This is a genomic window from Streptomyces sp. NPDC088732 (assembly GCF_044751205.1).
Classification (GTDB): Bacteria; Actinomycetota; Actinomycetes; order Streptomycetales; family Streptomycetaceae; genus Actinacidiphila.
In genome coordinates this window covers 57,672-115,342 of record NZ_JBIVLI010000007.1, presented here as the reverse complement: position 1 = coordinate 115,342, position 57,671 = coordinate 57,672, and the positions used below count along the sequence as shown (strand labels likewise).

At 72.4% G+C, this 57,671-nt stretch carries 40 protein-coding genes (2 of these 40 cut by a window edge); 21 read left to right on the top strand and 19 right to left on the bottom strand.

All coding sequences use genetic code 11. The features are described from left to right. The 3 genes from ACIP9H_RS14555 to ACIP9H_RS14545 all read right to left on the bottom strand — a co-directional run. On the bottom strand, window positions 1-621 hold the start of the coding sequence (locus ACIP9H_RS14555) for a maltokinase (protein WP_401959257.1). It extends 840 nt beyond the left edge of the window; only the first 621 of its 1,461 coding nucleotides appear in the window; the start codon lies at window positions 619-621; its stop codon lies beyond the left edge, outside the window. A gap of 253 nt (window positions 622-874) precedes the next feature. After that, on the bottom strand, window positions 875-2,593 hold the full coding sequence (gene treS / locus ACIP9H_RS14550; protein WP_401959255.1) for a maltose alpha-D-glucosyltransferase: 1,719 nt from the start codon (window positions 2,591-2,593) through the stop codon (window positions 875-877). Then, window positions 2,590-4,587, bottom strand: a complete 1,998-nt coding sequence (locus tag ACIP9H_RS14545) for an alpha-1,4-glucan--maltose-1-phosphate maltosyltransferase (RefSeq protein ID WP_401580230.1) — start codon at window positions 4,585-4,587, stop codon at window positions 2,590-2,592. The genes treS and ACIP9H_RS14545 overlap by 4 nt, the downstream gene beginning before the upstream one ends. A gap of 471 nt (window positions 4,588-5,058) precedes the next feature. Between ACIP9H_RS14545 and glgP the strand changes: the two genes are divergently transcribed. Beyond that, window positions 5,059-7,695 carry an alpha-glucan family phosphorylase gene (gene glgP / locus ACIP9H_RS14540; RefSeq protein WP_401580228.1) on the top strand — a complete coding sequence of 879 codons (2,637 nt, stop codon included), beginning with the start codon at window positions 5,059-5,061 and terminating at the stop codon, window positions 7,693-7,695. Window positions 7,696-7,777: 82 nt separating this feature from the next. Here glgP and ACIP9H_RS14535 read toward each other — a convergent pair whose 3' ends face one another. The 5 genes from ACIP9H_RS14535 to glgX all read right to left on the bottom strand — a co-directional run bounded on the left by ACIP9H_RS14535 (window position 7,778) and on the right by glgX (window position 18,054). Beyond that, entirely contained in the window at window positions 7,778-10,156 is a 2,379-nt protein-coding gene (locus ACIP9H_RS14535) for a M4 family metallopeptidase (RefSeq protein WP_401580226.1), read from the bottom strand. Window positions 10,157-10,574: 418 nt separating this feature from the next. Beyond that, entirely contained in the window at window positions 10,575-12,470 is a 1,896-nt protein-coding gene (locus ACIP9H_RS14530; RefSeq protein WP_401580224.1) for an ABC transporter ATP-binding protein, read from the bottom strand. 55 nt (window positions 12,471-12,525) lie between these two features. After that, on the bottom strand, window positions 12,526-14,340 hold the full coding sequence (locus ACIP9H_RS14525) for an ABC transporter ATP-binding protein (protein WP_401959252.1): 1,815 nt from the start codon (window positions 14,338-14,340) through the stop codon (window positions 12,526-12,528). A gap of 34 nt (window positions 14,341-14,374) precedes the next feature. Continuing rightward, window positions 14,375-15,574, bottom strand: coding sequence for an MFS transporter (locus ACIP9H_RS14520; protein WP_401581095.1), 1,200 nt, complete (start codon window positions 15,572-15,574; stop codon window positions 14,375-14,377). Between the two features lie 203 nt (window positions 15,575-15,777). Further along, on the bottom strand, window positions 15,778-18,054 hold the full coding sequence (gene glgX / locus ACIP9H_RS14515; RefSeq protein ID WP_401580220.1) for a glycogen debranching protein GlgX: 2,277 nt from the start codon (window positions 18,052-18,054) through the stop codon (window positions 15,778-15,780). Between the two features lie 228 nt (window positions 18,055-18,282). Between glgX and ACIP9H_RS14510 the strand changes: the two genes are divergently transcribed. The 5 genes from ACIP9H_RS14510 (at window position 18,283) to ACIP9H_RS14490 (ending at window position 23,428) form a co-directional block, all read left to right on the top strand. Continuing rightward, window positions 18,283-19,449: an Ig-like domain-containing protein gene (locus tag ACIP9H_RS14510; protein WP_401580219.1), complete on the top strand. Its 1,167-nt coding sequence runs from the start codon at window positions 18,283-18,285 to the stop codon at window positions 19,447-19,449. Between the two features lie 201 nt (window positions 19,450-19,650). Then, window positions 19,651-20,838 (top strand): Ig-like domain-containing protein, encoded by a 1,188-nt coding sequence (locus ACIP9H_RS14505; RefSeq protein WP_401581092.1) that lies wholly within the window; start codon window positions 19,651-19,653, stop codon window positions 20,836-20,838. Between the two features lie 67 nt (window positions 20,839-20,905). After that, window positions 20,906-21,673 (top strand): enoyl-CoA hydratase/isomerase family protein, encoded by a 768-nt coding sequence (locus ACIP9H_RS14500; protein ID WP_401959249.1) that lies wholly within the window; start codon window positions 20,906-20,908, stop codon window positions 21,671-21,673. A 254-nt stretch (window positions 21,674-21,927) separates the two neighbouring features. After that, window positions 21,928-22,425, top strand: a complete 498-nt coding sequence (locus ACIP9H_RS14495; RefSeq protein ID WP_401580216.1) for an ATP-binding protein — start codon at window positions 21,928-21,930, stop codon at window positions 22,423-22,425. A 337-nt stretch (window positions 22,426-22,762) separates the two neighbouring features. Continuing rightward, a complete protein-coding gene (locus ACIP9H_RS14490; protein WP_401580214.1) occupies window positions 22,763-23,428 on the top strand; it encodes a hypothetical protein in 666 nt (221 codons plus the stop codon). Between the two features lie 78 nt (window positions 23,429-23,506). Here the strand turns inward: ACIP9H_RS14490 and ACIP9H_RS14485 are convergent, their stop codons facing one another. Next, window positions 23,507-25,144: an FAD-dependent oxidoreductase gene (locus ACIP9H_RS14485; protein ID WP_401580212.1), complete on the bottom strand. Its 1,638-nt coding sequence runs from the start codon at window positions 25,142-25,144 to the stop codon at window positions 23,507-23,509. A gap of 139 nt (window positions 25,145-25,283) precedes the next feature. Between ACIP9H_RS14485 and ACIP9H_RS14480 the strand changes: the two genes are divergently transcribed. The 9 genes from ACIP9H_RS14480 to ACIP9H_RS14440 all read left to right on the top strand — a co-directional run bounded on the left by ACIP9H_RS14480 (window position 25,284) and on the right by ACIP9H_RS14440 (window position 32,845). Next, window positions 25,284-26,396 (top strand): SchA/CurD-like domain-containing protein, encoded by a 1,113-nt coding sequence (locus ACIP9H_RS14480; protein ID WP_360909740.1) that lies wholly within the window; start codon window positions 25,284-25,286, stop codon window positions 26,394-26,396. An 87-nt stretch (window positions 26,397-26,483) separates the two neighbouring features. Beyond that, entirely contained in the window at window positions 26,484-26,975 is a 492-nt protein-coding gene (locus tag ACIP9H_RS14475) for a cupin domain-containing protein (protein WP_360909738.1), read from the top strand. Continuing rightward, window positions 26,972-28,240: a beta-ketoacyl-[acyl-carrier-protein] synthase family protein gene (locus tag ACIP9H_RS14470; RefSeq protein WP_401580209.1), complete on the top strand. Its 1,269-nt coding sequence runs from the start codon at window positions 26,972-26,974 to the stop codon at window positions 28,238-28,240. Before ACIP9H_RS14475 ends, ACIP9H_RS14470 begins: the two co-directional genes overlap by 4 nt. Further along, window positions 28,237-29,457, top strand: a complete 1,221-nt coding sequence (locus ACIP9H_RS14465) for a ketosynthase chain-length factor (protein ID WP_401580208.1) — start codon at window positions 28,237-28,239, stop codon at window positions 29,455-29,457. Before ACIP9H_RS14470 ends, ACIP9H_RS14465 begins: the two co-directional genes overlap by 4 nt. Before the next feature lie 32 nt (window positions 29,458-29,489). After that, on the top strand, window positions 29,490-29,747 hold the full coding sequence (locus ACIP9H_RS14460) for an acyl carrier protein (protein WP_360909732.1): 258 nt from the start codon (window positions 29,490-29,492) through the stop codon (window positions 29,745-29,747). A 3-nt stretch (window positions 29,748-29,750) separates the two neighbouring features. After that, window positions 29,751-30,218, top strand: coding sequence for an SRPBCC family protein (locus ACIP9H_RS14455; RefSeq protein WP_360909730.1), 468 nt, complete (start codon window positions 29,751-29,753; stop codon window positions 30,216-30,218). Further along, a complete protein-coding gene (locus tag ACIP9H_RS14450) occupies window positions 30,215-30,547 on the top strand; it encodes a TcmI family type II polyketide cyclase (RefSeq protein ID WP_360909728.1) in 333 nt (110 codons plus the stop codon). The genes ACIP9H_RS14455 and ACIP9H_RS14450 overlap by 4 nt, the downstream gene beginning before the upstream one ends. Window position 30,548: 1 nt before the next feature. Then, window positions 30,549-32,264, top strand: a complete 1,716-nt coding sequence (gene accA, locus ACIP9H_RS14445; protein WP_401959245.1) for a carboxyltransferase subunit alpha — start codon at window positions 30,549-30,551, stop codon at window positions 32,262-32,264. After that, window positions 32,261-32,845: an acetyl-CoA carboxylase biotin carboxyl carrier protein gene (locus ACIP9H_RS14440; protein ID WP_401959243.1), complete on the top strand. Its 585-nt coding sequence runs from the start codon at window positions 32,261-32,263 to the stop codon at window positions 32,843-32,845. Before accA ends, ACIP9H_RS14440 begins: the two co-directional genes overlap by 4 nt. Window positions 32,846-32,858: 13 nt before the next feature. Here ACIP9H_RS14440 and ACIP9H_RS14435 read toward each other — a convergent pair whose 3' ends face one another. Beyond that, complete coding sequence (locus ACIP9H_RS14435; RefSeq protein WP_401580201.1) at window positions 32,859-34,109, bottom strand: RNA-guided endonuclease InsQ/TnpB family protein; 1,251 nt, start codon at window positions 34,107-34,109, stop codon at window positions 32,859-32,861. Window positions 34,110-34,262: 153 nt separating this feature from the next. Here ACIP9H_RS14435 and ACIP9H_RS14430 point away from each other — a divergent pair, with 153 nt between their 5' ends. Then, complete coding sequence (locus tag ACIP9H_RS14430; protein WP_401959241.1) at window positions 34,263-35,609, top strand: acetyl/propionyl/methylcrotonyl-CoA carboxylase subunit alpha; 1,347 nt, start codon at window positions 34,263-34,265, stop codon at window positions 35,607-35,609. Between the two features lie 7 nt (window positions 35,610-35,616). Here ACIP9H_RS14430 and ACIP9H_RS14425 read toward each other — a convergent pair whose 3' ends face one another. Together ACIP9H_RS14425 and ACIP9H_RS14420 are read right to left on the bottom strand one after the other, a co-directional pair. Then, window positions 35,617-36,663, bottom strand: coding sequence for a methyltransferase (locus ACIP9H_RS14425; RefSeq protein ID WP_401580197.1), 1,047 nt, complete (start codon window positions 36,661-36,663; stop codon window positions 35,617-35,619). Window positions 36,664-36,665: 2 nt separating this feature from the next. Continuing rightward, on the bottom strand, window positions 36,666-37,727 hold the full coding sequence (locus tag ACIP9H_RS14420; RefSeq protein ID WP_401580195.1) for a nitrous oxide reductase family maturation protein NosD: 1,062 nt from the start codon (window positions 37,725-37,727) through the stop codon (window positions 36,666-36,668). A 563-nt stretch (window positions 37,728-38,290) separates the two neighbouring features. On the opposite strand from ACIP9H_RS14420, the gene ACIP9H_RS14415 reads away from it, so the two are divergent. After that, complete coding sequence (locus ACIP9H_RS14415) at window positions 38,291-38,848, top strand: sigma-70 family RNA polymerase sigma factor (RefSeq protein ID WP_401580193.1); 558 nt, start codon at window positions 38,291-38,293, stop codon at window positions 38,846-38,848. Continuing rightward, window positions 38,845-39,543, top strand: a complete 699-nt coding sequence (locus tag ACIP9H_RS14410; protein ID WP_360909714.1) for a zf-HC2 domain-containing protein — start codon at window positions 38,845-38,847, stop codon at window positions 39,541-39,543. Before ACIP9H_RS14415 ends, ACIP9H_RS14410 begins: the two co-directional genes overlap by 4 nt. An 81-nt stretch (window positions 39,544-39,624) precedes the next feature. Here the strand turns inward: ACIP9H_RS14410 and ACIP9H_RS14405 are convergent, their stop codons facing one another. Beyond that, window positions 39,625-40,074 carry a MarR family winged helix-turn-helix transcriptional regulator gene (locus tag ACIP9H_RS14405; RefSeq protein WP_401959238.1) on the bottom strand — a complete coding sequence of 150 codons (450 nt, stop codon included), beginning with the start codon at window positions 40,072-40,074 and terminating at the stop codon, window positions 39,625-39,627. 72 nt (window positions 40,075-40,146) lie between these two features. On the opposite strand from ACIP9H_RS14405, the gene ACIP9H_RS14400 reads away from it, so the two are divergent. Further along, window positions 40,147-41,241, top strand: a complete 1,095-nt coding sequence (locus tag ACIP9H_RS14400) for an ABC transporter permease (protein WP_401580189.1) — start codon at window positions 40,147-40,149, stop codon at window positions 41,239-41,241. A gap of 79 nt (window positions 41,242-41,320) precedes the next feature. Then, window positions 41,321-42,091 (top strand): hypothetical protein, encoded by a 771-nt coding sequence (locus ACIP9H_RS14395; RefSeq protein WP_401580188.1) that lies wholly within the window; start codon window positions 41,321-41,323, stop codon window positions 42,089-42,091. 7 nt (window positions 42,092-42,098) lie between these two features. Here ACIP9H_RS14395 and ACIP9H_RS14390 read toward each other — a convergent pair whose 3' ends face one another. The 3 genes from ACIP9H_RS14390 to ACIP9H_RS14380 all read right to left on the bottom strand — a co-directional run bounded on the left by ACIP9H_RS14390 (window position 42,099) and on the right by ACIP9H_RS14380 (window position 46,056). Further along, the gene (locus tag ACIP9H_RS14390; protein WP_401580186.1) at window positions 42,099-43,103 is read right to left on the bottom strand and encodes a LacI family DNA-binding transcriptional regulator; all 1,005 of its coding nucleotides are present in this window, start codon (window positions 43,101-43,103) and stop codon (window positions 42,099-42,101) included. Window positions 43,104-43,232: 129 nt separating this feature from the next. After that, window positions 43,233-44,342, bottom strand: a complete 1,110-nt coding sequence (locus ACIP9H_RS14385; protein ID WP_401959236.1) for a hypothetical protein — start codon at window positions 44,340-44,342, stop codon at window positions 43,233-43,235. 73 nt (window positions 44,343-44,415) lie between these two features. Then, a complete protein-coding gene (locus ACIP9H_RS14380) occupies window positions 44,416-46,056 on the bottom strand; it encodes a M48 family metalloprotease (RefSeq protein ID WP_401959235.1) in 1,641 nt (546 codons plus the stop codon). Between the two features lie 510 nt (window positions 46,057-46,566). On the opposite strand from ACIP9H_RS14380, the gene ACIP9H_RS14375 reads away from it, so the two are divergent. Beyond that, on the top strand, window positions 46,567-53,601 hold the full coding sequence (locus ACIP9H_RS14375) for a glycoside hydrolase domain-containing protein (RefSeq protein WP_401959233.1): 7,035 nt from the start codon (window positions 46,567-46,569) through the stop codon (window positions 53,599-53,601). Window positions 53,602-53,769: 168 nt separating this feature from the next. Here ACIP9H_RS14375 and ACIP9H_RS14370 read toward each other — a convergent pair whose 3' ends face one another. The 3 genes in view from ACIP9H_RS14370 to ACIP9H_RS14360 are tightly spaced (each overlapping or abutting the next) and all read right to left on the bottom strand, a layout consistent with a single transcriptional unit that may run on beyond the window. Further along, window positions 53,770-54,564, bottom strand: coding sequence for a ferritin-like domain-containing protein (locus ACIP9H_RS14370; protein ID WP_401580179.1), 795 nt, complete (start codon window positions 54,562-54,564; stop codon window positions 53,770-53,772). After that, the gene (locus tag ACIP9H_RS14365) at window positions 54,564-56,879 is read right to left on the bottom strand and encodes an SDR family oxidoreductase (protein WP_401959405.1); all 2,316 of its coding nucleotides are present in this window, start codon (window positions 56,877-56,879) and stop codon (window positions 54,564-54,566) included. Before ACIP9H_RS14365 ends, ACIP9H_RS14370 begins: the two co-directional genes overlap by 1 nt. Continuing rightward, window positions 56,879-57,671, bottom strand: partial view of a hypothetical protein gene (locus ACIP9H_RS14360; RefSeq protein ID WP_401580173.1) — the 3' portion only. The gene runs 35 nt beyond the window's last position; only the last 793 of its 828 coding nucleotides appear in the window; its start codon lies off the right edge, out of view; the stop codon is at window positions 56,879-56,881. Before ACIP9H_RS14360 ends, ACIP9H_RS14365 begins: the two co-directional genes overlap by 1 nt.

Here is a 57,671-nt window from a genome sequence, read left to right as displayed (position 1 = left end):
GTCCGGGTTGGGGCCGGGCGCGACCCGCCGGAAGAGCTTCAGGATGTGGCTGTCGCCGTAGATCACCGAGCTGTTGGACTGCTCGGCGGTGGACAGCCGCGGCGCCGGACCGGCCGGGATCGCCGCATCCGGCTCGGCGCCGAACCGCAGGTGCCCGGTGCGGCCGGGGGCCCGCAGCCGTTCCAGCAGCAGGGCGGTCAGCCGGGGGTCGTGCAGTGCCTCGTAGATGGTGAGGCCGTCCAGCGGCCCGCCGACCGCGTGCCCGATGAGCGCGGGCGCGAGGGCCGGCGGCAGCAGGGCCCGGGAGCCCAGCAGCAACTGGTAGGTGTCGGGGTGCCCGTGGCCGCGGCCCTGCCGCTGTGCCTCGTGCGGGTCGTCCTGGTGGACGTCGAGCAGCAGATGGAGCAGCCCGGGGGTGCCGAGCCGGCCGTCCGCCGGCAGCAGCTCGGTGGCCGAGACCAGGCCGAACGCGGTGATCGGCCGCCCCTTGCCGGCGAACCACCGCTGCCGGGGCAGCCATTCGCGCAGCAAGGGGCCGAGAGTGGAGAGCAGTCCCGGGGCCGGGGGCACGGTGGTGCCGGCGGGGGCTGCGGAGGAGCGAAGCCACGAGGTGTCCGACATGACGTCCTTTCCTCGGGTGCCGGGCCTGCTGGTTCCCTAAGTGAAGGGGTGCGCTGCGGCGACTGTCCGACTCACGGGACGTGTCGGACGAATATCATCCGAGCTGGTGGTGCAATTGGCGTACTGGCCTACAAGGTGCCAAGCGCCCGACAAGCATCCGATATGACGCTGGATTCGGCAGGGGGAGCCTGCCCCCGCGGTCCGGTGCGAAACCGCACCGGACCGCCGGGGTCGCCGTCCTCGGGCGGTCCGGCTACACCGCGTCGCGGCGCAGCCGGAACCAGTAGAAGCCGTGACCGGCGAGAGTGAGCAGGTAGGGCCACTCCCCGATGGCGGGGAAGCGGACACCACCGATGAGCTCGACCGGGTGACGGCCGGTGAAGGAGCGCAGATCGAGCTCGGTGGGCTGGGCGAAGCGCGAGAAGTTGTTCACGCACAGGACGAGGTCGTCGCCCTTGCCGTCCAGCGACGGCGCCTCGCGCAGGAAGGCCAGGACGGCCGGGTTGCTGGAGGGCAGTTCGGTGTACGAGCCGAGTCCGAAGGCCGGGTTCTGCTTGCGGATCTCGACCATCCGGCGGGTCCAGTGCAGGAGCGAGCTCGGCGAGCTCATCTGCGCCTCGACATTGGTGACTTGGTAGCCGTACACCGGGTCCATGATCGTCGGCAGGTACAGCCGCCCCGGATCGCAGGAGGAGAAGCCCGCGTTGCGGTCGGGCGTCCACTGCATCGGGGTGCGCACCGCGTCGCGGTCACCGAGCCAGATGTTGTCGCCCATGCCGATCTCGTCGCCGTAGTAGAGGATCGGCGAGCCCGGCAGGGAGAGCAGCAGCGCGGTGAAGAGCTCGATCTGGTTGCGGTCGTTGTCCAGCAGCGGGGAGAGCCGGCGCCGGATGCCGATGTTGGCCCGCATCCGCGGGTCCTTGGCGTACTCCGCGTACATGTAGTCGCGCTCTTCGTCCGTCACCATTTCGAGCGTCAGCTCGTCGTGGTTGCGCAGGAAGATGCCCCACTGGCAGTTCTTGGGGATCGCCGGGGTCTTGGCCAGGATCTCCGAGACCGGGTAGCGCGACTCCCGGCGCACCGCCATGAAGATGCGCGGCATGACCGGGAAGTGGAACGCCATGTGGCACTCGTCGCCGCCCTTGGCATAGTCGCCGAAGTAGTCGACGACGTCCTCGGGCCACTGGTTGGCCTCGGCGAGCAGCACCGTGTCCGGGTAGTGGGCGTCGATCTCCTGGCGCACCATCCGCAGGAAGCCGTGGGTGCGCGGCAGGTTCTCGCAGTTGGTGCCCTCCTCCTGGTAGAGGTACGGCACCGCGTCCAGCCGGAACCCGTCGATGCCGAGGTCGAGCCAGAAGCGCAGGGCGGCGAGGATCTCCTCCTGGACCTTCGGGTTCTCGTAGTTGAGATCCGGCTGGTGGGAGAAGAAGCGGTGCCAGTAGTACTGCTTGCGCACCGGGTCGAACGTCCAGTTGGAGCTCTCGGTGTCGACGAAGATGATCCGGGCGTCCGGGTACTGCTTGTCGTCGTCCGCCCAGACGTAGTAGTCGCCGTAGGGCCCGTCGGGATCGCTGCGGGACTGCTGGAACCACTCGTGCTGGTCGCTCGTGTGGTTCACGACGAAGTCGATGATCACCCGCATCCCGCGCTGGTGCGCGGCGTCCACGAACTCCACGAAGTCCGCCAGGTCGCCGAACTCCGGGAGCACCGCCGTGTAGTCCGAGACGTCGTAGCCGCCGTCACGCAGCGGTGACGCGAAGAACGGCGGCAGCCACAGGCAGTCGACGCCCAGCCACTGCAAATAGTCCAGCTTGGCGGTGAGCCCCTTGAGGTCGCCGACCCCGTCGCCGTTGCTGTCCTGGAATGACCGTACGAGTACCTCGTAGAAGACGGCCCGTTTGAACCAATCGGGATCCCGGTCCTTGGCCGGGGTGTCTTCGAACGTGTCAGGTACGGGTTCGTTGACGATCAAGTGGGTGACCCTCCTGTCGATGGAGTAGGTCGCAGGGTGAAGATGTGCGCGGGCACGCGGCCCGGCTCGAGGCGCACATAGTTGTTCCTGCCCCAGTGGTAGGTCTCGCCGGTGAGCTCGTCGCGCACCGGGGTGGACTCGTGCCATGCGAGGCCGAGTTCCGGCATGTTCAACGAGACGGTCGCCTCCTGGGTGTGGTGCGGGTCCAGGTTGACGACCACCAGTACGACATCACCGCCGTCGCCCGAGCGCTTCGAGTACGCCAGCACCGCGTCGTTGTTCACGTGGTGGAAGCGCAGATCTCGCAGCTGCTGGAGCGCGAGGTGGCGGCGCCGCAGCCGGTTGAGCGCGGTGAGCAGCGGCGCGAGGGAACGGCCCTCGGCCTCGGCTGCCGCCCAGTCACGGGGCCTCAGCTCGTACTTCTCCGAGTGTAGGTACTCCTCGCTGCCCTCGCGCACCGGCACGTTCTCGCAGAGCTCGTATCCGGCGTACACCCCCCATGTGGGCGAGAGGGTCGCCGCGAGCACCGCGCGCACCTCGAACGCCGCCCGTCCCCCCTGTTGCAGGTAGGCATGCAGAATGTCGGGGGTGTTGACGAAGAAGTTCGGGCGCATGTAGCTCGCCGTGTCCCCACTGAGCTCCGTCAGATAGTCGACCAGCTCCTGCTTCTCATTACGCCACGTGAAGTACGTGTACGACTGCTGGAAGCCGATCCGGGCCAGGGTGTGCATCATCGCCGGACGGGTGAACGCCTCGGCCAGGAAGATGACGTCGGGGTCGGTGCGGTTGATGTGCGTGATGACCTTCTCCCAGAAGACCACCGGCTTGGTGTGCGGGTTGTCCACCCGGAAGATGCGCACCCCGTGGTCCATCCAGTGCCGCAGCACCCGCTCGGTCTCGCGGACCAGCCCGGACATGTCGGAGTCGAAGGCGATCGGGTAGATGTCCTGGTACTTCTTCGGCGGGTTCTCGGCGTACGCGATCGAGCCGTCCGGCCGCCGCGAGAACCACTCCGGGTACTTCTCCACCCACGGGTGCTCGGGGGAGCACTGCAGGGCGAAGTCCAGGGCGATTTCCAGCCGCAGTTCGCGGGCCCGTTCGACGAAGAAGTCGAAGTCCTCCAGGGTGCCGAGATCCGGGTGGACCGCGTCGTGGCCGCCCTCGGGGGAGCCGATCGCCCAGGGCGAGCCGACGTCGTGCGGACCCGGCGTCAGGGAGTTGTTCGGCCCCTTGCGGAAGGCCGACCCGATCGGGTGAACGGGCGGCAGATAGACCACGTCGAAGCCCATGGCCGCGATCGCCGGCAGCCGGTCGGCCGCCGTGCGGAAGGTGCCGGACCGCGGGGGCTGCTTCCCGGACGGGTCCACCACCGCGCCCTCGGAGCGGGGGAACATCTCGTACCAGGAGCCGAACAGCGCCCGCTGCCGCTCGACCTGGAGGGCCGCCGGGCGCGAGGCGCTGACCAGTTCGCGCAAGGGGTGGCGGTCCAGCACGGCCACGACGTCGGAGGCCAGCGCCGCCGCGTGCCGGGCGGCGGGGGGCCGGCTGTCGTCGCGGAGCGCGTCGACGGCGGCGAGCACGACGGCCCGGCCGTCCTTCTTGGGGACCTTGGCCGCGGCGCGCTCGTGCAGTGCGGCGCCCTCGGCGAGGACCAGTTCGGTGTCGATGCCGGCGGGGATCTTGATGCCCGCGTGGTGCCGCCAGGTGGCCACCGGATCGCTCCAGGCCTCCACCGTGTACGTCCAGCGGCCCTCGGCGGTCGGGGTCACATCGGCGCCCCACCGGTCGGTGCCGGGGGCGAGTTCACGCATCGGGGTCCAGGGGCCGCTGCGGCCCGAGGGGTCCTTCAGGACCACATTGGCCCCGATCGCGTCATGTCCTTCACGGAATACCGTCGCCGACACCTGGAAGGTCTCGCCTGCCACCGCCTTCGCGGGGCGGCGCCCGCAGTCGACCAGTGGGCGGACGTCCAGGACGGGGATACGACCGATCATTGCGCCTCACCTGTTCGAGCTGGTGGCCGGGCGGGTGACGTGCACTCTTTTTATCTGCTCCTTCGGTTGGCTGCCTGGGGGCATGACCGCTCCTGTCCGCGTTCACTCGGGTGGGCGGATGTGAGTCGAGGGGTGAGGAGGAGAAGTGGCGCCGCGTCGCGCAAGGGTGAGCCTGCCCAGTGGACGCCGCCCGAATGCCCTTCGGAAGGGGGTACTGGCGCGTAGCTTGCAAAGCCTGCGGAAAACCGGCCGGCCCCGCGGACGCCGTGGTTCTGGCCGATTGTCGACGGGTCGGAGCGGTTGCCGAGGGGGCGCGGCCGGGTGGTCCGGGGGCTCCGCGGGGCGGTTGCGCCGGCGTCGCCGGCGCCGGTCCGCGCCCCCTGGTGGTGCGCCCCCGGCGTGCACCGGCGCGGAGCGCATCCGGTCGCCGGTTGCCACCACCGGGCGGGGGGATGCCGCTACCGTCGAAGAGTGAAGGCTATTCGTCGATTCACCGTGCGAACTGTCCTGCCCGAACCACTACGTCCGCTCGGGGAGCTCGCGCAGAATCTGCGCTGGTCCTGGCATCCCGAGACCCGCGAGCTGTTCCAGGCGGTCGACCCCGAGGGCTGGCGGGCGGCGGCCGGCGACCCGGTGCGCCTGCTCGGCGCCGTCTCCAAGGAACGGCTGAACGCGCTCGCCAAGGACCGCCGCTTCCTGCGCCGGCTGGGTACCGCCGTCGAGGACCTCCACGACTACCTCGCCAACCCCCGCTGGTACCAGGGCGCCGCCGGCAGCGGGGAACTCCCCTCCGCCATCGCCTACTTCTCGCCCGAGTTCGGCATCACCGCCGCGCTGCCGCAGTACTCCGGGGGCCTCGGCATCCTGGCCGGCGACCACCTCAAGGCCGCCAGCGACCTCGGCGTCCCCCTGATCGGCGTCGGCCTGCTCTACCGGCACGGCTATTTCCGGCAGTCGCTGTCCCGCGACGGCTGGCAGCAGGAGCACTACCCGGTGCTCGACCCGAACGAGCTGCCGCTGTCCCCGCTGCGCGACGACGGCGGCGCCCCCGTGCTGATCGTCCTCGACCTGCCCGGCGGCCGGAGCCTGCGCGCCCACGTCTGGCTGGCCAGGGTCGGCCGGGTGCCGCTGCTGCTGCTGGACTCCGACGTCGAGGAGAACAACCCCAGCGAACGCGACGTCACCGACCGGCTCTACGGCGGCGGAAGCGAGCACCGGCTGCTCCAGGAGATGCTGCTGGGCATCGGCGGCGTCCGCGCGGTGCGCACGTACTGCGCCCTGACCGGCCACCCCGCGCCCGAGGTCTTCCACACCAACGAGGGGCACGCCGGCTTCCTCGGTCTGGAGCGCATCCGCGAGCTCACGGCCGAGGACAGCGGGACGGACTTCGACTCCGCGCTGGAGGCGGTCCGCGCCGGCACCGTCTTCACCACCCACACCCCGGTGCCCGCGGGCATCGACCGCTTCGACCGCGAGCTGGTCGCCCGTCACCTCGGCGACGACGGCGAACTGCACGGGGTGGACGTGCAGCGCGTGCTGGAACTGGGCATGGAGACGTACTCCGGGGGCGACCCCAACGTCTTCAACATGGCCGTGATGGGCCTGCGGCTCGCCCAGCGCGCCAACGGCGTCTCCACCCTGCACGGCCAGGTCAGCCGCGAGATGTTCGCCGGGCTGTGGCCGGGCTTCGACCCGGAGGAGGTGCCGATCACCTCCGTCACCAACGGCGTCCACGCCCCCACCTGGGTGGCGCCCGAGGTGTTCCGGCTCGGCGCCCGGCAGGCCGGCTCGCAGATCGCCGAGGACGCGATGACGGTCGGCCTGGCCGACACCTGGGAGTCCGTCGGCGCCATCCCCGACGCCGCCGTCTGGGAGCTCCGCCGCGAGCTGCGCGAGCAGCTGGTGTGGGAGGTGCGTCGCCGCGTGCGCGCCTCCTGGCGGCAGCGCGGCGCCGGTTCCGCCGAGCTGGGCTGGACCGACGACGTGCTCGACCCCGATGTGCTCACCATCGGCTTCGCGCGCCGGGTGCCCTCGTACAAGCGGCTCACGCTCATGCTGCGCGACCAGGACCGGCTGATGGACCTGCTGCTCAATGCCTCCCGGCCGGTCCAGATCGTCGTCGCGGGCAAGGCCCACCCGGCCGACGACAGCGGCAAGCGCCTGGTCCAGGAGCTGGTGCGCTTCGCGGACGACCCGCGGGTGCGGCACCGCATCGTCTTCCTGCCGGACTACGACATGGCCATGGCGCAGCACCTGTACCACGGCTGCGACGTCTGGCTGAACAACCCGCTGCGCCCGCTGGAGGCCTGCGGCACCTCCGGGATGAAGTCCGCGCTGAACGGCGGCCTCAACCTCTCCGTCCTCGACGGATGGTGGGAGGAGTGGTTCGACGGCAACAACGGCTGGGCCATCCCCACCGCCGACGGCTTCGGCGCCCAGGGCGACCCCGACCGGCGCGACGACATCGAGGCGGCCGCGCTGTACGACCTGATCGAGAACCAGGTCGCCCCGCGCTTCTACGACCAGGGCACGCACGGGCTGCCGGCGCGCTGGATCGAGATGGTCCGGCACACCCTCACCACCCTGGGGCCCAAGGTGCTGGCCGGCCGCATGGTGCGCGAGTACGTCCAGCGGCTGTACGCCCCGGCCGCCGCCGCGCACCGCCTCGCCGCCGGCGGGGAAGCGGCCGAACTCGCCGCGTGGAAGCGGCGGGTGCGCGAGCAGTGGCCGCGGATCGCCGTGGACCACGTGGAGACCGGTGCCGCCGTCGGCGGCTCGCCCGAGCTCGGGACGACGCTCACGCTGCGGGTCCAGGTCGCCCTCGGGGACCTGGAACCGGGCGACGTCGACGTCCAGGTGGTCTCCGGCCGGGTCGACGACTCCGACCGGATCACCGACCCCTCGGTGGTCTCCCTCAAGCCGGGCGGCCGGCCCGACCTGGAAGGCCGCTGGCTGTACGAGGGGCCGCTGGCGCTGGACCGCACCGGGCCGTTCGGTTACACCGTGCGGGTGCTGCCCACCCACCGGCTGCTCGCCTCGCCCGCCGAGCTGGGGCTGATCGCGGTGCCCGCCGAGGCCGCGGGCATGACGGCCGGCGTGCTGCGCTGACCGGGCACCCACCGGGCACACGACACCGGGCCCCGGCCGTCGAGGACGGCCGGGGCCCGGCGTTCACGTCACCCCGAGGGGATCAGCTGGAGGTGGTGACGGCCGTGTCGTCCACCACGAAGCTCGTCTGCAGCGAGGAGTCCTCGGTGCCGGTGAACTTCAGGCTGACGGTGGAGCCGGCGAAGCCGTTCAGGCTGAAGGACTTCTGGGTGTAGCCCGTGGCCTTGTTGAGGTTCGAGTACGTGGCCAGGGTGGTCGATCCGGCCGTGACGGTCAGCTTGTCGTACTGGGTGCTGGTGGTCGTCTCGGCGGAGTCGATGTGCAGCCAGAAGGTGAAGGTCGCCTTGCAGCCGGCCGGGATCGTCACCGACTGGGACAGCGTGTCGGTGTGGGTCGTGCCGTAGCCGTTCAGCCAGCCCTTGTACGAACCGCCGTGCGCGGCCTGGCCGCTGTCGTTGGTGATCACGCCGCTGCTCGCGGTCCAGGAGGCGCTGCCGGACTCGAAGCCCGGGTTGCCCAGCAGCTGCGCCGAGGCGCAGGTGCCGCCGCCGGTGGAGACGGTCCAGGTGAACGAGGCGGTGCCGGTCTTCGCGGCGGAGTCGGTGACCGTGACCGTGGTGTTGGAGGTGCCCGCGGTGGTCGGGGTGCCGGAGATCAGACCGGTGGAGGCGTTGATCGACAGACCGGCCGGCAGGCCGCTCGCCGCGTAGCTCAGGGCGCCGCTGTTGGTGCTGCTGGCCTGGATCTGCAGGCTGACGGCGGTGCCGACGCCGCTGGCCTGGTTGCCCGGGTTGGTGACCGTCACGCCCGAGACGGGGGCGTGGCTGCCGACGCCGATGCCCGCGAAGGCGTTCTGCACGCCCGCGTACTGGGCGGAGGAGGCGCCGTACAGCGCGGTGGCGGCGTTGAGGGCGGCGGTGCGGGCGCCGGCGTAGTTGGTGCTGCTCGTCATGTACGAGGTCAGCGCCTTGTACCAGATCTGCAGCGCGGCGGCGCGGCCGATGCCGGCGACGGCGATGCCGTCGGCGGTCGGGCTGTTGTAGCTGACGCCGTTGATCGTCTTGGCGCCGCTGCCCTCGGAGAGCAGGTAGAACATGTGGTTCGCCGGGCCCGAGGAGTAGTGGACGTCCAGGTTCCCGATGCCCGAGTACCAGTTGTCGGGTGACGTGCCGTCACGAGAGGGCTTGTCCTGGTAGCGCAGCGGGGTGCCGTTGCCGTTGATGTTGATCTTCTCGCCGATGAGGTAGTCGCCGACGTCGCTGCTGTTGCCGGCGTAGAACTCGACGCCCGTGCCGAAGATGTCGGAGGTCGCCTCGTTGAGGCCGCCGGACTCACCGGAGTAGTTGAGGCCCGCGGTGTTGGACGTGACGCCGTGGCTCATCTCGTGGCCCGCGACGTCCAGCGAGGTCAGGGCGTGGGTGTTGCCCGATCCGTCGCCGTAGGTCATGCAGAAGCAGCTGTCGTCCCAGAAGGCGTTGACGTAGCCGCTGCTGTAGTGCACCCGCGAGTACGCCGCCGCACCGTCGTTGCGGATGCCGCTGCGGCCGAAGGTGGTCTTGTAGAAGTCCCAGGTCTCCTGGGCGCCGTAGGCGGCGTCGGCGGCGGCCGTCTGGGTGTTGGAGCCCGTCCCGTCGCCCCAGACGTCGTCTGCGTCGGTGAACAGCGTGCCCGTGCCGGACGTCGCCCGGTTGAGGTTGTACGTCTTGTGGCCGCCGCGGGTGTTGTCGGTGAGCTGGTACGTCGAGCCCGACAGCGTGGTGCCGAGCGTCACCGATCCGCTGTACTGGGTGTTGCCGGTCCCGGTCTTGATGTCCTGGAACCGGTACAGCTCCGCGCCGGTCATGGCGTCGGTGACGACGTGCAGCCGGCTCGGCGTGCCGTCGTCCTGCAGACCGCTGACGACGCTCTCCCAGGCGAGCTTCGGCGTGCCCTGCCCGGCCCAGATCACCTTGCGGGCGCTGTCCGCGGCGGGTGCCTCGGCCTTCAGCGCCTTGGCGGTCTTCAGCGCGGAGGTGGTGGCCGCGGACCCGGCGACCTTCGGCGTCGTCGAGGCGACCGTGATCGCCTTGTTCGTGTTGAACGTGGTGCCCAGCGTGCCGGTGCCCGTGGCGGGCGTGTGCACCACGAGGTCACCGCCGAGCACGGGGAGCCCGGCGTAGGTGCGCTCGTAGCGGGTGTGCAGGGTGCCGTCCACGTCCTTGACGACGTCCCGGACGACGAGCTTCTCCTTGCTGCCCAGGCCCAGGGACTGGGCCGTCACGGCCGTCCGGGCGCTCGCGCTCTTGATCAGCGAGCTGTGCTGGGCGGGGGTGAGCGCGGCCTCGAGCGCTCCGGCGCGGACCTGGCTCGTGTGGGGGGCGGGCTTCGCCGCGGCGGTGGTCGACGGTATGCCGACGGCGAGGAATGCGGCGGTGGCGACCAGGCTTGTGGCCGCGACTGCCTTGCGGGGGGATCGTCTCACTCGGACTCCTACTGCGTCGGCCGCGGTTGGCGGCCGGGGACAGCCGGGCAGACAGGGTGTGCTGCCCGGGCGGAACTAGCCGTGCAAGCCGTGCGGGTGGGACGTTGCGGAGCTCCGGCCGGAGCGCCGGCGCGCGGAGGTGCACCGGCGCGGGCGCGTTCTGAGCCGACCGGGGGAAGAGTGCCACTATTCATGGGTTGATGTCATGTACGTGACGAGAAGTTGGCCGAATACGTCCTTTCAGGAGGACAGTCGGTCCGCATAACGGACAACGTGTCCCGCAGGGCGTGACGGCGTGACCGGGCCCGGTCCGGGGATGGCGCACAATGCCGCACAAAACGGGCATGCCCGGTGCGCGGCCGCCCGAGGACGGTCCCGTGACGCGTCCCCCCGGCGCGGGGCCGGGGGGAGAGCGGTGTCAGACGAGGCTGTCGCGCCAGGCCTGGTGGAGATCGGCGAAGCGGCCCGCCCCGGAGACCAGGTCGGCGGGGGTGCCGTCCTCCACGATCCGGCCCTGGTCCATGACCAGGACGCGGTCGGCGATCTCGACCGTCGACAGACGGTGGGCGATGATCACTGCCGTACGGCCGCGGAGCACCTCGCTCATCGCGCGCTGCACCGCGCGCTCGCCGGGCACGTCCAGCGAGGAGGTGGCCTCGTCGAGGATCAGCACGGCGGGGTCGGCGAGCAGCGCCCGCGCGAAGGCGACCAACTGCCGCTGCCCGGCGGAGATCCGGCCGCCGCGCTTGCGCACGTCGGTGTCGTAGCCGTCCGGGAGGGCGGCGATGAACTCGTGGGCGCCGATGGCGCGGGCGGCGTTCTCGACCTCCTCGCGGGTCGCCTCCGGGCGGCCGATCGCGATGTTCTCGGCGACCGTGCCGGAGAAGAGGAACGCCTCCTGGGTGACCATGACCACGCCGCGGCGCAGGTCAGGCAGCGTCAGGTCGCGCAGGTCCACCCCGTCGAGGGTGACGCGGCCCGAGGTCGGGTCGTAGAAGCGGGCCAGCAGCTTGGCGAGCGTCGACTTGCCGGCGCCGGTCGCCCCCACCACCGCCACCGTCTGCCCCGCGGGCAGCCGCAGGTCGAACCGGGGCAGCACCTCACCGCCGGTGCGGTACGCGAAGCGGACGTCGTCGAAGACGACCTCGCGGCCCGGGATCTCCGCCACCGTGGGCGGCAGCGGCCGCGGTGCCTCCGGCTCGGGCACCGAGGGCCGCTGGGCGAGCAGGCCCGCGATCTTCTCCAGCGAGGCGGCGGCCGACTGGTAGGAGTTGAGGAACATGCCGAGCGGGTCGATCGGCGCGTACAGCCGGCGCAGGTAGAGCACGAACGCCGCGAGCACGCCGAGCTCCAGCGAGCCGGAGGCCACGCGGTAGGCGCCCCACAGGACCACCAGCGCCACCGAGGTGTTGGCGATCAGCCAGGAGGAGACGGTGAAGCGGCCCATCTCCAGGATCGCGTCGCCGTTGGCCTTGCGGTGCGTGGCGTTCAGCTCGCCGAACGCCTCGTCGTTGGCGTGCTCCCGGCGGAACGCCTGCACGGGCCGGATGCCGTTCATCGTCTCGGTGAAGCGCACGATGACCGCGGCGGTCGCGGCCGAGCGCCGTGTGTACACCCGGGCCGAACGGCGGCGGAACGCGCGGATGGTGAACACCAGCGGCACGCCGCTCGCCAGCGTGAACAGGCCCAGCGGCCAGTCCAGCCACAGCAGCACCGCGGAGATGTACAGCACCGACAGCCCGACGTTGAGCAGCTCCTGGAGGCCCTCGGTCAGCAGCTCGCGGATCGACTCCACGTCGGAGGTCGCGCGGGCGATGATCCGGCCGGAGGTGTAGCGCTCGTGGAAGTCCAGGCCCAGCGCCTGGGCGTGCCGGAAGATCCGGCTGCGCAGCTCCACCAGGACGTCCTGGCAGATCACCCCGGCCTTCCGGATGAAGGCGCGCTGGAGCAGCCCGCCCACGACGGCGCAGCCGATGTAGGCCGCGGCCACCGCGATCAGCGGCCCGTGGTCGTGCCGGCGCAGGGCCGGGATCGCCTGGTCGATGGCCAGCGCGACGATCAGCGGGCCCGCCTGCACCGCGGCCTGCTGCACGAGCAGCAGCACGGCCGCGAACCAGACCCGCCCGCGGTGCGGGCCGACGAGATCGCGCAGCAACTGCCGCGACGCCCCGGGGGGCGTCGGCAGGGTGTCCCGGTCGAAGGGGTCGTCGCCGGCGGCCGGTGTGCGGTCCTCGGCGGGCTCACCGGGGCGGGCGGGCGCGCCGGGTTCCCCGGGTTCGCCGGTGGAGGGCTGTGACTCCGTGACCGAGGTCATCGTGCGCTGCTCCCTTGGGATCGGATCGTGCCGCGGCCGGTGCGGGACGGGGTCATCAGGCCGCGCCTCCCCCGGAGGGGACGGTGGCGGGCTCGTCCTGGCCGGACATCAGACGGCGGTACTCCGGGGACGCGGCGAGCAGTTCGTGGTGCGTGCCGATCTCGGTGATCCGGCCGCCGGCCATCAGGGCGACGCGGTCGGCGAGCATCACCGTGGAGGGACGGTGGGCCACGACCAGGGCGGTGGTCGTGGCGAGCACCTGGCGCAGGGCGCCCTCGACGAGGGCCTCGGTGTGCACGTCCAGCGCGGACAGCGGGTCGTCGAGGACGAGGAAGCGCGGCCGCCCGACCACCGCGCGGGCCAGGGCCAGGCGCTGCCGCTGGCCGCCGGACAGGCTCAGGCCCTGCTCGCCGACCTGGGTCTCCACACCGTGCGGCAGCTTGTGGACGAAGTCGCACTGGGCGATCCCCAACGCCCGCAGCAGATCGGCCTCGTCCGCGTCGGGCGCGCCCATCAGGACGTTCTCCCGGACGCTGGCGGAGAAGAGCGTGGGCTCCTCGAAGGCCGTCGCGACGAGGTGGCGCAGCGCCGAGCGGCTCAGCCCGGCGGTGTCGGCGCCGTCCAGGGTGATGCGGCCCCCGGTCGGCTCGTACAGCCGGGGGATCAGCGAGGTGAGCGTGGTCTTGCCGCTGCCCGTGGAGCCGACCAGGGCGACCGTCTCGCCGCTGCGGATGTGCAGGTCGATGCCGGTGAGCAGGTCCGGGGTGCCGTCGGGGGCGTCGGGGTAGCGGAAGCGGACGCCGGAGAAGCGGATGCCGTCGCCGCCGCCGGCCGTCACCTCCGGCCCGGTGCCGCTGCCGGTCTCCGGGGGCAGCTCGGAGTCCAGCACCTCGAAGACGCGGTCGGCGGCGGTGGCCGCCTCGTTGCTGAACGACAGCAGCCAGCCCAGCGACTCCACCGGCCAGCGCAGCGCCAGCGCGGTGGAGAGGAAGGCCACCAGCGTGCCTGCGGACAGCTTGCCGTCGGCCACCTGGGTGGCGCCCAGCACCAGCGCCGCGCCGAGCGCCACGTCCGGCAGGGCCGTGATGACCATCCACAGGTCCGCCAGCAGCCGGGCCTTGCGCAGTTCTGTACCGCGCAGCTCGCGCGACTGGCGGCGGAAGGACTCGGCCTGGCTGCGGTGCCGTCCGAAGGCCTTGATGATGCGGATGCCGAGCACGGACTCCTCGACCAGCGTGGTCAGGTCGCCGACCTGGTCCTGGGCGAGCCGGGAGGCCTGCTGGTAGCGCGCCTCGAAGTACGCGCAGAGGAACACCAGCGGCACGACCGGCCCGAGCAGGATCAGCCCGAGCGACCAGTGCTGGAAGAACAGGATGGCGAAGCCCGCCAGGATCGTCGCGCCGTTGACCGCGAGGAAGACCATGGGGAAGGTCAGGAACATCCGCAGGATCTGCAGGTCGTTGGTGGCGCGCGACAGCAGCTGCCCCGAGCCCCAGCGGTCGTGGAACGCCACCGGAAGCCGCTGGAGCCGGCGGTACAGGTCCGCCCGCATGGTCGCCTCGAGGCCCGCCATCGGCCGGGCCACCAGCCAGCGCCGCACGCCGAAGAGCCCCGCCTCCAGCAGCCCGAGCAGCAGCACGACGCCGCCGCCGAGCCAGACACCGGAGGGGTCGCCGTCGGCGACCGGGCCGTCCACGATCCACTTCAGGACGAGTGGGATGAGCAGCGCGAGGCAGGACGCGACGACGGCCACGCCCGCGGAACCGAACAGCCGGTGGCTGACCGGCTTCACGTACGGCCACAGGCGCAGCAGTGAGCGGACTGCGGATCGAGGACGGTCGGGCGCGGGTTGGATGGTCGACTCAGGCATCGTTTCAGAGACTACGTGCCACCACTGACAACGCTCATCCGGATTTTCGGCCGAGGTCCCGCACGGCGGGCACCGACAGCAGCGCCACGCAGACCCCCACCGTCACCACGCCACCGGCCAGCAGCACCGGACGGGCCCCGAAGAATCCGGCCGCGGGGCCCGCCAGGGCCTGGCCGACGGGCAGCATGGCGACCGACCCCGCGACCTCGTACGCGTGGATCCGGTTGAGGATCTCGCCGGGCACCTGGGTCTGCACGCTGGTGGCCCACATCACACCCCAGAAGGCCCACGACATGCCCGCCGCGAAGACCGCCGCGGCGATCAGCGGCACCGGCAGCGCCAGTCCGACCGACGCGGGGTACAGCGCGGAGCCGAACAGGGCGATCGAGCCGCCGCGCAGGGGCCGCGCCGGCCGCACCCTGATCGCGAGCAGGCCGCCGACCGCGGTGCCCGCTCCCAGCGCCGAGCTGACCAGGCCGTAGGCCTCGGGACCGTGCGCGGGCAGGATCTGGGCGGCGGCCAGCGGGGTGACCGGACCCATGACCATGATCATGAAGACCATCCAGACGACGATCACCGACCACATCCAGGTGCGGGCCCGGAACTCCCGCCACCCCTCGGCGAGATCGGCCCGGAAGGTACTGCGTGCCCGTTTGTCCTCCGTCTCGTGCGCCATCCGCCGGGGGAGCCGGAGCAGGATCAGGCAGACGGCGCTCACGGCGTACGTGCCCGCGTGCGCCGCGAAGACCGCCCCGGCCGAGGCGAACGCCACCAGCAGACCGGCGACCGCCGGACCGGCGAGCGCCATCAGGGACTCCGCGGTGCGGATCACGCCGTTGGCGCCTTGCACGTCCCGGGCCACCTGGGGCACGGTGCTGGCCACGCCTGGCTGGAACATGGCCGCCGCCGTGCCGTTGACCGCGCCGATGACGCACACCTGCCAGAGCACCACATGCCCGGTGAAGAACAGCGCCGAGGCCAGCGACTGGGTCCCCACCCGCACCAGGTCCGCGCCGATCATGAGCGTGCGGGCGCTGAAGCGGTCGGCGATCACACCGCCGAGGATCACCAGGCCCGCGAAGCAGGCGGTGAACGAGGCCATGGCGAAGCCGATGTCGCCGGCGCCGTAGCCGTGTTGGAGCAGCCCGGCCGAGAGCGCGACCGGGAGCATCGAGTCGCCGAGCATCGCGATGCTCCGCGCGGTGAAGTAGAGCCGGAACGGCCGGGACCACAGGCCGCCGCCGTCGGGGGCGACGGCGCGCGTGCGGGCGCCGGTTCGCGGCGGGGAGGGCGGCGGGGGCGGCGGGGGCGGCGGGGGCGGTGGGGCAGCGGTCACGGACGACCAGTGTGGACTGGACCAATTGGCCGAGTCCACCCCCTTCCCGGGGACGGCCGGGCTTCGTTTCCGCGCCGTCCCCCGCTGCGTGCCGGACCTGCTCAGACGACCCGCAGCAGCAGCACCGTCCGCCCCGGCACCGTCAGGACGTCACCGGCCTGGTACGCGGTGCCGGGCGCCTCCGCCTGGTCCTCGCGCGAGGTGTCCAGCAGCAGTTCGTACGCCGCCGCCCACGGCGCGCCCGGCAGGGTGAAGCGCACCGGGCGGTGCGAGGCGTGCAGCACGGCCAGGAAGCTGTCGTCCCGCACCGGCTGCCCCCGCTGGTCGCGGTGCGGGATGTCCGCCCCGGACAGGTACATCCCGAGCGTCGAGGTCGCCTGGTGCCAGTCCCCCTCGGTCATCTCCCGTCCCCGCGGGGTGAACCAGGCCAGGTCCCGCAGCCCGTTGTCGGACTGCGGGCGGCCGGAGAAGAAGGCCCTGCGGCGCAGCACCGGGTGACGCCTGCGCAGCCGCACCAGACGGGTGGTCAGGTCGTGCAGTGCGGCCCAGGCCGGGTCATCCAGCAGCGACCAGTCCATCCAGCCGATCTCGTTGTCCTGGCAGTAGGCGTTGTTGTTGCCGCCCTGGGTGCGCCCCGCCTCGTCGCCGGCGGTGAGCATCGGCACGCCCGTGGACAGCAGCAAGGTGGCGAGCATGTTGCGCAGCTGCCGCCGGCGCAGCGCCGTTACCTGCGGGTCGTCGGTCTCGCCCTCGTGTCCGCAGTTCCAGGAGCGGTTGTCGTTGGTGCCGTCGCGGTTGTCCTCGCCGTTGGCCTCGTTGTGCTTGCTCTCGTAGCTCACCAGGTCGCGCAGGGTGAAGCCGTCGTGCGCGGTGATGAAGTTGACCGAGGCGTACGGGCGGCGGCCGCCCCAGGCGTACAGGTCGCTGGAGCCCGACAACCGGTAGCCGAGGTCGCGGACGTCGTGGTGGGTGCCGCGCCAGAAGTCGCGCACCGTGTCGCGGTAGCGGTCGTTCCACTCCGTCCACAACGGCGGGAAGGCGCCCACCTGGTAGCCGCCGGAGCCGACGTCCCACGGCTCGGCGATCAGTTTGACCCGGCGCAGCACCGGGTCCTGGGCGATGACGGCGAGGAAGGGCGAGAGCATGTCGACGTCGTGCATGGAGCGGGCCAGCGCCGCCGCCAGGTCGAAGCGGAAGCCGTCGACGCCCATCTCGGTGACCCAGTAGCGCAGCGAGTCCGTGATCAGCCGCAGCACCTGCGGCTGCACGACGTGCAGGGTGTTGCCGCAGCCGGTGTAGTCGGCGTAGCGCCGGGCGTCGCCCTGGAGCCGGTAGTAGCCGCGGTTGTCGATGCCCCGCAGCGACAGGGTCGGGCCCAGCTCGCTGCCCTCGGCGGTGTGGTTGTAGACGACGTCGAGGATCACCTCGATGCCCGCGTCGTGCAGCGCGCGCACCATCGCCTTGAACTCGCCGACCTGCTGCCCGCGGCTGCCGGTGGCGGCGTAGCCGGCGTGCGGGGCGAAGTAGCCGACGGAGTTGTAGCCCCAGTAGTTGCGCAGGCCCCGGCGCAACAGGTGGTCCTCGTGCGCGAACTGGTGCACCGGCAGCAGTTCGACCGCCGTCACGCCGAGGCCCGCCAGGTACTCCACCGCCGCGGGGTGCGCCAGCCCCGCGTAGGTGCCGCGCAGCTCGGGCGGGATGCCGGGGTGGCGCATGGTGAAGCCGCGCACGTGCAGCTCGTAGATGACGGAGTCGGCCCAGGGCGTCTTCGGCCGCCGGTCGTCCTCCCAGGAGTCGTCGTCGTCCACCACGACGCCCTTGGGGACGTGCGGGGCCGAGTCGCGGTTGTCGCGCACGGTGTCGGCGACCGCGCGCTCGGGCCAGTCGCGGACGTGCCCGTACACCTCCGGGGGCAGCGTGAAGTCGCCGTCCACGGCGCGCGCGTACGGGTCGAGCAGCAGCTTGGCCGGGTTCCAGCGGGCGCCGGTCCACGGGTCCCAGCGGCCGCCCACGCGGTAGCCGTAGCGCCGGCCCGGCAGGACGCCGGGGACGAAGCCGTGCCAGATCTCATGGGTCAGCTCGGTCAGCGGGACCCTGGTCTCGGCGCCGTCGTCGTCGAACAGGCACAGCTCGACGGACTCGGCGCCGCCCGCCCACAGCGCGAAATTGGTGCCCTGCCGTCCGTCCGGGCCGAGGTGGAAGCGGGCCCCCAGCGGCTGCGGGCTGCCCGGCCAGACCTCCGTCGCCGGCTCCGGCTCGGCGGCAGCCGGATCGGAGTGCGGGCGCGGGAGGGGCACGGACAGGGGAGCGATCGGGGGGCCGACCGGGCGCAGCATGCCGGCCCGCTCGGCCGTATCGTCCTGGCGCGTCTCTGACACGTGCTCGCCTCCTGCGGCTCGGGGGACGGCCGGTCCTGGCCGCGCCGGCCAGGACCGTCGCGGCACGGTGTCCCTCCCGTGCGCGCGCTGCGCCCTCCCGCTTTACTTTCCCGTTCCCCGTACGACGTCACACGCCTGATCGATCGGCGGCGCCGGCGCGTTTCCCCGCGCCCGCCCGCTCGTTGACCCTGCGTGACGACTGCGGTGCGGCGCGCTCTGCGCGCGGGGGTGGGATTGACCGCCGCCATATGGCTGGGTTCGGTGCTGACGGCATGCGGTCTGGGGTTCGCACCCGCGGAGGGCGGCACCGCGGACCACGCGCCGAAGGTGTCCCGGGCCCAGATCCGGATCACGCCCGGTGACGGGGCCCGCGAGGTGCGCCCCGACGATCCGTTCACCGTGGAGGCGGAACGCGGCCGGCTCACCTCCGTGCGGGTCGCCGACGGCGAGGGGACGGCGATCGACGGCGCGCTGAGCGCCGACCGCACCCGCTGGCAGCCGCGCGACCGCCTGGCGCTGTCGGCGAAGTACACCGTGGACGCGGTCGCGGTGGACGGCGACGGCCGGCGCGCCGCCAAGCACGCGGTGTTCACCACCCTCGTGCCCCGGAACACCCTGGTCGGCTACTTCACGCCCGAGGACGGCCAGACGGTGGGCACCGGGATGATCGTGTCCCTGGACTTCAACCGCCCCGTGGCCGACCGCGCGGCCGTCGAGCGCGCGATCTCCGTGACCTCCGTGCCGGCCGTCGACGTCGAGCCGCACTGGTTCGGCGACCAGCGCCTGGACTTCCGGCCCCGCTACCGCTGGCAGCCGGGCACCGAGGTCACCCTCGCGCTGCGGCTGCGCGACGTGGAGGCGGCGCACGAGGTGTACGGGGTGCAGCACAAGGATGTGCGCTTCACCGTCGGCCGCGACCAGACCAGCGTCGTCGACGCGGCCACCCACACCATGACGGTGCGCCGGGCCGGCCAGGTCTTCCGCGTCCTGCCCGTCTCGGCCGGCGCGCCCGACAACCCGACGTACAACGGCGCCATGGTCGTCTCCGAGAAGCTGCGGCTGACCCGGATGAACGGCGACACCGTGGGCTTCGGCGGCGAGTACGACATCCCCGACGTCCCGCACGCCCTGCGCCTGACCCGCTCCGGCACCTTCGTGCACGGCAGTTACTGGGCGCCGCCCGGCACCTTCGGCTCCGCGAACACCAGCCACGGCTGCGTCGGCCTGTACGACGTGAAGGGCGGCGGGGACGCCACCCCGGCGGGCTGGTTCTTCGACCACACCCTGGTCGGGGACACGGTCACGGTGGTCAACTCCCACGACCGGACCGTCGCCCCGGACAACGGTCTGGGCGGCTGGAACCTGTCCTGGCAGCAGTGGCTCGCCGGCGGCTGAACACCCGCCCTGGCAGGGCCCGGTGATCGGGACGGAACGGTGACATTACCGGGACCTGCCGGACCGCTTTCCTGTGGTTGGCTGGCACAAGAGTGAGGGGGACTCACACGGGCACGGCCGGGCATGGGGAGAAGAGAGTTGAAGGCGATACAGGGAGCGCCGGGCGCCAAGCGCAGCACCGTGGCTCTGGCGGTGGGGGCGATGCTGCTGCTCGTGACCGCCTGCGGGGGCAGCGCGAGCGGAGACAGCAAGGACGGCGGCGACAAGGCCGCCAAGCCGGGGGCGTCGGCGTCGGCGGGCGGCGGCACCGGTGACACCACCGAGTCGCAGGCGGTCGTGACGATCGCGCCGGAGGACGGCGCGGACGACGTGGCCACCACGGGCACGCTGAAGGTCACCGCCGGCAAGGGCAAGTTGACCTCGGTCGTGGTGAAGACGGCCAAGGGGGAGCCGGTCGACGGGGAGATATCCGCCGACGGCACGGGCTGGGAGCCCTCGCAGACACTGGGCGCCTCGACCAAGTACACGGTGGACGCGATAGCCAAGGACAGCGCGGGCCGCGAGTCCGCCAAGCACGCGAGCTTCACCACGGTCACCCCGAAGGACACCTTCATCGGCTTCTTCACCCCCGAGGACGGTCAGACGATCGGCACGGGCATGGAGGTCTCCCTCAACTTCAACCGCGCCATCAAGGACAAGAAGGCCGTCGAGAAGGCCATCCAGGTCACCGCGAGCCCGTCCGTCCCCGTTGCCGGCCACTGGTACGGCAACCAGCGCATCGACTTCCGCCCGGAGAAGTACTGGGCGAAGGGCACCAAGATCACGCTCTCCCTGCGGCTGAACGGCGTCGAGGGCGCGGACGGTGTCTACGGCACCCAGGCCAAGGACGTCCACTACACGGTGGGCCGCAGCCAGGTCAGCATCGTGGACGCCGCGAAGCACACCATGAAGGTCTACCGCGACGGCAAGCTGCTGAGGACCGTCCCGATCACCTCCGGCGGCCCCGGCACGACCACCTACAACGGCAAGATGGTCATCACCGAGCGCTACCCGGTCACCCGCATGAACGGGGACACGGTGGGCTACGGCGGCGAGTACGACATCAAGGACGTGCCGCACGCGCAGCGCCTGACCACCTCGGGCACGTTCGTCCACGGCAACTACTGGGCCAGCCCGTCCACCTTCGGCAACGCCAACGTCAGCCACGGCTGCGTCGGTCTGCAGGACGTGCGCGGCGGCAGCAGCAGCAGCCCGTCCGGCTGGTTCTACAACAACTCGATCATCGGTGACGTGGTCGAGGTGAAGAACTCCAAGGACAAGACGGTGCAGTGGTGGAACGGGCTCAACGGCTGGAACATGCCGTGGAGCGAGTGGACCGCCGCGTCCTGACGCCGGGCGCCGTGCCCGTGAGGCACGTCGCAGCGTAAACGGGCGTTCACGGATACCCTCGTCGGCCATGACAGTCAATCTCGAGGTCGACGAGGGTGTCGGCACCATTCGCCTGGACCGCCCCCCGATGAACGCGCTGGACGTCGCGACGCAGGACCGGCTCCGCGAGGTCGCCGAGGAGGCGGCCCGGCGCGACGACGTCCGCGCCGTGGTGGTCTGGGGCGGCGAGAAGGTGTTCGCGGCGGGCGCGGACATCAAGGAAATGCAGGCCATGGACTACGAGGCCATGGCCGTGCGGGCCCGCGCGCTGCAGGACTCCTTCACGGCGGTCGCCCGGATCCCCAAGCCGGTGGTCGCCGCCGTGACGGGGTACGCGCTCGGCGGCGGCTGCGAACTCGCCCTGTGCGCCGACATCCGGATCGCCGGGGAGAACGCCAAGCTCGGCCAGCCGGAGATCCTGCTCGGCCTGATCCCGGGCGCCGGCGGCACCCAGCGGCTGTCCCGGCTGGTCGGGCCGTCCAAGGCCAAGGACCTCATCTTCACCGGCCGCATGGTGGCGGCGGACGAGGCGCTGACGATCGGTCTGGTGGACAAGGTCGTCCCCGCCGACCAGGTGTACGCCGAGGCGCGCGCCTGGGCGGAGCGCCTCGCGCGCGGCCCGGCGCTGGCGCTGCGCGCCGCGAAGGAGGCGGTGGACGCCGGTCTGGAGACCGATCTGGAGACCGGCCTGACGATCGAACGCAACCTTTTCGCGGGCCTGTTCGCCACCGAGGACCGGACGACGGGCATGCGCAGCTTCGTCGAGGAGGGTCCCGGCAAGGCGAAGTTCCGCTAGGGCCCACCCGGTTGAGTGACCGTCGGAACCGGCCCGGTCGCCTTAAGGCAACCTTAAGCAGACCTTAAGGCGACCTGGGCCGGACGGGTGGACGGGCGGCCGTCGGGGCGCGGTTCCCGCAGGTGAAAGGTGTTGCGCGAGATCCATTTTTGCCCTTGACATATGTCAAAACGGCTACACGGAACATCCCATTCCGCCCTGTCAATTCCCCCGATCCGCCCCGAACCGCCGCCCGGGGCGGTCATCATGAGGGCATGGCGGGGCAGCAGGGAGCATCGGAACAGCCGCAGCGGGTGACGATCCCGGCTGCGGGGCGGCCGCCCGCGGCGGCCGACGAACTGGCGGCGACATCCCTCGATCTGGTGGGGAACCCGTCCGTGGACGAGGTGCGGCTCACCTCGCGCCCGGAGTCCGCGGCAACCGCCCGCCGGCTGGCGCTCTCGGTGCTGCGGCTGTGGGGCCTGCCGCAGTTCGACGACGTCGTCGAGTTACTCGTCTCGGAGCTCGTCGGCAACGCCGTGCGGCACACCGGGGCCCGTACCTTCGGTCTGCGCATGCTGCGCCGCCGCGGCTGGATCCGGGTGGAGGTGCGCGACCCGTCCCGGGCGCTGCCCTGCCTGATGCCGGTGCGGGAGATGGATATCAGCGGCCGCGGCCTGTTCCTGGTGGACAAGCTCGCCGACCGCTGGGGCGTGGATCTGCTCCCGCGCGGAAAGACCACTTGGTTCGAAATGCGCGTCATGGAACGTTGAACACAAAGTGAACTTCGCGCCTGCGTTTGCAAGGTCAGTGGCCCACCTCACGCCCACATCGTGAGGTTCGGGGTGGGGAAGGTCGTATAGTTGTGCGTAACGACCCCATTGACCCGGCTCGGTCGTTCCAGGACGTCTTGGATCACACCCCCTGGTTCCATGACGAATGAGAGGCCCCCGCCTCGCCGAACAACGGCGCGCAGGGGGCCTCTTTTTACGGGCGGCACGGGGTCGGTTGCACCGGCCGCCGTCGCGGCGGGGGCGCGGATCGCGCGGACACGCCGACGATCGGGTGAGCATCCCCGTCCCCGGGGCGGACCGGGGTGATCGTGAGCATATGATCACATTGCGTATGCTGCGCCGGCTGAGCGCCGCCGCGCTTCCGCTGGGCGTCCTCGCCCTCCCGCTGTGCGCCACCGCCGATGCCGTCGCCCCCGGGCTCGCCGACACCGCCGAGTGGTGCCCCCTCGTCCCCGACCGGCTCTACGCGGCGGCGGACCCCGGCGTGGACCTCGCCAGGATGCGGCCCGGCGAGCCCGCCTGGCGCGCCAACTGCCTCGCCCTGTACCGCTCGGACGACCGGCCGCCCGCGGTCGTCTTCAAGGAGGGCCTGCGCCCGGCCGACACGCACGGCCAGTACGACCTGCGGTCCTACGTCCAGCGCGACCAGCCCGCGCCCTACGTCGCCGCGACGTACGACCCCGAGGCCTACCGCCGGCAGGGCGCGGCCTACCACTACTGGATCGACGCCCCCGGCGGCATCGACGTCAACGCCACCGTCGGCACCCGCACCGTCCGCGCGCCGCAGACGGCCGTCGCCTTCCCCGGCGGCATCGCCCGGCAGTTCGTCGTCAAGGGCTGCCCGGTGGACCCCGCGACCCGGACCGAGATCACCGCGCAGTGCGTGGCCAACCCCTTCTACGCCCCCTGGCGCGGCTGGCCCGCCCCCGCCTGGACCGGGGTGCCGGAGCCCGGCGAGGGCGGCCGGCCCACGGCGCCGTGACGGAGGAAGAACGCGGGCCCCGCGGGGGGCCGGGACACAGGGTCCCGGCCCCCCGCGGGGCCCTTGTCCGACGGGCGGTCAGCCGCGCCGCAGCACCGTCGTGAGCACCCCGGCCAGGGTGGCCCCGGGGTCGTCCACGGCGTCCTCGGAGCGCCACGCGACGAAGCCGTCCGGGCGGACCATGATCGCGCCCCGCGCCGACATGCCGTGCAGGGCGGCCCAGTCCGTGTCGCCCTCGGGGGTCAGGTCGGCGTCGGCGGAGCCGCCGAGGCGGTACGCGTCCAGCGGCACGCCGAGGCGCGCGCCGGCCGTGCGGGCGGCCTCGTGCCACGCCCTGCCCTCGGTGCCGTCGCCGCAGAGCAGCACCATGGAGCGCTCGTACAGGTCCAGTGTCGAGCGCCGCTCGCCGTCCCGGGTCGTCGCCCACAGGTGCGGGGCGCGCCCGCCGGGCTCGGCGACCGGACGGAAGTCCTCCGGGACCACCGGGCGGCCCGCCTCGCCGCCGAGGAACGCGCCCTCGGGGTAGCGGTAGCCGAGGGCGACCACGAGGACGCCCTTCTGCGGTCCGCCGCCGGCCGGCGGGGCGTACCCGGGGTGGGCGTGCTCGGCGGAACGGGCCGAGGCCCGCTCGCTGGTCGCCACCGCGACCGGGCGGCGCTCGGCCTCGTAGGTCTCCAGCAGCCCGGGACCGGCCCAGCCGTCGACGACCGCCGCGAGCTTCCACGCCAGGTTGTGGGCGTCCTGGATACCGGTGTTGGAGCCGAAGGCGCCGGTCGGGGACATCTCGTGGGCGGAGTCGCCGGCGAGCAGCACCCGGCCGCGGCCGTAGGAGTCCGCGACGCGCTCGGCGGCCCGCCAGGGCGCGCGCCCGGTGATCTCGATCTCCAGGTCGGGCACGCCCACCGCGGTGCGGATGTGGGCGATGAGCCGCTGGTCGGTGAAGTCCTCGATCTTCTCGCCGTGTTCGGGGTGCCAGGGGGCGTGGAAGACCCAGTTCTCCTGGTTGTCGACGGGCAGCAGCACCCCGTCGGCCTCGGGGTTGGTCAGGTAGCAGGCGATGAAGTACCGGTCGCCGACGGCGTCGGCCAGGCGCTTGGCCCGGAACGTGGCGCTGATGTTGGCGAACAGGTCGCCCCGGCCGCTGTGGCCGATGCCCAGCCGCTCGCGGATCGGGCTGCGCGGGCCGTCGGCGGCGACCAGGTAGTCCGCCCGCACCGTGCGGCGCGCGCCGGTCTCCCGGTCCAGCAGCTCCGCGGTGACGCCGCTGCCGTCCTGCTCGAACGAGAGCATCTCGGTGCTGAAGGCGAGGTCGCCGCCCAGCTCGCGGGCGTACGTCAGCAGCACCGGCTCCAGGTCGTTCTGGCTGCACAGGCACCAGCCGCTGGGGCTGATCCCGGCGAGCCGGCCGCCCGGGTCGATCTCGCGGAACAGCCACTCGGCGTTGGCCGAGGTCAGCGACTCGGCCTGGAGGATGCCGTGGTTGTCGGCGAGGACCGAGGCCGCCTGCCGGATCTTCTGCTCGGCGCCCGCGGTGCGGAACACCTCCATGGTCCGCAGGTTGTTGCCGCGGCCGCGGGGGTGGATGGACGTTCCCGGGTGCTTCTCGACGAGAAGGTGCCGGATGCCGAGCCGGCCCAGGAAGACGGAAGTGGAGAGCCCTACGAGGGAGCCTCCAACGATGAGGACCGGGACCCGGTCTTCGGCCTGTGGAGTCATAGCTCCCTTGATGCCCGATAACGGAGCGTATTTACGCCCGTCACCCAATCGGATCACATATCTCGCACCGGTTGGGCCACCACAGCACGATCAATGGACGACGGACCTCGGGGTTGCTCGCTCTCGAAAGAGGTGGAATATGACACCCCTGGCCGAAAAGGTCTCGCAGTCCGCGCTCGATGGCACCCGCCTGCGCGTCGTCCTCATGCTGGATGTCGAGGACGGTGCCGAGCAGCGGTTTCTTGACGCGTATGACCAAATGTGCCGCCATGTCGCCGCCGTGCCCGGGCACGTCAGCGACCAGCTTTGCCAGTCGATCGAGAATCCCTCGCAATGGCTGATCACCAGTGAGTGGGACAGTGCGCTGCACTTCCTCGCATGGGTGGACAGCCCGACCCATCTGGAGATGGTGCAGCCGATGCACGGCTGCGTGAAGGACACCCGCTCGCTGCGCTTCGGCGTGCTGCGGGAGACCCGTACCTCGTACGAGCCGGGTCTCCTGCAGTCGGTGCCGAGGGTCGGCGACGGGCTGAACCGACACGCCATCACCTTCACCGTGAAGCCCGGCAGCGAGTCGGTCGTCGCCGACATCCTCGCCGGCTACACCTCACCGCAGGCGCAGGTCGACGAGACCACGCGGCTGCACCGCACCTCGCTGTTCATGCACGGCAACCGTGTCGTGCGTGCGGTGGAGGTGGAGGGCGACCTGATCCGGGCGCTGCGCCACGTGGCGCGGCAGCCGGAGGTGCAGGAGGTCGAGGAGGCCATCAACCCCTACCTCGAGGCACACCGCGACCTCAGCGACCCCAGTTCCGCACGGGAGTTCTTCGCCCGCGCGGCACTGCCGGCCGTGCACCACGTAGCCAAGGGCGCCGACCGGCCGGAGACCCTGCGCCGGCACGCCCTGTTCTACCCCGCCAAGGACGGCTGCGGGCCCTCCGTCGCCAAGATGCTGGCCGCGCAGGACGAGCAGGCGGTCGAGGACCAGAAGGGCCCGCTCGCGCGGAGCACCGTGTACCTGCGCGAGGACATCGTCGTCCGCCTGATCGACCTGCGCATGCCGGTCGAGGAGGCACCCCTGATCGCGGTCGGGGCCGCCGGCCGGCACAAGGCGAGCGTGCTCGCCCGGCTGCTGGACGTCGGGCCCGACCTGGACGTCTCGAGCGACCTGGGTCTCAAGCGGTTCCTCAACGAGTGCGACATGCGGATGCTCACCGACCGGCGAGCCCCCGCGAACGCGCCCGCGTCCTGAACCACCCCCCACACCCGCCACCGCAACCGGCAGGTACCGGCCGGCCCCGGGTACGCCCCGGGGCCGGCCCGGCCGGAGGAGAGAAGCATGGATGACCTGCTGACGAACGACCGGAGCAACCGGGACGTTCCGTTCACCCCGACGATCGTGAATCTCGGCGACACCGCGCCCAACCGCCGTCGCGGCGGCGACCTGCGGGCGATGCTCACCCCGACCGCGGTCGGCGCCACCAGCGGTTTCATGGGCGTGGCGCTCGTGCAGCCCGGCGAGCGGATCGGTGAGCACTACCACCCGTACTCGGAGGAGTTCGTGTACGTGGAGTGCGGCTCACTGGAGGTCGACCTGGACGGGGAGCCGTGCCCGCTCCGGCCCGAGCAGGGCCTGATGATCCCCCCGTACGTCCGGCACCGGTTCCGCAACGTCGGCAGCACCGAGGCCCGGCTCGTCTTCCACCTCGGCCCGCTCGCCCCGCGCCCCGAACTCGGGCACGTGGACACCGAGGTCACGGAGGGCACCGAGCCCGCCTGGACCGCTGCGGCCGACCAGGGCCGCGATACCCACCAGGGCCCGGCGTCATGACCCGCCGGGTGGCGGTCACCGGGGCAGGTGTCGTCGCCCCCGGCGGTGTCGGGGTCCCCGCGTTCTGGGAGCTGCTGACCGCCGGCCGTACGGCGACCCGCGGGATCACGCTCTTCGACGCGACGGGTTTCCGGTCCCGCATAGCCGCCGAGGTCGACTTCGACCCCGCGGCCTGCGGACTGAGCCCCAAGGACACCGAACGCGCCGACCGGTACGTGCAGTTCGCGCTCGTCGCGGCCGCCGAGGCACTGCGCGACGCCGGACTGGACCTGGACGACGAGGACCCGTGGCGCGTCGGGGTGTCGCTCGGCACCGCCGTCGGCGGCACCACCCGGCTCGAACACGACTACATACGCGTCAGCGCCTCCGGCGCCCGCTGGGACGTCGACCCCGCCAAGGCCGGCGCCCACCTCCACCGGGCGTTCGCACCCAGCGCGCTCGCCTCCGAGATAGCCGAGCGGCACGGCGCCCGCGGGCCCGTGCAGACCGTCTCCACCGGCTGCACCTCGGGCCTGGACGCGGTCGGCTACGCCTTCCACACCATCGAGGAGGGACGCGCCGACATCGTCATCGCCGGCGCCTCGGACTCCCCGATATCCCCGATCACGGTGGCCTGCTTCGACGCCATCAAGGCCACGTCGCCCAACAACGACGACCCGGCCCACGCCTCGCGGCCCTTCGACGCCCGACGCGACGGCTTCGTCATGGGCGAGGGCGGCGCCGTCCTCATCCTGGAGGACCTGGAGCACGCCCGGGCCCGCGGGGCCCGTATCTACTGCGAGATCGGCGGCTACGCCACCTACGGCAACGCCTACCACATGACCGGTCTCACCACCGAGGGCCTGGAGATGTCCGAGGCCATCGACCGCGCCCTGGACCACGCGCGGCTCGACCGCCGGGACGTGGACTACGTCAACGCCCACGGCTCCGGCACCAAGCAGAACGACCGCCACGAGACCGCCGCGGTCAAGCGCTCGCTGGGCGAGCACGCCTACTCCACGCCCATGAGCTCCATCAAGTCCATGGTCGGCCACTCCCTCGGTGCCATTGGCGCGATCGAACTCGCCGCCTGCACCCTCGCCCTCGCCCACGGCGTGGTCCCGCCGACGGCCAACTACGAGACCCCGGACCCCGAGTGCGACCTGGACTACGTCCCGCGCACCGCCCGCGAACTCAAGCTGCGCACCGTGCTGTCCGTCGGCAGCGGTTTCGGTGGCTTCCAGTCCGCGGTGGTCCTCAACCGACCGGAGGGGAGCCAGCGATGAGCACGCAAGCGGTGGTCACCGGCATCGGCGTGGTCGCGCCGAACGGCATCGGTGCCGACGCCTTCTGGAAGGCCACCCAGGAGGGCGTCGCCGTTCTCGACTCGGTCAGCCGCGAGGGCTGCCAGGACCTTCCGCTGCGCGTCGCCGGGGAAGTGCGCGGCTTCGACGTCTCCGCGGTCGTCGAGGAGCGCTACACCGTCCAGACCGACCGGTTCACCCACTTCGCGATGGCCGCGGCCGACCAGGCGGTGGCCGACTCCGGCCTGCGCCCGGACGAGGGCGCCCCGTTCGACATCGGTGTGGTGACCGCGGCCTGCTCCGGCGGCGGCGAGTTCGGCCAGCGCGAACTCCAGCACCTGTGGGGGAAGGGGCCGAGCTTCGTCGGCCCCTACCAGTCCATCGCGTGGTTCTACGCGGCGAGCACCGGCCAGATCTCCATCCGCGGCGGCTTCAAGGGCCCCTGCGGCGTCGTCGCCAGCGACGAGGCCGGCGGCCTGGACGCCATCGCGCACGCCTGCCGCAACATCACCCGCGGCACCGGCACCCGGGCCGTCGTCGTCGGCGCCGCCGAGGCACCGCTGGCGCCGTACTCCGGCGTGTGCCAGCTCGGCTACGAGGAACTCAGCCTCGAGTCCGAGCCCGACCGGGCCTACCTGCCCTTCACCGACCGCGCCCGCGGCTTCGCCCCCGCCGAGGGCGGGGCCATGCTCGTCGTCGAGGACGCCGAGCACGCCGCCCGCCGCGGCGCCGAGGTCCGGGCCGTCATCGCCGGGCACGGCGCCACCTTCACCGGGGCCTCCCAGTGGGAGAGGTCCCGCGAGGGCCTGGCCAGGGCGATCCAGGAAGCCCTCACCGAGGCGCGGTGCGCGCCCGAGGAGATCGACGTCGTCTTCGCCGACGCGCTCGGCACCGTCGAGGCCGACCGGGCCGAGGCGCTGGCGCTCGGCGACGCCCTCGGGCCCTGGGCCGCCCGCGTCCCCGTCACCGCCCCCAAGACCGGTACCGGCCGCGCCTACTGCGGCGCCCCGGTGCTCGACGTGGCCGCCGCCGTGCTCGCCCTGCGGCACGGGGTGGTCCCCCCGACCCCCAACGTGACCGACATCTGCCACGACCTCGATCTGGTCACCGGCCGGCCCCGCCCGGCGGACCTGCGCACCGCGCTGGTCCTCAGCCGCGGCCTCATGGGCTCCAACTCGGCCCTCGTGGTCCGGGCTTGAGGCCCGTCCCGTCCATCCAAGGAGAGTGCTCCATGTCCAAGGAACTCACGTACGGCGAACTCGCCGCTCTGATGAAGTCCAGCGCGGGCATCACCGTGGAACCGACCATGCTGGCCGGTCACCCCGACACGCCCTTCGCCGAGTACGGCCTGGACTCGCTCGGCCTGCTGGGAATCGTCGGCGCCCTGGAGAACGACCGGGGCGTGTCGATCGCCGGCGACGCCGATTCGTGCAAGACCCCCGGCGCCTTCATGGACGTCGTCAACCACTCACTCAAGGCAGGAGTCTGATTCATGCCCGGCCACACCGAGAACGAGATCACCATCCCCGCCCCGCTCGACCTCGTCTGGGACATCACCAACGACGTGGAGGACTGGCCGCAGCTCTTCAGCGAGTACGCCTCCGCGGAGATCGTCGAGCGCGACGGCGACCGGGTCGTCTTCCGCCTGACGATGCACCCCGACGAGAACGGGCAGGTCTGGAGCTGGGTCTCCGAGCGCACCGCGGACCGCGCCTCGCGCACGGTGCGCGCGCACCGGGTCGAGACCGGACCGTTCCAGTACATGGACATCCACTGGTCGTACCAGGACACCCCCGAGGGCGTCCGGATGCGCTGGGTCCAGGACTTCTCCATGAAGCCCGGCGCGCCGCTGGACGACGAGGCGATGACCAACCGCATCAACGAGAACTCCAAGGTCCAGCTGGAGCTGATCCGCGAGCGCATCGTCAAGCGGCACCGGGACGGCGAGGGGCGCGCATGAGCACCTACCGCTCGCTCATCGTGGCCCGGATCAAGCCGGGCGTGGAGGACCAGGTCGCCGGGGTGTTCGCCGACTCGGACCAGGGCGAACTCCCCGGTCTGATCGGGGTCACCGGGCGCAGCCTCTTCCAGTTCGGCGACGTCTACCTCCACCTGGTCGAGGCCGACCGGCCGCCCGGCCCGGAGGTCGCCCGGTACAAGGACCACCCCGCCTTCCGCGACATCAGCGAGCGGCTGTCGTCCTACGTGCTGCCGTACAACCCCGAGACCTGGCGCGAGCCCAAGGACGCCATGGCCCGGGAGTTCTACCGCTGGGAGCGGAGCGGCTGACATGGCCGCCATCGAGCCGGAGTGGGTGCGCTGCGAACGCTGCGAGGCGCTCGTCTACACCAAGCGCTACGCCCGCATGCTGCGCGTCTGCCCGCACTGCGGCGCGCACGGCCGGCTCACCGCCCGTCAGCGGCTGGAGCAGCTGCTGGACCCGGGCTCGCAGGCGCCGCTCGTCCCCGAGGGTGGCGAGCGGCCGCCTGCGCACGACCCCCTGGAGTTCACCGACACCCGGCCCTACGCGCAGCGGCTGCGGGACGCCCGCGAGACCACCGGCCTGGACGAGGCCGTGCTGTGCGTGCGCGGCACGATCGGCGGCCGGCCGGTGATCGCGGCCGTCATGGACTTCCGCTTCCTGGGCGGCAGTCTGGGCCTCGGTGTCGGCGCGCGGATCACCGCCGCCGCCCGGACCGGACTGCGCCATCGCGTCCCCCTGCTGCTGGTCACCGCCTCCGGCGGGGCCCGGATGCAGGAGGGCGCGCTGTCCCTGATGGAGATGGCGGCGACCGCGCAGGCCCTCGCCGAACTCGACGAGGCCGGCGTCCTGGTGCTCTCCGTCGTCACCGACCCCACCTACGGCGGTGTCGCCGCCTCGTACGCCACCCTCGCCGACGTCGTCCTCGCCGAACCCGGCGCCCGCCTCGGCTTCGCCGGGCCCCGGGTCGTGCAGCAGACCACCGGGCGGCAGTTGCCCGAGGGCTTCCAGACCGCCGAGTTCCTGCTCGCGCACGGTCTCGTCGACGACGTCGTGCCGCGTGCCGCCCTGCGCGGCGCGCTCACCCGGCTGCTCGGGATGCGCCCCGGAGCGCCGCACCGGGCGGCCGCGCCCCGCGCGCCGGTGACCGTCGTCCGCGACGTGGACGCCCTGCCCGAACGCGACGCCTGGCAGGCCGTGCGGCTGGCCCGGCACCCCCGCCGGCCGACCGCCGCCGACTACGCGGCGCACCTGCTGGAGGACTTCCACGAACTGCACGGCGACCGGCTCGGTGCCGACTGCCCGGCCGTCATCGGCGGACCCGGCCTGCTCGACGGACACCCGGTCATGCTGATCGGCCACCACAAGGGCGGCCCCACACCCGCCGGCCGCCGCCGGCGGCACTTCGGCATGGCGAGCCCGGCCGGCCACCGCAAGGCCGCCCGCCTGATGCGCACCGCCGCCAAGCTCGGCATGCCGGTGATCACCCTGATCGACACCCCGGGCGCCGACCCCGGGCCGGAGGCCGAGAGCGGCGGCCAGGCACTCGCCATCGCCGAGAACCTGCGGCTGATGTCCCGGCTGCCGGTGCCCGTGGTCGCGGTCGTCACCGGCGAGGGCGGCAGCGGCGGCGCCCTCGCGCTGGGCGTCGCCGACCGCGTGCTGGTCAGCGCCAACGGCATCTACTCCGTCATCAGCCCGGAGGGCTGCGCCGCGATCCTGTGGAAGGACCCGGGGGCCGCGCCCCTGGCCGCGGCCGCGCTGCGGCTGCACGCCCGCGACCTGCTGCGGCTGGGCATCGTGGACGGTGTCGTCCCCGAGCCGCCGGAGGGCGCCCACGCGGACCACGCGGCCGCCGCCGCACACGTCGGCGGCGCGCTCTCGGCCGCCCTGGACGAACTGCGCGCGCTGGAGCCCGAGCGGCTGCTGGCCGAACGCCGCGATCGCTACCACCAGTTCCACCGGCTCTCAGGGTCCCCCGGATTGCACCGTTCCGGACGACTGGAGGAGGAGGCAGCACCATGACGCTCCACGGCGACAACAAGTTGCCCGCCCACGCCGCCGGCGTGGGCCGGAACCTCAACGGATCGGCCCCCACCGCGCAGCCGGCGCACCCGGTGCTCGACGCCGTGTGCCGCAGCGCGACCGAACTGGCCACGTCGGTCCCCACCCCGCCACGGCGCATCCGGCTGCGGCACGGTCAGACCTCGGTCGAGATCGAGTGGCCGGAACCCCGGGACCACGAGCGGCCCGAGGAGGCCGGCCCGGCGCCGCGGATCACCGCGGAGGAGCCCCCGCGGGAGTCCGCGGCGCGGCCCGAGGAGCCCGGCGAGCCGGTGGCCGGGGTCCCGCACCACATCTGCGCCCCCACCGTGGGCACCTTCTACCGCGCCCAGGAACCCGGCGGCGCGCCCTACGTCCGGGTCGGCGACCTCGTCGCCCCCGGTCAGCCGGTGGGCGTCCTGGAGGTCATGAAGATGCTCAGCACCGTCGAGTCGGACGTTGCCGGCCGGGTCGTCGAGATCGTCGTCGGGGACGCGCAGCCCGTGGAGTTCGACCAGCCGCTCATCGCCGTGGAGCCGGCCGCGGACCCCGGAGGGGATTGACATCCTCCCCGCCCTAAAACTGAAGGGCGGGGATTCCTGGCTCACGTGGGCTGGGGACCAGCGGTCCGTCAGCGCTTACACGATCGGCACCAGCCGGGTTGAGACCAGCCCGGACCAGCATCACGCGGGCGGAGTTCTTGTCCCTGGACGAGACGGCTCCGCACGGGGTGCAGGTGTAGGTACGTTCCGAAAGAGGAAGTGCGTGCTTGGTTCTCGCTCCGCACTGCGCGCAGTCCATGGTGGTGTGCGCGGGATGCACCAGGCGGACGTCCCGCCCGTGCTTGCGGCCCATCTCGACCAGAGCCGCCTTCGTGGCCCCGATCGCGGCGTCCGCCGCCTTACGGGCCATGCTGGACTTCGCCAGGAACTTCGGCTGGAAGTCCTCGACCGCGATGACGTCGTGGTCACGGACGACCTGCTTGGCCCACTTGCGGCCCGTGTCCTGCCGCTGCCGGGCGATCTTCTTCGACACCTTCGCCGCGGCCCGGCGAGCCCTGCGGTAGCCGGCGGTGTCCGGCGTGTTCTTCGGGGTGCGGCGGCGGGCCATCATCTTCTGGTAGCGGGCGAGCTTCGCCGCGGCACTCTTGCCGTGCTGGGCGTGGGGCAGGTCGTGGAGGTCGCTGGTCGTCGTGGCGGTTTCGCGGACGCCCCAGTCGATACCGATCACCGCTCCCGTCGGAGGCAGCGGCTCAAGGGCAGTGGTCACGACGAAACTGGCGTACCAGTGGCCGAGGCTGTCCCGGTGGACGCGTACCGACGTGGGGTCGGCGGGCAGGGCGCGGGACCAGACCACCGTCAGGGCAATGTCCCCGGCCAGGTGCAGGCGCCCGTCCTTGAGCCGAAACCCGCGCCGGGTGTAGTTCAGCGTCGGGGCGGCCTCGCGTTTGCGTTTGATGCGGGGCATCCCGGCCCGCTGTCGCATCGGCAGCCGCGCCGTGATGTCCTTCAACGCCTTGGCGCGGGCCTTGCCGAAGTCCCGGATGGTCTGCTGCTGCGGCACCGAGCTGCCGTCCCGCAGCCACGCCATCGACCGCCGGGCCTGGGTCAGCATTTTGTCCAGTTGTGCGGGGCCGCAGGTGGTCTTCTGCCCGGTGGTCCGGTTCAGGGCGTGGATCTTGCGGGACACGGCCACGCACTCGTTCCACACCCACCGGCACCGCGCCCACTCCGCCTCCAGACCGGCGCGCGCGGTGGACGACACCCGCAGCCGGAAGGCGTACCGGGCATACCCGGCCCCCTCCTCGACCGTCGCTGTCGCCGTCATGCCCTGGAAGCTAACAGCATCCACTGACAACGAAAGAGAGTGCAGGTCAGAACAGATGCGCAAACTACTCCGCCGCTTCGCGGCTGCGGCCCGAGGCCCCATTCCTCCCCGGCCTGAAGGCCGGGGCCTCCTGGGAGAAATCAGGTGAACGCCATGTTCTCCACCGTACTGGTGGCCAACCGCGGCGAGGTCGCGCTGCGGGTCGCCCGCGCCTGCCGCGAACTCGGCCTGCGGACCGTCGCGGTGTACTCCACCGCGGACCGGGACTCGGCCGTCGTCCGCTTCGCCGACGAGGCCGTGCACATCGGGCCGCCCCCCGCGCGGTCCAGCTACCTCGACATCCCCGCGGTCATCGAGGCCGCGCGCCGCACCGGCGCCCAGGCCGTCCACCCCGGCTACGGCTTCCTGTCCGAGGACCCGGACTTCGCGGAGGTCTGCGAGGCCAACGGGCTGACCTTCATCGGCCCCTCGCCGCAGGTGCTCGCGCGGCTCGGCGACAAGGCCGCCTGCCGCGCCCTGATGGCCGAGGCGGGCCTGCCCGTGCTGCCCGGCAGCCCCGGGCCGCTGGACGGTCCGGCCGAGGCGAAGGAGGCCGCGCAGCAGGCCGGTTACCCGGTGATCCTCAAGGCCGTCGCGGGCGGCGGCGGGCGCGGCATGGCCGTCGTCGCCGAACCGGACCTTCTGCTGGACGCCTTCCGCGAGACCAGGGCGCACGCCCGCGCCGTCTTCGGCGACGACCGGCTCTACCTGGAGCGGTACATCGACGGCGCCCGCCACGTCGAGGTGCAGGTCGTGTGCGACCGGCACGGCGCGGTGGTGCACCTGGGCGAACGCGACTGCTCCGTGCAGCGCCACCACCAGAAACTCGTCGAGGAGACCCCCGCCCCCGACCTGCCGGCCCGGCTGCGCGGCGCCATGTGCGACGCCGCCGTGCGCGGCGCGATGGCGGTGGGCTACGAGGGCGTCGGCACCTTCGAGTTCGTCCTGACCCCGGAGCGCGACTTCTACCTGCTGGAGGTCAACTGCCGCCTCCAGGTGGAGCACCCGGTCACCGAGATGGTCACCGGCGTCGACCTGGTGCGCGAGCAGCTGCTGATCGCCGCGGGACACCCGTTGACGCTCCGTCAGGAAGACATCGTGCCGCGCGGGGTGGCCGTGGAGTGCCGTGTCAACGCCGAGGACCCGGCGCGCGGCTTCGCCCCCACCCCCGGGCTGCTCACCGAGTTCGTGCCGCCCGGCGGCCCCTTCGTCCGGGTGGACACGCACGCCTACCCGGGCTGGCGGATCGGCCCGGACTACGACTCGCTGCTGGCCAAGGCCGTCGTCTGGGCACCGGACCGGGAACGGGCGCTGGCCCGCATGGACCGCGTCCTGGAGGAACTGCGCGTCCGCGGCGAGGGCGTGTGCACCACGGCGGGCTTCCTGCGCGCGGTGCTGGCCCGCCCGGAGTTCCGGGCGGGCCGTCACACCACGTCGCTGGTCGGGGAGATGACCGGCTGAGCCGGGTTCACCCCCGGCCGATGGTGCTGTGGATGGCGTGCAGGAACGGGTTGACCGGGGTGACCTCGCCGACGGCGAGGCCCGCCTCGGTCATCAGCCCGGTCAGGCTGTCGCGGGTGTGCTTCTGCCCGCCGACGTTCATCAGCAGCATCAGGTCCATCGCGGTGGTGAACCGCATGGACGTCGTGTCGTCCACCAGGTTCTCGATGACGACCACCCGGGCACCGGGGTGGCCCGCGGCCACGACGTTGCGCAGCGTGCGGCGGGTGCTCTCGTCGTCCCACTCCAGGATGTTTTTGATGATGTACATGTCGGCGGTCACCGGGATCTCCACCCGGCAGTCGCCCGGCAGCAGCCGCGCACGGGAGGCGAGTTCGCCGCCCTGGCGCAGCCGCGGGTCGGCGCCCGCGACGACCTTGGGCAGGTCGAGCAGGGAGCCCTGCACCTCGGGGTGCTTCTCCAGCAGCGCGGCCAGCACGTGGCCCTGGCCGCCGCCGATGTCGGCGACCGAGGAGATCCCCGTCAGGTCCAGCAGATCGGCGATGTCCTGCGCGGACTGGCGGCTGGAGTGCGTCATCGCCCGGTCGAAGACCTTGGCGCTGTCCTGCGCGTCGTCGTGCAGGTAGTCGAAGAACTCCTTGCCGTAGATGTCGGGGAAGATGTTGCGGCCGTGCCGCACGGCCTCGTCGAGCCGCGGCCATGCCTCCCACGTCCACGGCTCGGTGCACCACAGGGCGATGTAGTGCAGGCTGTTGGGGGTGTCCTTGCGCAGCATCCGCGACATGTCGGTGTGCGCGAAGCGGCCGTCGGACCGCTCCTCGAACACTCCGTAGGAGGACAGCGCGCGCATCAGCCGGCGCAGCGGGCGCGGCTCCGCGCCCACGACGGCCGCGAGCTCCTCGCTGGTCGCCGGCTGGTCGCCGAGCGCGTCGGCGACACCGAGCCGGGCCGCGGCCCGGACGGCGGCGGCGCAGGCCGCGCCGAAGACGAGCTCGCGCAGGCGCATCGCGCCCTGTGCGGGGGAGGCGGTGGGGGTGGTCTCGGTCAGACTCATCGTCAGCACAGGCCCTTCGGCTGGGAGACGCGGCAGGTGCTGCCGCTGAACACGTTGTCCTTGCCCTGGTCCTCGGCGGCCAGGTCGGCGGGGCTGTTGCCCATGGCGGTGTTGTCGCGTACGGAGTTGCCGGTGTTGGGGGCGCCCACCACGCTGCGGAAGAGCACGATGCCGCCGGACATCGGCGAGGTCCCGATGTTCTCCACGACCCTGTTGTGGAGCACCTGGGTCTGCTCGGCGCCGGTCAGCACGATGCCGGCGCCCTGGATGAAGGGCAGCCGGGCGGTGGCCGGGCAGTACTTGTTGTTGGCCGCCACCAGGTTGCGGGAGACGGTGAGCGACCCGGCCCGCGGCACGCCCTCGTCGCCGACGACGAAGACGCCGCCGCAGTTGGCGGTGATGTCGTTGTACTCGACGTCCACGGTCCGCACCCGGCGCAGCACGAGGCCGATCCGGTTGCCGGACAGCTCGTTGTCGGCGATCAGGGTGTGCTTGGTGTCCAGGGCCCCGCCCTCGGCGTCCACCGCGTTGGCCAGGAAGATCCCCGACTCGCCGTTGTTCTCCGCGACGTTGTCGCGGAACACGGCACGCACCGACCGCTGCTGGCTGATGCCCTGCTGCCCGTTGGCGCGCGCGACGACCCGGGTCACGTCCATGCGGTCGGTCCAGGTGGCGTCGACCCCGTTCTTCCGGAACCCGGAGACCGTCAGCGACCGCAACCGCACATAGGTCAGCGGGCTCTGCTCCGTACCGGTGACGCAGATCCCGTGACCGGCCGCGGCGCAGGCGTTCTCCGTCCCCTTGTCGCTCGGGGTGATCACGGTCTCGCGTCCGGCGCCCAGCAGGGTCAGCCGGGGCTTGGTGATGTTGACGCTGCCCGGGTAGGTCCCGGGCGCGATCTCGATGACGTCGCCCGGGTGGGCGCGGTCGACCGCCGCCTGGATGGACTCCCCGGGCCGCACCAGGAGCGGTGCGTCCGCGGCCTCGACCCCGGGGACGTTGCACAGCCCCACGACGGCCGCGGCCGTGGCGGCCGCGGCCGCGAGGGACCGACGAAGTGTCATGACTGCCGCACCTGCCTTCCTGGCGGCCTCCGCAGCCACCCGGAAAAGTACGTTATGAGCTGTTATGACCTCCTGCCACTCCGTCAGGCCATCAGGGGCCCACAGCAACGGCCCCTGAGCACACCCCCCACCGGGAATCAGGCGCGCACCAACGTCCGCCTGAGCACGGTGCCCTCTCCACCCACCCACCGGGGATCAGGCGCGAGAGCTCACGGAGGGGCGGGGTCGTAGGGGTGGCGTTCTGGACTGTGGAGCATATTTGGGTGCACGACCGGGAGCGATCAATGGCAAGCACCTGAGGCACCTAAATGTGCTGTCCGGAATGGCAGCCCCGGAGGCCCCGAACCCGGCCCACCCCGCACGCGCGTCGGGGCGCCCAGACCTTGCCGGGATGGGGGCACCCCCGGCCGAAGGTTGGGGGAGGGCGGGAGGGCGGGGAAAAAACCCGGTACAAGGGGCGCAGCCCCACATGTGGCCAGGGTCACCTGAACCCCCCGCCCTCCCCGTCTCGTGTCCGCGCTGAGGGATCTGCGACACGGATCGGGAGAGGACGGAGTGAGTGGATGGCGGCATTGTGGTCGCGCACTCGTCAGAGCAAGGGCACGAGTGACGAGGCGCTCATACGGGCGCTCTACGAGGAACACGGCAAAGCCCTGCTCGCGTATGCGACCCGGCTCACCGGCGATCGCGCCGCGGCCGAGGACGTCGTCCAGGAGACCCTGATCCGCGCGTGGCGGCACCCGGACGCGCTGGTCAACGGGAAGGGTTCGGTGCGGGGCTGGCTGCTGACGGTGGCCCGCAACATCATCACGGACCGGTACCGGGCCAAGGCCGCCCGGCCGCAGGAGGTGGCCGAGTCCCCGGCCACGCCGCCCGTCGAGCGCGACCACGCCGACGCCGTGGTCGACTCCATGGTCGTGATGGAGGCCCTTGAGCGCCTCTCGCCGGACCACCGGGACGTGCTGTACCAGATCTACTTCCGGGGGCAGAGCGTCGCCGAGGCGGCGGAGACCCTCGGGATACCGCCGGGAACGGTCAAGTCCCGGTCCCACTACGCCCTCAAGGCGCTGCGGGAGTTCTACACCAAGAAGCCGGTCGCGCTGCGGGAGGTGGCGGCATGAGCACGGAAGAGCAGCACGACGGCGGGACGCTCACCGCCTACGTCCTCGGCGCACTCGACGCCGAGGAGGTGCGTGCCGTAGAGGAGCACATCGCCACCTGCGGCCGCTGCCGGGCCGAAGTCGACGAGCTCCGCGAGATGGAGCGCGCACTCGGTGAGGTCCCGCCGGAGATCTTCCTGGACGGCCCGCCGGAGGACGGCGCCCTGCTGCTGCAGCGCACGCTGCGGGAGGTGCGCTCAGAGCGCACGGGGGTGCAGCGGCGCCGGTGGACCGCGGCCGGAGCCGCGGCGGCCGCCGCGGCGGCGGTCCTGATCCTCGGCGGTGTCGTGATCGGGCAGAACGCCGGTACGGCCGACGTCGCCGGGCCTCCGGGGGCCAGCGCGCAGCCCGGCGCCAAGGTCGCGTCGGCCACCGACCCGGCCACCAAGGCCCGGATGACCGTTCGGGTCACCCCGGCCAGTGCCTGGGTCCGGCTCAACGCGTCGGTCAGCGGGATCCCGGCGGGGGAGCGCTGCCGGCTGGTGGTGGTCGGCAAGGACGGCCACCGGGAGGTCGCGGGCAGTTGGGTCGTCCCCAAGGCCGGCGAGGAGCACGGTGTGAGCCTCGACGGTTCGGCCGCGGTGGCCGCGGACGACATCTCCGAGGTCGTCGTCGAGAACGCGGCCGGCAAGGAGTACGTGACCGCCAGGGTCTGATCCCCCGCCCGGACCGCCGCCCGCCCGTCCCGTTGGTCACCGGGACGGGCGGGCGGCGGGCATTGCGCGACAGCGCACAGCTCACGGGTGCGGCAGCGCGTGCGGGTTCATCGAGCGCAGCATGCGGCGAAGATCCGCCTTGAGCTGCGCCCCCTCGTCCTCCGTGAAGGGGGCCAGCGCCTCCTGCTCGCACGGCTGCAGCGCCTCGGTGGCCTGTCCGGCCAGGGTCTCGCCGGCCGGGGTGACGCTGATCTCGATGATCCGCCCGTGCGTCGGATGCGCGTGCCGTCCGACGAGCCCCCGGTCGGCCAGGCCTTGCACCGCGACCCCCATGGACTGCGCGGTCACTCCGCAGCGGCGCGCGAGTTCGGCGCCCGACAGGGGTCCCTCCATGGTCAGCCGGACCAGGGCGCTGTACTGCGTCTGCGTCAGGCCGAACGGGCGCAGGGCCTGCTCCAGCAGCTGCACGTACGCCTGCGAGAGCTGCCAGATCAGATAGCCGACGCGCTCACCCGGGTCGCCGACGGGCATACCGGACCGTCCTTCCACGTTGTTGTCTGTTAACTTATATCAGTCAGCTTATATTCTTGGAGGAAGGCCGCCGTGTCCGACACCGCCTTCATGCGCGACGCTCACCCCCTGGCGGAGGAGGGCGCCCCGCAGCAACGCCACCGGCACCGGCACGTTCCCGGACCGCAGACCGACGCTCCGCCCGCCCGCCCCGGGATGACCGGCGCGCACGCGGTGATCAAGCCCGTCCTCACGGTACTGGTCATCGGTCTCGCCTTCGTCAGCGTGTTCCTCGCCGCCTTCCACACCCCCACCGCGCACCGGCTGCCGGTCGCGGTGGCCGCCTCGGACCACTCGGCGGCGCTGTTCGACGTACGGCTCCAGCGCATCGCGCCCGAGGCGTTCCAGATCGACCGCTACCCCGACGAGGCGTCCGCCCGGCGGGCCGTCGAACACCGGCAGGCGTACGCGGCGTACCTCTCGGACGGGGGCAAGCCCCGGGTGCTCTACGCCGGGGCCAACGGGCCGGCGGTCTCCGCGCTGGTGGCCCCGCTGGCGGCGGTGCCGCACGGCGACGGGAGGAAGATCCCGGTGGTCGACATCCTGCCGCTGTCGAGCGGCGACAGCAGGGGGCTGTCGGTCTTCTACGCCTCGTTCGGGCTGGTCCTGGCCGGCTTCCTGTTCGGGCAGATGACCTACCAGGTCGCGCCGCGGCTCTCGTTCGGCCAGCGCATCCTCAGCCTCGCGCTGTTCGCCGTCCTCGGCGGCCTGGCCACCGCGCTGATCGCGTGCACCGCCTTCGACGCGATCCCGGGCTCCTTCCTGGGCATCATGGGGATCATCACGCTCATGGCCGGCGCCGTCGCCGCGGCCACCGTCATGCTGATCCGGATCTTCGGCGCGGTCGGCGTCCTCCTCGGCTCCATCTTCATGCTCGTCATGGGCAACGCCACCAGCGGCGGCGTCCTCCCGCCGGGCTTCCTCCCGGGCTGGCTGGAACCGCTCGCCTCCGTGATGCCGGCCGGGGTCGGCGTCCGCGCGCTCGACGGGCTCGCGTACTTCCACCACGACGGCCTCACCCGCGGGATCGTGATCCTCCTCGCGTGGATCGCCGTCTGCGTCGGGGCGGTGTACCTGCTCGACCGCATCGCGGCCTCGACGGGCATCGTGCACGCGGCGCACCGCTGACGGCCTGCTCCCTGCGGCGTACGCGGCCGGCCTCCGGACGGAGGACGACCGGCCGCGACCCGCCCGGCAGGCTGGGGCCATGGCGACCACCACCCTCGGCGCGAGAACCGCCTCGCGCGCCCTCCTCCCGGCCGAGCGCGTGGCGTACGCGACCGGCGCGCTCCTGGTCCTGTCGGGCCTGTTCCACCTGGCCGTCCAGGCCGTCGACGGGGGCCCCTGGAACGGGCCAGTGTCCTGGCGCAAGCCGTTCACCTTCGGCGTCTCCTTCGGGCTGACCCTGATCGCGGTCGCCTGGGTCACCTCGTACCTGCGGACCGGGGAGCGCCGACGGGCGGTCCTGCTCGCGGTGTTCACGGCCGACTGCGTCGTCGAGGTCGCGGGCATCACGCTCCAGGCCTGGCGGCGGGTGCCCTCGCACCTCGACATGGAGACCGGCTTCGACACCGCGGTCTCCATGACGCTGGCGGTCGGCGGCGGCGTCCTGGTCGTCGTGCTGGGTGCCTTCGCCGTCACGGCCTTCCGGCGGCGTCCCGACGGGCCCGCGGGCATGGCCCTCGCCCTGCGCGCGGGTTTCGCGATCCTGCTGGTGGGCCTCGCCTCCGGTGCCGCGATGATCGCCCGCGGTGTGTACCTCACCCGTACCGGCCACCAGGAGGCCGCCTACCACTCCACGGCGGCGCTGAAGCCCCTGCACGCCGTGAGCCTGCACGCCGTGCTCGTCCTGCCCGCGCTGGCCCGGCTGCTGTCGCGCACCGGGTGGAGCGAGGCGGCCCGGACCCGGCTGGTGCTGCTGGCGACCGCCGTCTACGGAGCGGCGGTGGTCTGCGCCGGAGTGCTCGCGATCACCTGACGTATCGTCAGGCAGAGTCGCGCAGCAGCAATTCGGCCCGGACGACGAGCTCCTCGGCGTCCAGCGGCTCGCTGCCCGACAGCAGCCGGGCGGCCTGGTCGATGGCGAGCGCGCCCAGCCGCCGGGTGTCCAGGGCGAGGCTGGACAGCGCGGGCTCGACGAGCGTGCCGAGCTGAAGGCCGTCGAAGCCGATCACGGCGAAGTCGCCCGGGACCTCGCGGCCCGTGCGGCGTGCTTCGCGCAGCGCGCCCATGGCGATGATGTCGTTGAAGGTGAGGACCGCGGTCACGTCGGGGTGGCGGCCGAGCAGCGCCCGCAGCGCCGCGGCACCGCCCTCGGCGGACTGCGCGGCGCCGGTCACCGCGTCCGCGCCGAGCCCGTGGGCCGCCGCCGCGGCCTCGAACCACGCGCGGCGGACGCTGGGTTCGGCGCGGCCGTCGTGGTCGAGCATGCCGATGCGGCGGTGGCCCCCGGCGACCAGGTGCGCGACCGCGGCGTGGAAGCCGGCCTCGCCGTCGACCCGGATCGAGCTGAACCGCGCGGTGTGGTGCTCACGGCCTATGAGCACCACCGGCATGCCCCGGGTGAAGTGCTCGATCTCGCTCTCCGGGCTGTTGAAGTAGCCCACGACCGCGTCCACTTGGGAGCAGATCACCTGGAGCGTGCCCAGCTCCTCCGTGGCGCGGTCGCCGGTGTCGTACACCACGACGTGCCAGCCGCGGGCGCGTGCGGCCTCCAGCGCGGCGGCGGCGACCTCGGTGAAGAACGGGTTGAGCAGGTCGGGGATCACCAGCCCGATGGTGGTGGTGTCCTGCCGGACCAGACCGCGGGCGAACCGGCTGGGCCGGTAGCCCAGTTCGCGCGCGGCGTCGAGCACGCGCTGCTTGGTCAGGCCGTCGATCTCGTCCTTGTCGTTCAGCGCCCGCGACACGGTCTGCCGCGACACCCCGGCGGACCGGGCGACGTCATGGATCGTGATCCTCCGCGGCTCCGTCCCCGACGACGACACCATCGCGTACCTCCCACTGCCCACGGGCGCCGATCCGCCCGAGGGGCCGAGTATGCCCCCGCGGGGCACGACGGCGCGAGACCGGGCCCGGCCATGCGCCGGCGGAAGGCCCGCGGTCCGCCCCTGCCCCCGTCAGGCCGTGCCCGCCACCGCCTGCGCCACCGCGTCGCGGACCTGGCAGTAATAGGCCGCCGGACCCGGGCGGTAACGCCACGGCAGGGCATGGACATAACCGTCGACCAGCCTGAACTGCTCCAGGGCCGCCTCGTTCCGGTCCTGGAGGTGCAGGTAGAAGGCGAGCAGATGGCGCAGTTCGGCCAGGCGCGGGTGCGCCGGGTCGGCAGCGGCCACGTCCACGAGGGCCGCTTCGACCCGGGCCCGCATCTCGGGCGTGTTGTCGGCGGCGACGTCCTCCGACTCGTCGTGCTCGAAATGCGCGATGAGCGGCAGCGCCGTCAGCAGGCTCCCCACGGGGGCGTCCTTGGCCACCCGCTCGGCGAACTCGGACGCCAGCCGCTCCGAACCCCGCCACTTCGCGCACCAGTACTGCAGGGCCGAGAAGGCCGCCTCGTAGTGGTGCGGGGCCCGGGCGGTGATCTCCTCCCACAGCCTGTCCATCTCGGCGTTGGGGTAGCCGAGCCCGAGCGCGATCCAGATCTCCGTGATGTACGGCGTCGGATCGTCGGGGTTCAGGGCGGCGGCGCGCTCCGTCTCCGCGCGGGCGCTCCCCAGCATCCGGTGGAAGCGGTCGAACTGCTCCCGCGTCGTGTACTGGCTCCGCTTCGCCCCCCGCAGCTTCCAGGCGAGGACGACCGTGCTGCGCGCCCGGACCACGGCCGCGTCCGGGTCGTCGGCCCGCTCGGACTCCCAGGCCAGCAGCCACTCGTCGTCCTCGGCGGCCTTCTCGGCGAGCAGGTACGCGATCGCGGACCTGCGCTCCCAGTCCCGGCCGACGGCGCGCAGCAGACCGGCGGCGGGCCGCCAGTCCCCGTCGCGCACGGCCGTGAGGGCGGCGGACCACTCCTCGGGCAGGGCCGCCGCGTACTCGGTGTTCTGCCGCTCGACGGGCAGCAGCCCCAGCCCCCGTGCCGTCTCCGCGGCCTTCGCGGCCTCCGCGGTCTGGGTCTCCTCGTCGTCGGGGCTCCACGAGAAGAACGTCTTGAGGAACACCACGGCCAGCCATGCCCCGAAGAGCACCGTGGGAACGGCCAGGGCCACCAGGATCCAGAGCAGGACGGTCATGAGGAGCGCGATTCCGTTCGTGGGAAGGACTGCGGGGGGCGGAAAGCCGGATGCCGGGTGGAACGGGCGCCGCTCACGCCGGCGCCGGCAGCTCCGGGGCGATCAGCGCCCGCAGCGGACCGGTGTCGGGGTGGTCGGCGAGCGCGGCGGCGACGGCGGCGTCCAGCGCCGCCTCGGGACCGTCCCCCGTCGCCTGTGCGGCGAGCGAGCCGGGCAGCCGGGCCGCGGCGGGACGGGACCAGGAGAACTCCCACCGGAGCAGCGAGCGGGCACTGAACTCGGCCAGCACCATCGTCCTCAACCCGTCGGTCAGCGACGGCCGGACGAACGCGCGGAACGCACGGCCCTTCGCCGCCGCGGCCTCCTCGGACATCGGCAGTCGCTCGGCGAGCCGCCACAGCCTGTTGTCGTCGATCACGTCCAGCAGCGCGGGCAGCGTCGCGGGACTCCCCGTGTACTGGGCCAGCGCACGGTGCAGCGGGGTGTGCGCCGACGACAGCGCGTCGGCCATGGCGGCGTCCAGCAGTTCCGGCCACCCCGCGGCGCGTTCGAAGGCCAGGATCTCGGTCCTCAGGACCGCGTCCTCCAGCGCGGCCCAGGTGCGCGCGGGGTCGGTGAGCACCGCCGGTGACGTGCCGTGCCCGCCCGCGGCGCCGCGGCCGTCCGCGGGCAGCGCCTCGATCCGGCGCACCCGCTCGGCGATCGGCGGGTGCGAGTCGTCCGGCGAGACGGGTGCCGACGGGAGCTGCGCGCGCAACGCCGCCAGGTTGTCCGCACGGGCCGCGAGCAGCTCGGCGAAGCCGCCGAAGAACGCGCCGCGCGGCGGCAGCAGTCGTACCGGCAGCCCCAAGGTGGCGTAGGAGTCCAGGTAGAACTCGTAGGAGGCGGCGACGGCCGGGATCTCGCGCAGCGCCGAGGCGGTCGCGTCGCGGCCGGCGACGCGGGCGGCGGCGAGGTCCGCCGCGAACTCCTGGGAGCGGGCGGTGGACTGGGAGGCCCGCAGGCAGAGCCTTCCGTACCAGGTGAAGATGGCGGCCAGCATCCGGTGGAGCAGGCCGGTGCCCCGGGTGTCGACCGGACCGGCCTTCTTGCCCTTGGCGACCCGCTTGGCCGCGGCCTGCTCCTGGCGGGCGCGTTCGGCGGCGACCTTGCTGTCCGCGCGGGCGTGGAACTGCTCCACGACGCGGCCGATCTGTACCCGGCCCCGCACCACGAGCGCCGACAGCCGGGTGTCGCCGCCGGCGAAGTGGCCGTACTCGTGGACCAGCACGGCCCGCAACTGCGCCTCGGTCAGGCCGATGAGCAGCGGTACGCCGAGATCGAGACGGCGCGGACCGGGGATCAGGCCGAGCAGGCGAGGCCGCTCGCTCACCGCCGCGTTGACGTCGTCGGTGAGCAGGATGCGGTCCGGGACGCGGGTGCCGCTCGCGTGCGCGAGCTCCCGCACGAGCGCCCACAGCCGGGGCTCGTCCTGCTCCGTCGCCTCGATGCCGGGCGGATCCTCGCCTCTGGGCGAGCGCAGCATGGACATCCCGCGTACCAGGGGGACGGCGAGCAGCGCGGAGACGGCCACGATCTTCACGGCCAGCAGGCCGTGCACCTCCGTGAGCAGGAGGGCATCGAGGCCGATCAGCAGGGCGAGCAGGACGACGCTCAGCAGATAGAAGCCGCAGAGCAGGATGAGGGCGCGCAGCGCGCGCAGGGTCATACCCATCGGCAGGTTCCCCACAGGGCACGGAGACAGGACATGGCGGACACCCCGGGACGGACGCCGCCGGGTGAGCGCGTGTGGGGGAGCCGGGGAGGGCCCTCGGCAAAGCGCAGGCAAAGCCGGGGCACACGGAGTATGCCGCACCGCAGGTCAGCAAGGCAATCCTGGTGCCGAGGGGGCCGGGGTGCCGGATGAGGGCGTATCAGGCGGGTCGGTGCGGCTACCCTCTGACGCATCGTCGGCCGGGTTCTTCGGCGGGGGACGGGACCTGACGGCCGCCCGGCGCGGCGGCGTTGCCTGCGCGGCGCCCGGTACGCACGGACTGTACGCATTCCCTTTGCCCGCCGTACGCCTTCCCCGTGTCTGATGGCGGGCGGTCGTGAACGCGGCGGGTCGCTCCCGTGCGTCCACTGCCGTCTCGCTCTGGGTTGCACGCCCGGTATTCGGGTCGACAACGTTGTCTTCTGAATAAGGCCGGACCGAGCGTGCGTATTGCGACGCTGGAGAGGTTACGTGCCCATCAGATCCCATCCCCCCTTGCCCCGGGTGTCCCTTCCGGGGACCGCCCGCCGAGGCCGCCGGCCATTGCGCGCGGCGGTCGCCGCGCTGCTCTCCGGGGCGCTCGGCCTCGCCGCCCTGGCGGGTGCCGGTGCGGCCGCCGCGAACACGTCCCCGGGGTCCACGGGTTCCTCGGGGATCCCCGCCGGCAAGGACTACGCCGCGCTCGTCGACCCGTTCGTGTCGACCGCGGGTGACGACGGCAACGACCTGCCGGGCGCCGAGGCGCCGCACAGTCTGGCCAAGGTCAACCCGCTGACCACGCCGAACCGCAACCACACCGGGTACGACTACAACGAGGACCACATCGCCGGTTTCACCGCGACGAACCTCGACGGTGTCGGCGGCTCGGGCGGCGGCGGCGACCTGCTCGTCGTCCCGACCTCCGTGCAGTACGACAGCCGCCCCGCCGCCGGTACGTACGCCCACGCGTACAGCCACGACGACGAGAGCGCGGCGCCCGGCTCCTACCAGGTGGGCCTCGGGGCCATCTCCGGAACCGCCTCGTCGGTGCAGCAGGACCCCGGCACCATCAAGGCCGAGATGACGGCGACGACGCGCACGGCGCTGGAGCGGTACAGCTTCCCCGCCGGGTCGAACCCGGAGCTGGTCCTCGACCTCGCGAACAACTACACCAGCCGCACCCGTTCGACGATGAAGGCGACGACGCTCCCCGACGGGACCACCTCGATCGCCGGCCTCATCGCGGGCTCGTTCAACGGCGCCTCGTACAAGCTGTACTACAACGCCACCACGAACGTCCCCGTGACCTCCCTGAAGAGCTGGGGCAACGACGGCAAGCTGAGCGACGCGACCACGCAGGACGGGACCGACACCGGCGCCGTCCTCGGGTTCGACAAGGCCGCCGGCGGCAACATCGAACTGCGCATCACGCTGTCGCCGATCAGCGCCGAACAGGCCGCCGTCGACCAGCACAACGAGGTGGGCGGTCTCACCTTCGACCAGGCCCGCGCGCGGACCAAGGCGGAGTGGAACAGCGCGCTCGGCGCCGTCGACGTGCGCGCCACGGCGAAGTCCGACCCCGCGTCGACGCTCACCAAGGAGTTCTACACGCACCTGTACCGCATGTACGCGGCTCCGGTGAACGCCACCAGCACCAGCGGCACGTACCGCGGCGCCGACGGCGCGGTGCACCAGGCCAACGGCTTCACGTACTACGACGGCTGGTCCACCTGGGACGACTTCCGCAAGTACTCCGTCGAGGCGTACATCGACCCGGCCACCTACCGGGACATGATCCAGTCGCTGGTCGAGCTCTTCGCCGACCAGCGCGCCTCCGGCAAGAGCCTCGGCAGCCTGACCCACTCGGTCCCGACCGTGCGCTGGGAGCGCTCGGCCGTGCTGGTCGCCGACGCGCTGTCGAAGGGCTACAAGAACTTCGACCGGCTGGACGAGGCGTACCCGGCGCTGCTGTCGTACAGCGGCTACTACACGGGGGCGCAGCTGCGGCAGGGATACGTCACCGGTGACCCCGGTACGACGGTCCAGCGCGGCTACGACCAGTGGGCGCTGTCCGTCATCGCCGACGCGCTCGGCAAGACGGACGACGCGAAGAAGCTGCGCGCCCAGTCGACCATGGCGATCGACAACCTCGTGAAGTCCGGCGCCTGGACGGCGGCCGACGGCACCAAGGTCGGTCTGCTCACGCCGCGCGCCGCGAACGGCGACTGGCAGAGCGCCGACTACGAGAAGTTCGAGGCGGCCGGCCTCTACCAGGGCACGCTCTGGCAGTACCACTGGTACGACGCGTACGACATGGGCGGCCTCATCGAGGCCATGGGCGGCCCGAAGGCCGGCAAGGCCGCGGTCGAGCACATGTTCGGCGAGGACTCGACCGTCGATGACGGCTCGACCATGCTGCACTCCAACGCCAACGAGATCGACCTCCAGGCCCCGTACCTCTTCAACTACGTCGGCGAGCCGAGCCTGACGCAGAAGTGGGTCCGCGCCATCTACACCGGCGCCACCTGGAACCGCTACATCGCGACCGGCTCCACGAACGAGGCCCCCAGCTCCGGCGGCGAGTTCCGCCCGCCGGTCAAGACCCAGGTCTACAAGCTGTCCCCGAACGGCTTCCTGCCGACCATGGACAACGACGCCGGCACCATGTCGACGATGTTCGTCGGCGCCGCGCTCGGCCTGTTCCCGGTGACCGCGGGCTCCAGCCAGTTCCAGATCGGCAGCCCGTTCTTCGACTCCACGACGATCAGCTACGCCAACGGCGCGAAGTTCACGGTGAAGGCCGACGGCGTCTCGCCGAGCAGCTACTACGTGCAGAACGCCACCCTCAACGGCAAGCGGTTCGACAACACGTGGCTGGACTACTCCCAGATCATCTCCGGCGGAACGCTGGACCTGACCATGGGTTCCAAGCCCTCCCAGTGGGGCGCCAAGACCAAGCCCGCGTACTCGCTGAACACCGACGGGGGCGACACCGGTGACGGCGGCACCGGCGGGGTGAAGGGCGACACTGTCGTCTCGGCCCGCCCGGGCACCGTCGCCACCACCGCGGACGGCACCCTCGACGGCAGCGTCAAGCTCACGCTGGACGGACCGGCGGAGTTCGACGCCCGCAAGGGGACGAGCCTCACCACGACCGGCGCGGCGAGCGTGACCGGCCTGCCGGCCGGCGTCACGGCGGACCTCCGCGTCAGCGACAAGCGGACGGCGACGCTGTCGCTCACCGGTGCCACGAAGGCCGACGCGCGCGTCGGCATCACCTTCCGCGACGCGGCGTTCGCCCACGGCGTGCGGGCCTCGACGGTGACCGGCACCGGGGTCTCCCCGACCGACCCGCTGCTCGTCTCCGCGGCCGCGGTGCACCGCAAGGCGCTCGCCGCACTCGTGGACCAGGCGTCCCTGGTGCGCAGCGGCAACTACTCCGACGGCTCCTGGAACCTGTTCCGTTCGGCCCTGGAGCGCGCGCGGACCGTCCTCGCGGACACCGCCTCCGGGACGGGCACGATCACGGCCGCGTCCGACGGGCTGCGGTCCGCGATCGACGGGCTCGTCATCGACGAGGGCGGCTACGCCGTCCTCCAGGCCGAGGCCCCCGACCAGATGCAGGGCCCGAGCCTGGTGAAGGAGGCGTACTACTCGGACGGCGACCTCGGCGGCGTCACCGAGGGCGCCTGGGAGCGTTACAGCAAGCTGGACTTCGGCGGGGTCGCCCCGCGCAGCATCGCGGTCCGCTACGCCAACTCGCAGCCGACGAACGCGAAGCCGAGCAGCGTGGACATCCACGCCGGCACGGCCGACGGCCCCGTCGTCGCGACGGCCTCGCTCCCCGGGACCGGCGGCTGGCAGTTCTACACCACGGTGCAGGTGGCCGTCACCGACCCGGAGGCGCTGCTGGCGGCGAAGAGCGCGACGTTCGTCTTCCACGCCCCCGCCGGTCAGCAGTGGGTGTCGAACTTCGACTGGTACCAGTTCTCGCCCAACCCGGTCTCCTCCACGCCCTCGACGGTCCTCGCCACGCTGACCGCGGCGAACAGCACCTCGACCGGTGACGGTTCGCTGCCGCTCAAGCTGTCGGGCGGCATTTTCGAGAACGTGACGAACGGCGCCTGGGCCCAGTGGACGGGCACCAACCTCCGCGACGGCGCCGACACCGTCAGTGTCAGCTACGACAAGCCCCAGTCGCGGGCGGCGTCCGACTCGCACATCGAGCTGCACCTCGGCTCGAAGGACGGCCCGAAGACCGTCACCGTCCCGCTCGACTACACCGGATCGGGCTGGGGCACCGTCGCCACCACGACCGTGCAGCTCGACCCGAAGGTCTTCACCGGCGTCCAGGACGTGTACGCGGTCTTCGTGTCCAGCACGCAGACCAGTGCCCAGCCCTACGTCGGCAACGTCTACTCGCTGGCCCTGTCGCGCAACGCCGACGCCCCCGTGGGCTTCGACGCCACCGCGTGGCGCGCCAACAGCGGCGGCGGCCTCAAGAGCGAGCCGGTCGGCTGGACCGGCGCGGGGTCGGCCACCGACCTCGGCGGCACCTACAACGGCGCCTGGCTGAACTACGGGGACATCGACTTCGGCAGCTCGCCGAAGTCCACCGTCACCCTCACCTACGTCAACAACTCCGCCCGCTGCGGCACCGGCTCCGCCGCCCAGCTCTACCTGGACTCCTTCGACGCGGCCAACCCCGGCACGCCGTACGCGACCGTGTCGCTGCCGGTGACGGGAAGCGCGTGGTCGTCCGGTGGGACGACGAGCCTGACCCTGCCGAAGGCGATCACCGGCACGCACACCGTCTACCTGCGGCTGACGACCACCCCGGACTCCTCGCACCCGTACGTGGCGAACCTGGGCCGGATCACCTTCAGCCACGTCGACACGCCCGCCGTCACCGACAAGACCGCCCTGCGCAAGGCGATCGACCAGTTCGCGGGGCTCTCCGCGGACGCGGCGCGCTACGACACGGTCGACTTCGGTGTGTTCCTGCGGGAACTCGCCGCCGCCCGCGCCCTCGTGGACGCCGACGGCGCGACGCAGCTCGAGGTCGACGGACAGACGCGCAGCCTCACCCTCGCCGCGGGTCAGCTGGTCCCGCTGCCGAGGCTGAAGCTGGAGAACCTGGTCACGACCGCGTCGGCCCTGGACAACACCCGCTACACGGACGCGTCGTGGAAGGCGTTCACCGACGCGCTCGCCGCGGCGAAGGCCGCGGTCGCGGACGGCACGTCCACGGACCAGGCCCTCACGGCCCGGTACGACGCCCTGAGCCGCGCGATCTCCGCGCTCACCACCAAGCCCAGGACGGTGCCGGCCGCGCCCGGTGCCGTGTCGGCGACCTCGTCCGGCACGAGCGTGACGGTCGCCTGGTCCGCACCCGAGGACGACGGCGGCTCCCCGGTCACCGGGTACCGCGTCACCCTCAACGACGGCCACGAGGTGCAGATCGACGATCCGGCCGCCCGGAGCACGACCTTCACCTGGCTGCGGTCCGGCCGGTCCTACTCGGCCCGCGTCCAGGCGGTGAACACCTTCGGCGCCTCGCGCCCGAGTGCCGCCACGGCACCCGTGGTGGCCGACGGCGGCAAGCCGCAGCGGCCCGCCGTGACCGGCGTGCTCACCGACGGCAAGCAGGTCCGGGTGACCTGGCGGGCGGCCGGCGACGGCGGATTCCCGGTCATCGGCTACACCGTGGCCCTCGGTGACGGCACCACGGCGCACCTGCCCGCCACGGCGGACACGGCGCTGCTCACCACCAAGGACACGGCGAAGGCGCACACGGCCACCGTCACCGCGGTCACCCTGGCCGGCACCTCCGACGAGGCGGACGCGTCCGCCGCGACGGGTGCGACCGCCGGCGCGGACGCCACCGACCCGGCGTACGAGCCCTCGCCCTTCCCGGACGAGACGCTCAAGGCGAACTACGCCTCGGACACCTGGCCCGGGACCGGCGACGGGAGCGACTACTTCTACGGTCTCCTCAACGGCATCAACGACCTGGACTCCGGCATCCTCGCCGCCAACACCAAGGTGCCGGCAGGCGCCGCGCTCACCGCGGAGAACGACCGGATCGCCGTGCGCATCAACAACGCGGCGACGCAGAAGGAGGTGGACCGGGCCGAGGTCGACGCGACGAACAGCTCCACCGTCACCATGGCCGACGGCCTCGGGTCCCGGCTCGGGCAGATCTACCTCGACGCCCTGAACGGCGGCCGGCTGCCCAAGACCGGCGCGCTGTTCGGCCGCGTCACGCAGGGCCTCGACAAGGGCGGAGCGGCCAAGGACCACTTCGGCTACCAGCGTCCGTACGTGCGGCTCGGGTTCGTCGGCGACGGCGGCAAGATCTACGAGTCGCAGGACGGCTCGTACGGCAGCCTCACCACCAGCGGCTCGTACCCCAGCGGCCACACCTACGGCGGCTACGAGGCCGGGACGATCCTGGCCACGCTGCTGCCGGAACTGGCGCCGTCGATCCTGGCGCGCACCTCGGAGTACGGGGACAACCGCATCGTCCTCGGGTTCCACTACCCGCTCGACGTCATGGGCGGCCGCATCGCCGGACAGGCCACCGTGGCCCACCGGTGGGCCGACCCCGAGTTCGCGGACCTGCTGATGCAGGCCCACACCGAGATGGAGAACGTGCTGCTGGCGCAGTGCGAGAAGGAGGGGTACGGCGACACGCTCGCGGCCTGCGCGGGCGACCCCTACGCCGGTCTGAGCAGCGCGCAGGACGTCGACCTGTACACGCAGCGCCTGACCTACGGGTTCCCCCAGGTGGGCAAGGCCGGGCAGAGCCTCAAGGCGCCGTCCGACGCGGCGGCCCTGCTGGTCACCGCCTTCCCGAACCTGACCGCCGCGCAGCGCACGCAGATCGTCGAGCAGACCGCGACGGACTCGGGCTACCCGCTCGACCTCACCGCGGACGGCCAGGCGAGCTGGCAGCGGATCAACCTGGCGGCGGCGATGACGGCCCGCGTGGTCGTGCGCGCCGACGGGTCGGTCAAGGTGACGAACTACTCGGACGCCACCAGGGCCTCCGATGCCGGCGCCACGGCGATCACCGTCGGGGGCACCGCGATCGACGGGTTCGACCCGGAGGTCTCCACGTACGTCGTGGACTGGCCGAAGGACAAGAAGATCCCGTCCGTCACCGCCGTGCCGGCCCAGTCCGGCGCGCGGGTGAAGGTCACCGAGGGCAGCAGGATCCTCTCGGGCGGAAAGCGGTTCACCACCCGCACCATCACGGTGACCTCGGCCAACGGTGAGGTCACCCGGACCTGGACGGTCGGGTTCCAGCCCACCGACCGCGACCACCGGCCCGTTCCGGCCGGCGGCAACGGCAACTGCGACGACGGGGACTCCGGCCACTGGCCCTCCTCCGGCCCGTGGGGCCACGAGGGAGGCCACGGGGCGGACTTCCTCGGCGGCACCGGGTTCTGGACGCAGGGGACGCAGTGGGCGGAGCCCATGTGGATCCCGGGGGAGACCCCGGCGGAGCAGAGCACGACCTGACCGCCGGACCGGCCGCGGCCCCACGGGACCGCGGCCGGATCCCCGCTCCCGCACAGGCGCACCGCCACCACTGAGCCGGCCCCTCCGGGTGAACACCGCTGTTCACCCGGAGGGGCCGTTCCCGTGCCGGGCGCCGGGCGCCGGGCGCCGGGCCGTCCGGTACCGGCGTCAGGCGGGGATGCCGCGCTCGTCCATGGCGTCCTCGACGATGCGCAGCCCGTCCATGCCCGGCAGCTTCGCGATGTGCGCGTCGATCTCGCGGACGAGCCTGCGGCCCTCGGCGCCCGCGAACAGATGGGTCATGACGTACGTGACCTCGTCCTCGGACATGACGCCCGAGCCGACCGGGCCCCAGGCCCTCTCCAGCGCGAACCGGGCGAACACCCGGGCCTTCCTGCTCGCCGCGAGCCGTCTCCGCGCCTGGGACGCGTAGAACGCGACGTGCTTGGTCTCCTGCTGCGCGATCCGCTTCAGCAGCGTCACCAGCACCGGATGGGTCTCCAGCGCGGCCAGCCGCTGGTACGCCGCGGTCGCCGACCACTCGTTGGCCGCGCCCCACGCCATGTGGACGGCGACGAAGTCGTGGCCGACGAGGCGGCTCATCGCCGTCTGCTTCACCGTCCCCAGGCGGTCCTTCCAGCCGAGCTTCAGCCGGGTCGCCCTGAGCGCGTCGAAGTCGACCCGGATCCCGTGGCGTTCGAGCACGGCCGCGAGTGCCTCGCCGTGCCAGAACTCCTCGCGGTTCCACATCGTCATGAACGTGCCCACCGCGGGCTCGTTGTGGGACGGGGTCGTCAGCAGGTCGCGCATGTAGCAGACCGTGTGGTACTCGATGTCGCACATGTACCGCAGCGTGCGCAGCGTCCCCTCGGGCAGCGGGTCGCGCTCGAACGCGTCGAAGTCGAGGTCGGCCCATCGCACCGCCGCGGAGTTCTGCGCGTACTTGTCGATGTCGAAAGCCATCAGTCGCCCTTCTCGTCGGTGCCCGCCGGCGTCGCCGGCCCGGCAGCGGTGATCTCGCCGAGTACGCCCGGACCGCCGCGCTTCCAGCGGTGGATGCCCCAGTGCCGCCGGTGCGACTCGCGCGCCAGTCCGGCGTCGGGGTTGATCGCCGAGGGCCTGCCCAGCAGCGACAGCCACGCCAGGTCGCAGTGGCTGTCGCCGTAGCCGTAGGAGGCGGCGAGGTCGTAGCCGCCCTCCTCGGCGTAGCGCCGCAGCCACGCGGCCCGCGCCTCGTCGACGAGCGGGGGCCTGTCGAGCCAGCCGGTGAGCACACCGTCCTTGGTGTGCATCGTGCTCCCGACGACCTCGTCGAACAGCCCGGCGAGCGGCGCGGCCAGCAGGCCGATGGAACCGGTGACCAGGACGGTGCGGTGCCCTGCCGCGCGGTGCTCGCGGATGCGCTCCAGGGCGTCCGCGCTCGTGTGCCGGAGCACGGCCGCGGCGTAGCCGCGCCGGGTGACGACCTCTTCGAGACGGGCGAGCGGCATGCCGCGGTAGCGGCGCAGGAAGGCGCGGATGAACTCGCCGCGGTCGCGCCGCTCGGCGCGGAGGTAGCCGGGCAGCGAGGCGAGCAGGTCCACGACCTCCTTCGGCCAGGCCGCCTTGCGGAAGCCCGAGGTGCGCACCCAGAGGTACTGCTCGACGATATTGGAGTCGACCACGGTCCGTTCGAGGTCGAAGACGGCCAGCACGTCGGTGCGGTGCGGCAGTGCGGGTTTCGGGCGGGCGCCGGCCGGCCGGGCGGCCGCGGCCTTGCGGCGGCGGTGGACGGCCGTCAGCTCGCCGAGGGACGGGAGGTGCACCGTCTGCAGGTACTCCTCCCAGTCGATCCGCTCCACGTCGAAACCGCGGTCCTCGCGCACCTCGGCCGGCAGGGCGTGGTGCAGGGCACGCGCATTGCGGTCGTCGAAGACGATCTCGGTCCGCACGTAGGCGCGGTAGAGGTCGGTGAAGGTGCCGAGGGTGGCGATGCCGGAGCGCAGCTCGGCGTTCCGCGCGGCGAGGGTGCGTCTGCGCTCGTCGTTCGGCAGCAGCCGCAGACCGGCGTCCCACAGGGCGGCCTTCCGCCGGGCCAGCACGAGCCGCCGGTTGAAGGTGCGCTCGCCCGCGAACTTCCAGACCGGCACCGTGACGAAGCCGTCGTCCCCCGGGAGCGGGTGCCGCAGGTAGTACGCACGCACGTTGTCGTACATGCGGTGGAACGGCAGCGGATTCGACGCGCCCGAGGCGATGTGGAAGTACGCCGGCTCGTCGGCGGGGGCCGGGTTGGCCGCGGCGGCGAGGACGGCGTTGACGACGAAGTCGACGGGGATGACGTCGAGGATCGAGTCGGGCAGTCCCGGGAAGTCCGGCAACTGGCCGCGGCCGTAGGCGAAGATCAGCGGATCGGCGACCTTGAAGCCGTCGATCCAGCCGGGGAACGGATGCCTCAGGGCGCTCTCGATGATCGCGGGCCGGACCACGGACAGCCGGTGCCCGGCCTTGCCCCACAGGTCCTCCGCGGCCCGTTCGGCGAGCGCCTTCGTCAGGGTGTAGACATCCGTCCACCCCAGGCTCTGGGCGCGCCGCCGGCCCGCGTCGACGAGCTGCGAACGCACCCACGCGCGCCGGGCCTCCTCGCTCGCGCGGGCCGCCGCGATGGGGCCCTGCTTGCCGTGGCTGCCGCGGGCGCGGGACATGAACCGCTCCAGCCGCGCCGGTTCCCGCGAGGCGAGTTCGGTGCGCTCCTGGGCCCGGGTCGCGGAGCGCCACTCGGTGCGCCAGTCGACGTCGTGGTCGAGCCTGGCCTCGGGCACCACACCGCGGCGCAGTCCGCCGACGTAGCAGGTCGACACATGGACGACGTGCGGGTCCGCCCCGGAGGCGAGCAGCGCCTGGTAGAGGTTCACCGCCCCGTTGACGTTGGTGTCGAACGCCTCGTGGACGGGCGGGTCGAAGGAGACGACCGACGCCGAGTGGATCACCACGTCCAGGTCGGAGGGCAGTTCGGGAACGGCGGTCATGCTGCCGTCGAGCACGGTGATCCGCTCACGGACGGCGCGTTCGGCCTCCTCGGCGCCCACGGCCTCCCGCCAGCGCCGGAAGACGGGTTTGCGCAGCAGCTGCCGGAGCCGGTCCTGCCCGGTCTGCCTGCCCTTGCCGCGCACGAGCAGCGAGACGCGGGTGCCGGGGTGATCGGTGAGCAGCCGCTCCAGCACGGCCTGCCCGACGAAGCCGGTCGCGCCGGTGAGCAGGACGTGCGCGGTGCCCAGGTCGGTCTTCGCGGTGTGCGGCATCACGGAAGGAGCCTCGATTCCACGGTGGCTGCGACACCGGGACCGATGCCGGGGAGTGCGGCGACCAGCGCGCGGACCCGGGCCGCCTCGGCCCTTCCGCGCCGGCCGCCGAAGACTTTGCGTTCGAAGAAGTCGCGCTCGTGCGCGGAGCGGCCGGCCCAGCCCAGCGGCCAGGCGGAGTGCCGCAGGGCGCGGCGGGTGAGGCGCTGGGCGCGGACCGAGCGCCCGAGGCGCAGTTCGGCCTCCTCGGCGAGGAAGCCGATGTGGCGCCCCTTGATCTCCACCACGGGGTCGACGACCGCCGCCATGGCGGGGGACACCCGGGCCAGCCGCCGGTAGGCGGCGCCGGTGACCCATTCGTCCACCAGGCCCGTCGTCATGTGCTCGGCGACGATCTGCGTGCCGGTGACGCCCGCGACGAGGGAGCGGCGGAGCGGGCCGCGGTGCTCGCGGCGTTCGGTCAGGGACCACCGCGGCGGGCCCGCGCTCGACGGGAGGGCGCGGGCGGCGGGCGAGGAGTCCAGGACGGCGTCGAGGGCGTCGGCGATCCAGAACCGCTCGAACATCCAGGTCGTGAGGAACGCGGTGACTCGGGCGTCCTTGTGGGTCGCCGTCACCAGGAGGTCGCGGACGCGGTGCAGCGTGGCACGTTCCGTGTCCCGCAGCGCGCGGACGAGCCGGGCGGACGCGGTGTCGAGCGGCTCCCGGGCGAGCGCTTCGAGGTCGAGCGTTCCGCGGTGGCTGCCGTGTGCCGTGCGGGCGAACTCCCGCACGTCGAAGCCCGCTGTACCG

Excerpts from the sequence above, each read along its gene's own strand:
- ACIP9H_RS14390 (WP_401580186.1), bottom strand. The coding sequence starts at position 43,103 with ATGGTGTCGTCGTCGGGGACGGAGCCGCGGAGGATCACGATCCATGAC.
- ACIP9H_RS14545 (WP_401580230.1), bottom strand. The coding sequence starts at position 4,587 with ATGATCGGTCGTATCCCCGTCCTGGACGTCCGCCCACTGGTCGACTGC.
- ACIP9H_RS14420 (WP_401580195.1), bottom strand. The coding sequence starts at position 37,727 with ATGACACTTCGTCGGTCCCTCGCGGCCGCGGCCGCCACGGCCGCGGCC.
- ACIP9H_RS14490 (WP_401580214.1), top strand. The coding sequence starts at position 22,763 with ATGATCACATTGCGTATGCTGCGCCGGCTGAGCGCCGCCGCGCTTCCG.
- ACIP9H_RS14425 (WP_401580197.1), bottom strand. The coding sequence starts at position 36,663 with ATGAGTCTGACCGAGACCACCCCCACCGCCTCCCCCGCACAGGGCGCG.
- ACIP9H_RS14505 (WP_401581092.1), top strand. The coding sequence starts at position 19,651 with ATGCTGCTGCTCGTGACCGCCTGCGGGGGCAGCGCGAGCGGAGACAGC.
- ACIP9H_RS14440 (WP_401959243.1), top strand. The coding sequence starts at position 32,261 with ATGACGCTCCACGGCGACAACAAGTTGCCCGCCCACGCCGCCGGCGTG.
- ACIP9H_RS14435 (WP_401580201.1), bottom strand. The coding sequence starts at position 34,109 with ATGACGGCGACAGCGACGGTCGAGGAGGGGGCCGGGTATGCCCGGTAC.
- ACIP9H_RS14455 (WP_360909730.1), top strand. The coding sequence starts at position 29,751 with ATGCCCGGCCACACCGAGAACGAGATCACCATCCCCGCCCCGCTCGAC.
- ACIP9H_RS14525 (WP_401959252.1), bottom strand. The coding sequence starts at position 14,340 with ATGCCTGAGTCGACCATCCAACCCGCGCCCGACCGTCCTCGATCCGCA.
- ACIP9H_RS14405 (WP_401959238.1), bottom strand. The coding sequence starts at position 40,074 with ATGCCCGTCGGCGACCCGGGTGAGCGCGTCGGCTATCTGATCTGGCAG.
- ACIP9H_RS14465 (WP_401580208.1), top strand. The coding sequence starts at position 28,237 with ATGAGCACGCAAGCGGTGGTCACCGGCATCGGCGTGGTCGCGCCGAAC.
- ACIP9H_RS14530 (WP_401580224.1), bottom strand. The coding sequence starts at position 12,470 with ATGACCTCGGTCACGGAGTCACAGCCCTCCACCGGCGAACCCGGGGAA.
- ACIP9H_RS14485 (WP_401580212.1), bottom strand. The coding sequence starts at position 25,144 with ATGACTCCACAGGCCGAAGACCGGGTCCCGGTCCTCATCGTTGGAGGC.
- ACIP9H_RS14495 (WP_401580216.1), top strand. The coding sequence starts at position 21,928 with ATGGCGGGGCAGCAGGGAGCATCGGAACAGCCGCAGCGGGTGACGATC.
- ACIP9H_RS14450 (WP_360909728.1), top strand. The coding sequence starts at position 30,215 with ATGAGCACCTACCGCTCGCTCATCGTGGCCCGGATCAAGCCGGGCGTG.
- ACIP9H_RS14385 (WP_401959236.1), bottom strand. The coding sequence starts at position 44,342 with ATGACCGTCCTGCTCTGGATCCTGGTGGCCCTGGCCGTTCCCACGGTG.
- ACIP9H_RS14395 (WP_401580188.1), top strand. The coding sequence starts at position 41,321 with ATGGCGACCACCACCCTCGGCGCGAGAACCGCCTCGCGCGCCCTCCTC.
- ACIP9H_RS14430 (WP_401959241.1), top strand. The coding sequence starts at position 34,263 with ATGTTCTCCACCGTACTGGTGGCCAACCGCGGCGAGGTCGCGCTGCGG.
- ACIP9H_RS14365 (WP_401959405.1), bottom strand. The coding sequence starts at position 56,879 with ATGCCGCACACCGCGAAGACCGACCTGGGCACCGCGCACGTCCTGCTC.
- ACIP9H_RS14410 (WP_360909714.1), top strand. The coding sequence starts at position 38,845 with ATGAGCACGGAAGAGCAGCACGACGGCGGGACGCTCACCGCCTACGTC.
- accA (WP_401959245.1), top strand. The coding sequence starts at position 30,549 with ATGGCCGCCATCGAGCCGGAGTGGGTGCGCTGCGAACGCTGCGAGGCG.
- ACIP9H_RS14380 (WP_401959235.1), bottom strand. The coding sequence starts at position 46,056 with ATGGGTATGACCCTGCGCGCGCTGCGCGCCCTCATCCTGCTCTGCGGC.
- ACIP9H_RS14370 (WP_401580179.1), bottom strand. The coding sequence starts at position 54,564 with ATGGCTTTCGACATCGACAAGTACGCGCAGAACTCCGCGGCGGTGCGA.
- ACIP9H_RS14460 (WP_360909732.1), top strand. The coding sequence starts at position 29,490 with ATGTCCAAGGAACTCACGTACGGCGAACTCGCCGCTCTGATGAAGTCC.
- ACIP9H_RS14500 (WP_401959249.1), top strand. The coding sequence starts at position 20,906 with ATGACAGTCAATCTCGAGGTCGACGAGGGTGTCGGCACCATTCGCCTG.
- ACIP9H_RS14415 (WP_401580193.1), top strand. The coding sequence starts at position 38,291 with ATGGCGGCATTGTGGTCGCGCACTCGTCAGAGCAAGGGCACGAGTGAC.
- ACIP9H_RS14475 (WP_360909738.1), top strand. The coding sequence starts at position 26,484 with ATGGATGACCTGCTGACGAACGACCGGAGCAACCGGGACGTTCCGTTC.
- ACIP9H_RS14480 (WP_360909740.1), top strand. The coding sequence starts at position 25,284 with ATGACACCCCTGGCCGAAAAGGTCTCGCAGTCCGCGCTCGATGGCACC.
- ACIP9H_RS14470 (WP_401580209.1), top strand. The coding sequence starts at position 26,972 with ATGACCCGCCGGGTGGCGGTCACCGGGGCAGGTGTCGTCGCCCCCGGC.